General features: G+C 64.1%; 47 protein-coding genes and 3 tRNA genes (2 of these 50 running past the window's edge). 24 read left to right on the forward strand and 26 right to left on the reverse strand.

Annotated features, from left to right (window positions below; translation table 11 throughout):
* From CXR00_RS16255 to CXR00_RS16275, 5 genes are all read left to right on the forward strand, one after another.
* Positions 1 to 22 carry the final stretch of a DUF808 domain-containing protein gene (locus tag CXR00_RS16255; protein WP_104055794.1) on the forward strand. 1,004 nt of this gene lie to the left of the window's left edge, so the window shows 22 of its 1,026 coding nt (coding positions 1,005-1,026); its start codon lies beyond the left edge, outside the window; its stop codon occupies positions 20 to 22.
* Between the two features lie 997 nt (positions 23 to 1,019).
* Positions 1,020 to 1,943, forward strand: a complete 924-nt coding sequence (locus CXR00_RS16260; protein WP_219816916.1) for a hypothetical protein — start codon at positions 1,020 to 1,022, stop codon at positions 1,941 to 1,943.
* Positions 1,944 to 1,992: 49 nt separating this feature from the next.
* Positions 1,993 to 2,772 (forward strand): DUF1326 domain-containing protein, encoded by a 780-nt coding sequence (locus CXR00_RS16265; RefSeq protein ID WP_181032601.1) that lies wholly within the window; start codon positions 1,993 to 1,995, stop codon positions 2,770 to 2,772.
* Complete coding sequence (locus CXR00_RS16270; RefSeq protein WP_104055801.1) at positions 2,769 to 3,638, forward strand: DUF2182 domain-containing protein; 870 nt, start codon at positions 2,769 to 2,771, stop codon at positions 3,636 to 3,638. Before CXR00_RS16265 ends, CXR00_RS16270 begins: the two co-directional genes overlap by 4 nt.
* A gap of 45 nt (positions 3,639 to 3,683) precedes the next feature.
* On the forward strand, positions 3,684 to 8,924 hold the full coding sequence (locus tag CXR00_RS16275; RefSeq protein WP_104055803.1) for a multicopper oxidase domain-containing protein: 5,241 nt from the start codon (positions 3,684 to 3,686) through the stop codon (positions 8,922 to 8,924).
* A 279-nt stretch (positions 8,925 to 9,203) separates the two neighbouring features.
* Here CXR00_RS16275 and CXR00_RS16280 read toward each other — a convergent pair.
* From CXR00_RS16280 to tadA, 3 genes are all read right to left on the reverse strand, one after another.
* Positions 9,204 to 9,291: transfer RNA gene (locus CXR00_RS16280), tRNA-Ser, on the reverse strand.
* Positions 9,292 to 9,365: 74 nt separating this feature from the next.
* Positions 9,366 to 9,851 carry a pyridoxamine 5'-phosphate oxidase family protein gene (locus CXR00_RS16285; RefSeq protein WP_104055805.1) on the reverse strand — a complete coding sequence of 162 codons (486 nt, stop codon included), beginning with the start codon at positions 9,849 to 9,851 and terminating at the stop codon, positions 9,366 to 9,368.
* Between the two features lie 61 nt (positions 9,852 to 9,912).
* Positions 9,913 to 10,380, reverse strand: a complete 468-nt coding sequence (gene tadA / locus CXR00_RS16290) for a tRNA adenosine(34) deaminase TadA (RefSeq protein WP_104055951.1) — start codon at positions 10,378 to 10,380, stop codon at positions 9,913 to 9,915.
* Positions 10,381 to 10,480: 100 nt separating this feature from the next.
* Between tadA and upp the strand changes: the two genes are divergently transcribed.
* From upp to CXR00_RS16305, 3 genes are all read left to right on the forward strand, one after another.
* Complete coding sequence (gene upp, locus CXR00_RS16295; protein ID WP_104055807.1) at positions 10,481 to 11,116, forward strand: uracil phosphoribosyltransferase; 636 nt, start codon at positions 10,481 to 10,483, stop codon at positions 11,114 to 11,116.
* A gap of 517 nt (positions 11,117 to 11,633) precedes the next feature.
* Positions 11,634 to 12,497: a winged helix-turn-helix domain-containing protein gene (locus CXR00_RS16300; protein ID WP_104055808.1), complete on the forward strand. Its 864-nt coding sequence runs from the start codon at positions 11,634 to 11,636 to the stop codon at positions 12,495 to 12,497.
* Positions 12,498 to 12,555: 58 nt separating this feature from the next.
* On the forward strand, positions 12,556 to 13,080 hold the full coding sequence (locus CXR00_RS16305) for a histidine phosphatase family protein (RefSeq protein ID WP_104055810.1): 525 nt from the start codon (positions 12,556 to 12,558) through the stop codon (positions 13,078 to 13,080).
* A 12-nt stretch (positions 13,081 to 13,092) separates the two neighbouring features.
* On the opposite strand, the gene CXR00_RS16310 is transcribed toward CXR00_RS16305, so the two are convergent.
* From CXR00_RS16310 to CXR00_RS16320, 3 genes are all read right to left on the reverse strand, one after another.
* Entirely contained in the window at positions 13,093 to 15,168 is a 2,076-nt protein-coding gene (locus tag CXR00_RS16310; RefSeq protein ID WP_104055811.1) for a YhgE/Pip family protein, read from the reverse strand.
* Entirely contained in the window at positions 15,165 to 15,935 is a 771-nt protein-coding gene (locus CXR00_RS16315; protein WP_104055813.1) for an ABC transporter ATP-binding protein, read from the reverse strand. Before CXR00_RS16315 ends, CXR00_RS16310 begins: the two co-directional genes overlap by 4 nt.
* A gap of 108 nt (positions 15,936 to 16,043) precedes the next feature.
* Positions 16,044 to 17,516 carry an NAD(P)/FAD-dependent oxidoreductase gene (locus tag CXR00_RS16320; RefSeq protein ID WP_104055814.1) on the reverse strand — a complete coding sequence of 491 codons (1,473 nt, stop codon included), beginning with the start codon at positions 17,514 to 17,516 and terminating at the stop codon, positions 16,044 to 16,046.
* A 193-nt stretch (positions 17,517 to 17,709) separates the two neighbouring features.
* On the opposite strand from CXR00_RS16320, the gene CXR00_RS16325 reads away from it, so the two are divergent.
* Positions 17,710 to 18,576, forward strand: coding sequence for an alpha/beta fold hydrolase (locus tag CXR00_RS16325; RefSeq protein WP_104055816.1), 867 nt, complete (start codon positions 17,710 to 17,712; stop codon positions 18,574 to 18,576).
* A gap of 114 nt (positions 18,577 to 18,690) precedes the next feature.
* Here CXR00_RS16325 and CXR00_RS16330 read toward each other — a convergent pair whose 3' ends face one another.
* From CXR00_RS16330 to CXR00_RS16365, 8 genes are all read right to left on the reverse strand, one after another.
* Positions 18,691 to 20,406: a bifunctional 3-(3-hydroxy-phenyl)propionate/3-hydroxycinnamic acid hydroxylase gene (locus tag CXR00_RS16330; protein ID WP_258060553.1), complete on the reverse strand. Its 1,716-nt coding sequence runs from the start codon at positions 20,404 to 20,406 to the stop codon at positions 18,691 to 18,693.
* 138 nt (positions 20,407 to 20,544) lie between these two features.
* Positions 20,545 to 21,300 (reverse strand): IclR family transcriptional regulator, encoded by a 756-nt coding sequence (locus tag CXR00_RS16335; RefSeq protein ID WP_104055818.1) that lies wholly within the window; start codon positions 21,298 to 21,300, stop codon positions 20,545 to 20,547.
* Between the two features lie 96 nt (positions 21,301 to 21,396).
* On the reverse strand, positions 21,397 to 22,422 hold the full coding sequence (gene dmpG / locus CXR00_RS16340; RefSeq protein ID WP_104055820.1) for a 4-hydroxy-2-oxovalerate aldolase: 1,026 nt from the start codon (positions 22,420 to 22,422) through the stop codon (positions 21,397 to 21,399).
* 9 nt (positions 22,423 to 22,431) lie between these two features.
* Positions 22,432 to 23,394 (reverse strand): acetaldehyde dehydrogenase (acetylating), encoded by a 963-nt coding sequence (locus tag CXR00_RS16345; protein ID WP_104055822.1) that lies wholly within the window; start codon positions 23,392 to 23,394, stop codon positions 22,432 to 22,434.
* Positions 23,395 to 23,514: 120 nt separating this feature from the next.
* Positions 23,515 to 24,357 carry a 2-keto-4-pentenoate hydratase gene (locus CXR00_RS16350; RefSeq protein ID WP_258060554.1) on the reverse strand — a complete coding sequence of 281 codons (843 nt, stop codon included), beginning with the start codon at positions 24,355 to 24,357 and terminating at the stop codon, positions 23,515 to 23,517.
* Positions 24,354 to 25,295: a 3-carboxyethylcatechol 2,3-dioxygenase gene (locus CXR00_RS16355; protein WP_104055824.1), complete on the reverse strand. Its 942-nt coding sequence runs from the start codon at positions 25,293 to 25,295 to the stop codon at positions 24,354 to 24,356. The genes CXR00_RS16350 and CXR00_RS16355 overlap by 4 nt, the downstream gene beginning before the upstream one ends.
* Before the next feature lie 90 nt (positions 25,296 to 25,385).
* Entirely contained in the window at positions 25,386 to 25,835 is a 450-nt protein-coding gene (locus CXR00_RS16360; RefSeq protein ID WP_104055826.1) for a PaaI family thioesterase, read from the reverse strand.
* 112 nt (positions 25,836 to 25,947) lie between these two features.
* Positions 25,948 to 27,327, reverse strand: a complete 1,380-nt coding sequence (locus CXR00_RS16365; protein WP_104055828.1) for an MFS transporter — start codon at positions 27,325 to 27,327, stop codon at positions 25,948 to 25,950.
* Positions 27,328 to 27,611: 284 nt separating this feature from the next.
* On the opposite strand from CXR00_RS16365, the gene CXR00_RS16370 reads away from it, so the two are divergent.
* From CXR00_RS16370 to CXR00_RS16400, 7 genes are all read left to right on the forward strand, one after another.
* A complete protein-coding gene (locus CXR00_RS16370; protein WP_104055830.1) occupies positions 27,612 to 28,979 on the forward strand; it encodes an aromatic ring-hydroxylating dioxygenase subunit alpha in 1,368 nt (455 codons plus the stop codon).
* 28 nt (positions 28,980 to 29,007) lie between these two features.
* Positions 29,008 to 29,358: a bifunctional 3-phenylpropionate/cinnamic acid dioxygenase ferredoxin subunit gene (locus CXR00_RS16375; RefSeq protein ID WP_104055832.1), complete on the forward strand. Its 351-nt coding sequence runs from the start codon at positions 29,008 to 29,010 to the stop codon at positions 29,356 to 29,358.
* Positions 29,359 to 29,427: 69 nt separating this feature from the next.
* Positions 29,428 to 30,639, forward strand: a complete 1,212-nt coding sequence (locus tag CXR00_RS16380; protein ID WP_104055834.1) for an NAD(P)/FAD-dependent oxidoreductase — start codon at positions 29,428 to 29,430, stop codon at positions 30,637 to 30,639.
* Positions 30,640 to 30,667: 28 nt separating this feature from the next.
* Positions 30,668 to 31,234 carry a 3-phenylpropionate/cinnamic acid dioxygenase subunit beta gene (locus CXR00_RS16385; protein WP_237685784.1) on the forward strand — a complete coding sequence of 189 codons (567 nt, stop codon included), beginning with the start codon at positions 30,668 to 30,670 and terminating at the stop codon, positions 31,232 to 31,234.
* Between the two features lie 108 nt (positions 31,235 to 31,342).
* Positions 31,343 to 32,194: an SDR family NAD(P)-dependent oxidoreductase gene (locus tag CXR00_RS16390; RefSeq protein WP_104055835.1), complete on the forward strand. Its 852-nt coding sequence runs from the start codon at positions 31,343 to 31,345 to the stop codon at positions 32,192 to 32,194.
* A complete protein-coding gene (locus CXR00_RS16395) occupies positions 32,191 to 33,771 on the forward strand; it encodes a long-chain fatty acid--CoA ligase (protein ID WP_104055837.1) in 1,581 nt (526 codons plus the stop codon). Before CXR00_RS16390 ends, CXR00_RS16395 begins: the two co-directional genes overlap by 4 nt.
* Before the next feature lie 2 nt (positions 33,772 to 33,773).
* Positions 33,774 to 34,235: a hypothetical protein gene (locus CXR00_RS16400; protein WP_104055839.1), complete on the forward strand. Its 462-nt coding sequence runs from the start codon at positions 33,774 to 33,776 to the stop codon at positions 34,233 to 34,235.
* A gap of 71 nt (positions 34,236 to 34,306) precedes the next feature.
* Here the strand turns inward: CXR00_RS16400 and CXR00_RS16405 are convergent, their stop codons facing one another.
* A complete protein-coding gene (locus tag CXR00_RS16405; protein WP_104055840.1) occupies positions 34,307 to 35,119 on the reverse strand; it encodes an IclR family transcriptional regulator in 813 nt (270 codons plus the stop codon).
* Positions 35,120 to 35,270: 151 nt separating this feature from the next.
* On the opposite strand from CXR00_RS16405, the gene CXR00_RS16410 reads away from it, so the two are divergent.
* Positions 35,271 to 35,873, forward strand: a complete 603-nt coding sequence (locus CXR00_RS16410) for a helix-turn-helix domain-containing protein (protein ID WP_104055842.1) — start codon at positions 35,271 to 35,273, stop codon at positions 35,871 to 35,873.
* 105 nt (positions 35,874 to 35,978) lie between these two features.
* Here the strand turns inward: CXR00_RS16410 and CXR00_RS16415 are convergent.
* Positions 35,979 to 36,054 (reverse strand) — tRNA-Arg (locus CXR00_RS16415).
* Positions 36,055 to 36,359: 305 nt separating this feature from the next.
* On the opposite strand from CXR00_RS16415, the gene CXR00_RS16420 reads away from it, so the two are divergent.
* Complete coding sequence (locus CXR00_RS16420) at positions 36,360 to 38,252, forward strand: phosphoenolpyruvate carboxykinase (GTP) (protein ID WP_104055844.1); 1,893 nt, start codon at positions 36,360 to 36,362, stop codon at positions 38,250 to 38,252.
* A gap of 80 nt (positions 38,253 to 38,332) precedes the next feature.
* On the opposite strand, the gene CXR00_RS16425 is transcribed toward CXR00_RS16420, so the two are convergent.
* Both CXR00_RS16425 and CXR00_RS16430 read right to left on the reverse strand, forming a co-directional pair.
* Entirely contained in the window at positions 38,333 to 38,797 is a 465-nt protein-coding gene (locus tag CXR00_RS16425; RefSeq protein ID WP_104055846.1) for a hypothetical protein, read from the reverse strand.
* Between the two features lie 5 nt (positions 38,798 to 38,802).
* Entirely contained in the window at positions 38,803 to 40,209 is a 1,407-nt protein-coding gene (locus CXR00_RS16430; RefSeq protein WP_104055847.1) for a phosphomannomutase/phosphoglucomutase, read from the reverse strand.
* Positions 40,210 to 40,337: 128 nt separating this feature from the next.
* Between CXR00_RS16430 and CXR00_RS16435 the strand changes: the two genes are divergently transcribed.
* Positions 40,338 to 42,575: a RecQ family ATP-dependent DNA helicase gene (locus CXR00_RS16435; protein WP_104055849.1), complete on the forward strand. Its 2,238-nt coding sequence runs from the start codon at positions 40,338 to 40,340 to the stop codon at positions 42,573 to 42,575.
* Here CXR00_RS16435 and CXR00_RS18760 read toward each other — a convergent pair.
* Both CXR00_RS18760 and CXR00_RS16445 read right to left on the reverse strand, forming a co-directional pair.
* Positions 42,520 to 43,554 (reverse strand): FadR/GntR family transcriptional regulator, encoded by a 1,035-nt coding sequence (locus tag CXR00_RS18760; RefSeq protein ID WP_207377505.1) that lies wholly within the window; start codon positions 43,552 to 43,554, stop codon positions 42,520 to 42,522. The genes CXR00_RS16435 and CXR00_RS18760 overlap by 56 nt on opposite strands.
* 111 nt (positions 43,555 to 43,665) lie before the next feature.
* A complete protein-coding gene (locus tag CXR00_RS16445) occupies positions 43,666 to 44,490 on the reverse strand; it encodes a crotonase/enoyl-CoA hydratase family protein (protein WP_104055959.1) in 825 nt (274 codons plus the stop codon).
* An 87-nt stretch (positions 44,491 to 44,577) separates the two neighbouring features.
* Between CXR00_RS16445 and CXR00_RS16450 the strand changes: the two genes are divergently transcribed.
* Positions 44,578 to 45,288, forward strand: coding sequence for a hypothetical protein (locus CXR00_RS16450; protein WP_104055851.1), 711 nt, complete (start codon positions 44,578 to 44,580; stop codon positions 45,286 to 45,288).
* A 33-nt stretch (positions 45,289 to 45,321) separates the two neighbouring features.
* Here CXR00_RS16450 and CXR00_RS16455 read toward each other — a convergent pair whose 3' ends face one another.
* From CXR00_RS16455 to CXR00_RS16470, 4 genes are all read right to left on the reverse strand, one after another.
* A complete protein-coding gene (locus CXR00_RS16455) occupies positions 45,322 to 46,350 on the reverse strand; it encodes an aldo/keto reductase (protein WP_104055853.1) in 1,029 nt (342 codons plus the stop codon).
* 68 nt (positions 46,351 to 46,418) lie between these two features.
* Positions 46,419 to 47,609: a CaiB/BaiF CoA-transferase family protein gene (locus CXR00_RS16460; RefSeq protein ID WP_104055855.1), complete on the reverse strand. Its 1,191-nt coding sequence runs from the start codon at positions 47,607 to 47,609 to the stop codon at positions 46,419 to 46,421.
* On the reverse strand, positions 47,606 to 48,454 hold the full coding sequence (locus tag CXR00_RS16465) for an enoyl-CoA hydratase/isomerase family protein (RefSeq protein ID WP_104055857.1): 849 nt from the start codon (positions 48,452 to 48,454) through the stop codon (positions 47,606 to 47,608). Before CXR00_RS16465 ends, CXR00_RS16460 begins: the two co-directional genes overlap by 4 nt.
* A gap of 64 nt (positions 48,455 to 48,518) precedes the next feature.
* On the reverse strand, positions 48,519 to 49,892 hold the full coding sequence (locus tag CXR00_RS16470) for an SLC13 family permease (protein WP_104055859.1): 1,374 nt from the start codon (positions 49,890 to 49,892) through the stop codon (positions 48,519 to 48,521).
* Between the two features lie 320 nt (positions 49,893 to 50,212).
* Here CXR00_RS16470 and CXR00_RS16475 point away from each other — a divergent pair, with 320 nt between their 5' ends.
* The 3 genes from CXR00_RS16475 (at position 50,213) to CXR00_RS16485 (ending at position 55,157) form a co-directional block, all read left to right on the forward strand.
* Positions 50,213 to 51,394 (forward strand): alanine--glyoxylate aminotransferase family protein, encoded by a 1,182-nt coding sequence (locus tag CXR00_RS16475; protein ID WP_104055861.1) that lies wholly within the window; start codon positions 50,213 to 50,215, stop codon positions 51,392 to 51,394.
* A 69-nt stretch (positions 51,395 to 51,463) separates the two neighbouring features.
* Complete coding sequence (locus CXR00_RS16480) at positions 51,464 to 54,421, forward strand: FAD-binding and (Fe-S)-binding domain-containing protein (protein ID WP_104055863.1); 2,958 nt, start codon at positions 51,464 to 51,466, stop codon at positions 54,419 to 54,421.
* The gene (locus CXR00_RS16485; RefSeq protein ID WP_104055865.1) at positions 54,399 to 55,157 is read left to right on the forward strand and encodes a fumarylacetoacetate hydrolase family protein; all 759 of its coding nucleotides are present in this window, start codon (positions 54,399 to 54,401) and stop codon (positions 55,155 to 55,157) included. The genes CXR00_RS16480 and CXR00_RS16485 overlap by 23 nt, the downstream gene beginning before the upstream one ends.
* 38 nt (positions 55,158 to 55,195) lie before the next feature.
* Here CXR00_RS16485 and CXR00_RS16490 read toward each other — a convergent pair.
* Together CXR00_RS16490 and CXR00_RS16495 are read right to left on the reverse strand one after the other, a co-directional pair.
* Positions 55,196 to 55,283 (reverse strand) — tRNA-Ser (locus tag CXR00_RS16490).
* A 103-nt stretch (positions 55,284 to 55,386) separates the two neighbouring features.
* On the reverse strand, positions 55,387 to 57,522 hold the full coding sequence (locus CXR00_RS16495) for a prolyl oligopeptidase family protein (RefSeq protein ID WP_104055867.1): 2,136 nt from the start codon (positions 57,520 to 57,522) through the stop codon (positions 55,387 to 55,389).
* A 109-nt stretch (positions 57,523 to 57,631) separates the two neighbouring features.
* Here CXR00_RS16495 and CXR00_RS16500 point away from each other — a divergent pair, with 109 nt between their 5' ends.
* Positions 57,632 to 57,671: the 5' portion of an FAD/NAD(P)-binding domain-containing protein gene (locus CXR00_RS16500; RefSeq protein ID WP_258060557.1), read on the forward strand. It continues 1,973 nt past the right edge of the window; 40 of the gene's 2,013 nt are visible here — the first part of the coding sequence; its start codon is at positions 57,632 to 57,634; its stop codon lies beyond the right edge, outside the window.

The raw sequence follows: 57,671 nt of genomic DNA on the forward strand, positions 1-57,671 counted from the left end.
GGACACCGATTCCACCGAGTAGACGCAGCGGGTCTCCCGGACAAAACAAAAGACCCCGTTTCCCTTGATTTACAGGGGAAGCGGGGTCTTTCTCATGTGGCGGTGACGGGGGATTTGAACGCACTACGGGCCGCTGAATATCAAGGCCCGGAAAATGGCCGGGCCTTGGCTGACCCGCGACGGCGACGGGACTTCAGCGGAATGAATACTGCGTAGAACGCAGTCCAGCAGATCCAGAAGACGGTCGAGATGCGCCGTTCAGAGACGCCGTCGGCAGGAAGAGGAAGGCGTACTCACTGCGCCGAAACCCAGTGACCCCCCCAGCTGTTTTCCGTATGTACTGCTCGTTCGCAGTTCTTAGACCCGTGCCCGCTGGCGAAGAGGCCTAATCGAGAATCTTGGGCTACTGCCCGGAATGTTTCGGGGTCCACTAAGCCGAGGGCATGGGCGGCAAACTTCCTTACCTCGGCGAACCTCTTCAACCGAATGTCTTCCAGGCGGGCTCCGTTCACTACTGAAACCAAACGGTTTCAACCACGCCTACACCCTCAAACGCGACGAGCCTTGAAGCCGATTCCTTGGCATGTTATTTTAGGCACCTGCTAGTAATCGAAGCTTTCTCCAGCAGCGCGATTACTGTCCAGTGTTTACCTCACTGTGACTGCGTTACGGCAGGTCACGGGCCGTTCTCACTCTGTGTTAATTTGCATATACCTCTTGTAGATTCTTGTGCGATCGTGGGGTGTGCGGTGCCTGGGAATGCGCAGCGTTTAAGTGATACAGGACCTATTGATCCCCGGACGGGCTATCCACTGTGGTACGAAGACGTTACGGGTACGCGTCTGGATCTGGCCTGGCAGCGCGATGACCCGAGAACCCCGGTCATCGCTGACCTGAATGAAAGCGGAACTCTGCGAGGCATCGCTAACTTCCCAGGCGAGTCCTTCTACGTTACGGCGGAGGCGGAGCTTCCTCTAGGCGGAGGAGGACAGGACGGGGAAGTGAGGGTGGTCCTCGCTTTGGAGGCTACTTTTGCTACGGAAGACGTGGTGGACGGCGAGCAGATCGTCTTCGGACGCATCCGGTTCCGGGTCCGCGACGGACGCCCAGAGACGACGTACACGCTCACGCATCCGTACGGCACGGTTCAGGCCACCACCGATGATCGGGGTCGAGTGACTGCGACGGAGGACATCGGCCTGACACCGTTGGATTTTACCGGGGCTCTGGGCGGGCAGATTGCCCCCTTCCTGCAGTGGACGCCCGATCCCGCTCTGCCCGAGGGCTACATCGGTGACGGCGCCACAGAGCACACGATCACGGGCAGTCCGTTCAACACTAACTTCGTCCTGGTGGAAGGCACCGGGGCGGGTACAGCTGGGGCTGACTCAGATCCGAATGATCCTGGGAATCCGGACAAGGTCTACACGGACCAATTCGTGCTGCAGGGCCGGATCGCCACGATCCATGGGGCGGAGATCACCCGCGCGGTCTACAGCCGAGCGGCGGCTGGGGCGGTGATGGTGGAGGTGTTCGCCCGATCCGTTCCCGGACAGCAGCTCGGAGTATCACTTGGAGGTGGTCCGGAGACGCCTCTGCAGGGCGGGAATACCCCCAACTATCTCTCCAGCATATCTGCGGGCAGCACGGTTCCGACGCAGGTCACCGTGACCAACCGGACTGATCCGGTTGCTCTGCCGGTAACCGTAGGGGTCACCGATGCGGTGGCGATCACGCAGGCCGACTACGACAGTACCAACCAGACGCTCACCGTGAGCGCAATCTCCAGTGACCAGAGTGGCGCCCCGGCACTAACTGTCACAGGGCGTGGCGGGCTGTCCGGCCCGGTCGGGGTCTTTGCTCTCGATGCCCCGCCGTCCACGGTCACGGTCGTCTCCGCCGCTGGCGGCACCAGCACAGCGATTGTCCGGATCGTGGCCTGACAGGATCCTGCCGGGCGCTGTCCCAACATCCAAGAATCAGAGGACCGTCATGGAATACACACTGACAGGTAGCTTTCTTGAGGCCTGCGACTGCACTGTCATCTGCCCCTGCTGGGTGGACGACGACCCTGTGGAGGGACACTGCACCGGGTTCGTCTTGTGGGAGTTCACCGGGAACGGCACTGAGTCGAAGATCGATGGCCTCGTCGTCACTGGGTGCAAGGTCGTCAGCGTCGCAATCCACGCGGGCAAACGTCGCGACAGTTCAGCACCGGCCACTTCGATGATCTACATCGACGTTTCGGACTGCAAGAACAAGGAAACCACGGATGAGCAGCTTTTTCAGGCCTTGCGGGGTACCTTCGCCGAACACCCCACGAAGGAGGGAGGGGGTATAGGCCCGCTGGCTGAGCTGGCCGAGATGAGCGGAACGGTGGTAGGGGCCGAGCCGGCCAGGATCTCCTTCGAGTTCGATGACGAACACCGCTGGACGGCTACAGTCACCCGCACCCGAACAAACCCGCAGAAACCGCAACCCCTTCAAGACCTGTTGATTCACGCGACAGGGCAGCCGGAGCGGTTTGACGTGGCCGAGAACGCTAAGAGTCAGCCGTTGGAGCTGTCCAACACCGCGCTGACCTACGAGCTACAGGCCCAGAACCCGGTGACTGCCCAGGCGGGGGATGAGTTAATCATCAATGTCGGTGCCCTGCCCGGAGGCAACATCAACGTCAAGGGCCGCTCGGGCATGCGCGGCACCTTTCACTACCGCTACCCCGCAGCGGGCGTGCACACGGGCATGCCTGGTGAAGAAGCACCAGCATCATGACCCCCACCTCCCCGGCGGCGCCTCACCAGTCCGGGGCGAGCCGCCCCCTCGACATGAACCTCCTTGTTCTAAGCACGATCGTGATGGCGGCGATGGCCTGGGGGGTCCTGCTGCTGACCCACGGGCCCGGAGGCCACGGGCTGGAAGGCCACACGGTGACCTCTGAAGTGCTGGCTCCTGGGCCGGCCGCGGAAACACACGCTCAGCACGGTGGTACGGCCGCGTTCGTGATTCCTCCTGCTCTGGTCGGTGGTGCAGTAGCCCTGGGCGGCTGGGGATTCATGGTGGTGGCCATGATGCTTCCGCCAGCCCTCCCGCTGCTGCAGACGGTGCGACGACTAGCCTCGCACCGTCCGGATCCGTGGCGTCTGACCATCTGGAGCGCCATGACCTTTATCGGGGCTTGGATGGTCATCGGGGCGGTTCTCGTCGCAGGCGATTTGGGTGTCCAGGCGTTGGCTTCCAGTGGATGGCCTGCGATCGATCCCCGTTGGGTGACCGGGGCCGTGCTGATCGGGGCCGGTGGCTATCAGTTCACCCCGCTGAAAGATTTGTGCCTGCGCGGTTGCCGGAGCCCGCGCAGCTTCGTGCTGGCGCACTGGCAGGGTCGGCGCTCTGCCAGCGCGGAGATTTTCGCCCTGTCCGGTGCATACGCGCTGTCATGCATCGGGTGCTGTTGGGCGCTGATGCTCATCTGCTTTACCGTCGGCACCGCAGCGCTGCCTGCGATGGTCGCGTTGAGCGTAGTCATGGCCGCAGAACGCCTCGTCCCGTGGGGCCGGCGCTTGGTATGGCCTACCGGTTTCGCCCTCATCGCTATGGGAGCCGCTACGGCGCTGATTCCCGCCTTTGATAGTCCCATTTGATGTAGACCTTTTCTGCCGCTGAGCGGCTCGATCACGGAGTTCACCATGTCGTCTACCCAATTCCGCACCTACCACGTTGTGGCCATGTCTTTCCCGATCGTCTACTCGCTCGAGGGCGACCACGATCCCAACGGTCTGCTCTACACCTTGCGCGTGTACCAGCCCCTCCTGGATTGGGTGAAGGAACAACGAGAGAAAAACGGCGATTACCTGACCAAGATGCACCGCAAGACCCAGCTGATGGAAACCGTGGTGTACGCAGTGCCGCGGCTCCTTGAGATGCGCCGGATCCTGTCCGATGGACCGGAGAGGAATAAGTATCTGTTGAAGGACTTCGGCAGCGAGTCCGAAGTTCTTGACCGGGAAGACCGGGACGTCCGCGGTCGACGGTTGGATCCGCAGGATCGTGCGATACGCCAGAACTACCGGGCCACGGTGGACGAACTGGTTGCCGCTTTGCGGGAGCTGACTGATGGGCGGATTACCAGTCTCTCCTCGAAGGCCCCGCCGGATCCGGAGCGACTAGAGGAGCAACAGGCGAAGAATGAACATGATGTTTTCGAACATGGCCTGAGGGAAACCATGGGGGAGTGGCGCACCTCGTGGCTGTCGCAGCTCGAGGAGGCCGAGCGGGCTATCGAAGGGCAATTGGAAAGGATCCGCCAGGGGTGGCCGGAGTTGTTGGCATGGTATCGGAGGCAGCGTCCCGGGTCTCAGCTGAGGGACGAGGACATCGAACGGTTGATGTTCAACGATCACAGTCCTGACCTGATCGGCAAAGGTGAACAAACTCCGGCCTACAACCGGTGCAACCCGCTTAAGCCCATCCCGCTGGTGCGTCCGCTGGTGTTGCGGGCGTGCCGGGGAGAACAGCTTAAGGTGCATTTCGAGAACAGCATCCGCGGCCGCGAAGTGGGCATGCACGTGCAAGGAGACGGGCTCGGGGGCACCGTCCCGGGACACGGCACCGGCTCAGGCGTCCGGTATGGAGATGGGGCGCGCGTAGGCGACAACGACCCCACCGCTGTTCCCTACCAATCTAAAATGACGTACCGCTGGATGTGTGCCCGGGAAGGCGTGTGGCCGATCAACGATCTGGGCGACATCCGCGGAACCGACCGGGGCACCAACAACCACGGATTGTTCGCCGCTCTTGTCGTCGAGCCCGAGGGCGCGAGATGGTACGACCCGGAGACGGGGGAACGGCTCGACGGCACAGATCGCCCCGATGGGCTCTACGCCGACGTCGTGCCCCGCGACGAACACCGCCTCAAGGACGGGAAAGTGGTGGCTCCCCAAGAGGACTGCCGCGACGAGCAGCATGAGGGCTGCCAGGCGGGCAACCGGTGCCGGAAATGGCGGGAGGACAATTTCGTCGACTTCCACCATGCTAAGGACAATCCGGACCAATTCGCCGGCAACTGCAGTTTCCGCGAGTTCACCGTCTTCTTCCACGACGAGCCCGAGACGCATAGCGGCATCCCCCACCCCCTGCCCCACTCGGCCATGCCCCTGTCCTACCGCGCTGAACCCATGCACAACCGCCTTCCCTATCGGCTGCACCGGCGCCTGCGTAAAGGCGCGCCGAAGGCAGAACCCGATAAGAACAGGATCGACCACTCAGTCGTTGAAATCAGGATCGACAACGAAACCCTCGGAGAAGAGTTCTGGGTGGCCAAAGACAAGAACGGCGATTTCCTCGAACGCGTCTCCGGCGAGGAGCAGCATCACAGCTCATGGCTGTTCGGCGAACCGGTGACGCCGATTCTGCGCGCCTACCGCGGGGACCCCAGCCGGGTGCGGCTGGTGCACGCCGGGGTCAAAGAGACCCATGTCTACCACCTGCACGTCCACCAGTGGCGAGCCGTCGCCCAGGACACCGCTGAGCCTTCCGTGTGGAAGATAGGCGAGCACCACGGTTCCCAGCTGCTGGATTCGGTGTCCATCGGTCCGCAGACCGCCATGACCATCGACCCGCTCTATGGCTCGGGCAGCCGCCAGCATGCGGTGGGCGACATCATCTGGCACTGCCACCTCTACCCCCACTTCCACCACGGCATGTGGGGACTGTGGCGCAGCTTCGACCGGCTGGTCGACGGGGAGCGGGCCTACCCCGACGGCACTCCCTGTCCCGAACTGAAGCCATTGCCCGGACGTGACCCCATCCCCTCGACCGACGAACAACCCGGATTTCCGTGGTTCATCGACGCCACCTATCCCCGCAAATCTCCACCGCCGCCCTCACCCCGCGAGAAAGACGTAAAGAAGAGGAAGGTCCCGGTCAACGGGCGACGCCAACTGCTGCAGATGCCGCATTGTTCCGACAAGGAATGGGCGGCCTTCGCACCCAACTGCCGGTCGGGTGATCAACCCGGTGCTCTTTTCGTCGATCTGGACGGCCTCGCCCGGAAGTGGAACACCAAGGCGAAGGTGCCCGAGCGACGGATTATTCACTACGACATCGACATGGCGGAACGGGGGATGATCTACAACTCCGCCGGCTGGTACGACCCGCACGTACACCACTATCAGCTCAAAGGAATCACCGTCACCCGTCTCGACGGCGACGGGCACCGGCTTGGGGATCCAATGCACTTCAAACCCCCGGCAAACAAAGGCGACGGCGGGGCCGACGCGTTCTTCCCGCGGGCCAATCACGGCGACATCGTGGAGCTGCGCTTGTCCAACACGGTGGGCACCGTCAAAGGCGACCACTTCGACTTTCCCGGCCACCCAGTTGAATGTGGTCTGCACGTGCACCTGGTGAAGTTCGACGTGCTCGCTGCCGACGGCTCAGCCACCGGCTGGAACTACCTCTCCGGCGCCAGTTCCCCCGAAGCCATCCCGGACGGCAAGATCAACAATCCCCCTGCAAATGTTTCTTTGCACCGGTGGGTGGTGGATGAGGAGTTCGGCCCCTGCTTTTTCCACGACCACCTGCTGGCGAACTTCCGGCAGAAGCGCGGCCTGTTCGCAGCCCTGATCGCCGAACCCAACGGCACCCGCTGGTACCTACCGGACCAGCAGACGCCCGCATGGGTTGGTTCCCAGGCCGTGATCGTACCGCGAACTTCAAAGGGGGATGGGGACGTAGCTCTAAAAGACCCCTTCCGGGAAGCTGGATTGGCCCTTGGGGACTTTGTGCCGCTGAACCGTCCGAAGGACGATCGTCCTCCAAACCCCATCCCTGCTCAACCTCAATCAGAGGATGATCCGCTGAATGAGCCGAACCTGCTGGGCGGTGATGACGATCCCGGTGTTATGGGCGTCAATTACCGGTGCACCCCCATGCGATACCGCGGCAAGGACCCCTCCGAGTGGTTCAGCTCCAGCCGCTCCTCGCTGAAGAACGAGGACGAGGAGCAGCGGAAGGTCCTAGACGTGCAGGCTCCGTACATGTCGCCGCCACTGCCTGTGCCGCCGAAGCACAAGGGTGACCCCGACACACCGGTGATCTACACCTATCCTGGAGAACGACTGCGCATCCGGATTTTCCAGGGCTCGCACGAAGAGCAGCACAGTTTCATGCTCAACGGCATGCGATGGCGCAAGGACTGGCAGAACCAACAGTCGCCGTGGGTGAACCAGCAGACGATGGGCATCTCGGAGGCCTTCACCGTGGACATCAACCCGCCGGAAATCGGAGCTGACGGAAAGCGTCTGGCGACGAGCCCGTACGGGGTCGGTGACCACCTGTGGCAGTTCACTGTCATGGACGACCTGTGGCTGGGTTGCTGGGGACTGATCCGTTCGCTCCAGCCCAGCTCGGAGAACTTCCGTGAACTTCCCCCGTTGCGGCGCATCACCAAGGTCATGCCCAGGACGGAGGACGAAAGCGGGCGCGTTGCAGCTCCGACCGACCAGGAACTGAAGGAGGCACTGGGTCAGTTCCGCCTCTCCCAGTCCAACGGATTCCTGCCCCCACGCCCCCTCCGGGTGCCCGGAGGAACGTGGGCGGCTGGGAAGGTGCGGGAGTACGTGGTAGTCGCCCAGCGCCACGAGCACCAGTACGCCGGCCAAGCACTGACCGACCCGTGGGGCCTGATCTACCGTACGGCCGAAGAGTCCGTCGCTGAGACCAGGGACGATGGAAGCGAGACCGGCAATCTCCGGGCAGTGGATGTGGACGGTTCCGACCAGCCACTGGTCCTGCGGGCACATCCCGGGGAATGGATCAGGATCACCCTCATCAACGAGCTCCTGCTACCGCAGGAGAACCTCCCAGACCAAGACTTCGCCACGAAAGATCCTCGGCTCCCGGACTTCGGACCGGAAGTGAGCCCGCCGAGGCTGCCCGTGGAGCACCGTGACCACCTGGGCTACCCGGACCGTCGAACGGTCAGTCCTCGAGTCTCCCTGCACCCCAGCTTGCTGCTTTACGACGTGCAGAGCGACGACGGCGCATACGTGGGGCTGAACCAGGACGGCACCGTAGCCGCTCTGGACGTGGACGATGCTGCTCATGGCGTGCACGGCGGACACGACGCAGTCAATGCGGTGGTGCACCGCACCGACCATGGCATCGGGCACCGGGACGCGAACTGGCGGGAGTATTGGTGGTACGCGGATCCGGCCCTGGCTTTCGACACATATCAGGACGGGCGCGAACGAGGCCAAACCTGCTATCTGTTCGATATGGGTGACATCCGCAACCACCGGCACCACGGCTTAATCGGAGCTGTCGTGATCGAGCCCAGCGACATCACCCCGGTCGACCCGCAGAACGAGGACAAGCAGAAGTGGACAGGCGCCCACGTTCACCTGGAGAGCGGTGACAAAGTCATCGCCCAGGAATTTGTTTTCTTCCTACAGGACGGGCTGCGTCACTTCCTACGCGGCGATATCGACCAGCCACTTCCTGACATCTCTCCGAGCGACCCTCCCGTGGATGCCGGGCAGAAGGCCATCAGCTACCGGTCCCCGCTGACTTCACAACAGAATCCCATGGCGCTGCCCAACCTCACCGCCCCAATCCAGCACGCGAGCAGGGACCTGCCCATCTGGTGGCGCCTGGTTTGCGCCGGCGACAAGCCCCGCAACCACACCTTCACCGTGCACAACTTCGCCTGGGATGTCGCTCCCTGGGTGCGGAAGGCAAAGAAGAGCAGCCCCGAAGCGGGATCGGTTACCGCCATCTCAGCCGGCTTCGCCCAGGACCTGGTGATGCTGCCCGAAGGACGCTGGGATCCAGGAGACCACGCCTACCGCAGCGGTTCCTTCCGCTGGGCCGTCAGCCAGGGGATGTGGGGCATCCTCCGGATGGGTGATCAAAACGCCAAATCTTGAAAGGAGACAGACCTTGGACGGACTGCTGTCGCGAGGAGTCGAGGGGCTTTTCTCCGGTGAGCAGAGTGAGCTCCTGTTCACGATGATCCGGCCCATGAAAACGAATTGATCAGTTCCGGCCCACGACCGGGCGGGGCGCGGCCAAATCCGGGCGGCCGAGGCGCGACGTCAAGGGCCGCTGAGAATCCTATTGCTGGTGCTTTACCGCTGGACATAGTCAAGGCAAAGCAAAAGACCCCGGTTCCCTCTGTTTACAAGGGAAGCGGGGTCTTTCTCATCTGGCGGTGACGGTGGGATTTGAACCCACGTTGGCTTTCACCAAACAACATTTCGAGTGTTGCACCTTCGGCCGCTCGGACACGTCACCATCGCGTCAACCTTACCGGGTCGGAGGCCAATGCCCCAAAACGGCCGGGTCCGCAGTCCGAGAGGTCACCGAAACTAGAGGTCGACGACGTCGTTCTTGCCGATGTTGGGGGTGTCACCGGTGACGGCGCTCTTGGCAATCTTGAACATGGTGGCCACCCGGGGTTCGTCCGTGGCCCAGTATTCAGCGGTGTCGGTATCCACCTTGATCAGTGCAATCGACGGGTCCTCGCGCCCCTCGTCGAACCACGCGGCAACCGGAGACTTCCACAGCTCCTCGATCTTGCCCTCGTCCTTGGTAATGGTGGCCTTGCCGCTGATCGACAGGTAGCCCTTGGAATCATGCACCGAAACGTTCACGTTCGGGTTGGCCCGGATCTCGTCCGCCTTGGGGGAGGGGTCCTGGGTGAAGAACCACAGGTTGCCGTCGGAATCCGTTTCCTGCAGCTGAAGCGGCCGGCTGACCAGCTTTCCGCTCAGGTCCTCGGTGGTCAGCTGTGCAATATCGGCGTGCTCGAGAATCTTGACGACTGTATCCAGTCCGTCCTTGTCTGAACTCATAACTGAACTCCTTGGGTATCGGGTTCTGAGTTAGTAAGCCTACGTATGAATGCCCCCGCTGTCAGCCTGATCGCCGAGAGCCGAAAAAGTCAGTGAGCAACTTGGCGCACTCCGCCTCGCGGACCTCCGGGAAGACCTCCACCCAATGGTTCAGACGGCGTTCGCGAAGGATGTCGAACACCGATCCGGCAGCCCCGGCCTTTTCATCCCACGCACCGAACACCACCTTCGGGATCCGGGCCAGGACAATCGCTCCGGCGCACATCGCGCACGGCTCCAGGGTGACCACCAGGGTGCAGCCCTCCAGCCGCCATTCCCCGACGGCGGCAGCGGCCTCGCGGATGGCCACCACTTCGGCATGAGCGGTCGGATCGCCCGTGGCCTCGCGTTCATTGCGGCCGGTGCCGATCACGGTTCCGTCAGGACCGACGACGACGGCGCCGATCGGCACGTCCTGCGTCGCCAGGGCGCCGCGCGCCTCCGTCAGGGCAAGATCCATCCAGGACTCGTGCTGTTCGGTGGGCGGCATCATGGTCCTATCTTCCCGCAGGTTGCGGCCGGGCCCGGAAAGCGGTCGGGATCCCCCGCACCGCAGGGGAGGGATCGGCTGCGAGTGGTATTTTTGAAGCATGCGCGTACTTGTAGTGGATCACCCCCTAGTTGCCCACAAACTCACCGTTCTCCGCGATAAGGACACCCCTTCACCGGTGTTCCGCCAGCTCACGGAAGAACTCGTCACCCTCCTGGCCTACGAAGCCACCCGCAACGTCCGCGTTGAGCCCGTTCAGATCGAGACTCCGGTCACTTCCGCCGTCGGCACCGGCCTGGTCAAGCCGACCCCGCTGGTGGTGCCCATCCTGCGGGCAGGCCTCGGAATGCTGGAAGGTATGACCCGTCTGGTTCCCACAGCTGAGGTCGGCTTCCTGGGCATGGCCCGCAATGAAGAAACCCTCGAAGCCATCACGTACGCTGAGCGGCTCCCGGATGACCTCACCGGGCGTCAGGTATTTGTCCTGGATCCCATGCTGGCCACCGGCGGAACCCTCCGTGAAGCCATCAAGTTCCTGTTCAAGCGCGGAGCTGCAGACATCACGTGCATCTGCCTGCTGGCCGCACCGGAAGGCCTTGAAGTGCTGAAGAAGGAACTGGCCGACGCCAATGTGACCATTGTGCTGGCCTCCATCGATGAGCGCTTAGATGAGAAGTCCTACATTGTGCCGGGCCTGGGCGATGCCGGGGACCGGTTGTACGGCGTCGTTGACTAGTCATCCGTTCCGTGAGGAACCGTAACTAGTCAAGAGAGTCGTCCAGTATTTGGACACTTGCCGAATTGCTTGACTCGCACCCGTTTATAAGATCACTTATGAACGGGTGCGTTTTTTTCCCCAAAAAGTCCCTGTAGGGGCCGTGCGGAACCCAAATGGCGCGTCCTCGAAAGGGTGCACCACACTGCCAGTCAAAGGGAAGAAACAGTGAAGTAGGTCACATTTAGACCGAAACGTTCCACATGGTGAGACAACTGTCGCAATGTTACTTGCGCTACACCCTTTGTTACATGCAATAATCCGTAATGTGAACATCCACACGACAGCACCTGTCGCAGTCCTTCCCTTCGGCTCAGCCGTTGAGAAGCCGTGCTGTTGTCGAATGCACGCCTGACTGACCCACCCCCCTCTTTCAGGCACCACTCAGGCCCAATGACGGGCGAAACTGCGCCATCTCGACTTGGGCACACCCCCAGCATTCGAGCGTGATGACGGTAATTCACATTGAGGTTGCAACATGTCAGTAGCATCAGGGTACGTACACATCTCACTGCGCAATGCGCAGAACCGGGCCGGCGCAGCGCGGCAGGGCGCCATAGGGGACTTCCCCCGACAGTACGGGGCCCAGGGGTACGCACCGCAGCAGTACGGAGCCCAGGGGTTCGGCAGGCCGGAAACCCGCCTGCAGTCCGTTTCTTCCACGAATGAGGCTTCGCCCATGACGGCACCCACCGCGGTCGTAACTCCTAACGGGATTCCGGGTCCACAGTCTGTCAGCAATGACACCGTTGCCCGCGGCTTCGTTATCTATGTGGGCCTCGACGAGGGTGCGGCGGCAGCCAATGGAACGTCGCTGACTAAGCTCGCCCAGGAAGTCCGCGCCTACATTCAGACGCTGTGCCCGGGTGCCCAGAGCCACGCGGCGGTAGCTTTGGCGCCGGCGGAAGCGGCCGGCTCCGATATCGACGTCGTTCGCCAAGCCCTGGGCGATCCCACGGTGCAGCGCCGCCCCCGCCCCGAAGCGGCCCAGCCGGTCCAGGCTCAGAGCGCACCCCGGCCCTCCGGCGTCCTCATCGATCTCTCCCGCCGGGAAGTGCACCTGGACGGCGACACCTTGAATCTGACCTTCAAGGAATTTGAGCTCCTGAACTACCTGGTGGAGAACGCCACCCGCACCGTTGGCCGTGAAGAACTGCTGGCCGGGCTGTGGCGCAACGCCGAGGAAGTGCCGAATGAGCGCACCATCGACGTTCACATCCGTCGGCTCCGCTCCAAGCTGGGCCGGCTGGCGAACACGGTGCGGACGGTCCGCGGCCAGGGCTACCGCTTCTACGAGCACCCCGAGGTTGTTGTCTGGGCTGCGCCCGAATACAGCATCTGATGCGCAGGCGGTGCCGGGAGCGGATATCCGATCCCGGCACCGCCGATAGACTGGGCCAATGAGCGGCCACCACCTGAAAAAGTTGATGCTCCTGCGGCACGCGAAGGCGGACTGGCCCCGGGACGTCTCCGACCACGAACGCCCCCTGTCCGGCAGGGGACACCGCGATGCACCGCTGGCCGGACGCTGGATGGTGGAACACAACTCCATCCCGGACTTCATCCTCTGCTCCTCGGCGCTGCGGACCCGGCAGACCTGCACCTGGATCTGCGAGGAACTCGGCGACAAGGGCCCAACACCCAAGCTCGAGGACGGGCTTTACAGTGCGCCGGCCACGCAGATCCTCAGCATCATCAACAACGTGCCGGAGACCGTGACCAGCCTGCTGGTCATCTCGCACCTGCCCGGCGTGCAGGACCTGGCCATGCGGCTGGCCTCGGTCGATTCCAATGAAGACGCCGTCATGGAGATGGCCACGCGCTATCCCACCTCCGGCCTGACCGTGATGCAAACGGACAAGCCGTGGGCCGAACTCGACGGACGCGACGCCAAGGTCACGGACTTCGTAGTCCGCAGGGCATAACCGCGGCCGGGACTACACGGCTATTTCCGGCTGCAGCGTCTTCAGCGTCCACATCTTGTGCTTTCGAGCCGCGAGGGTGGACAGCACAAGTCCCAGCATGGTGTAGCCCGCCAGACCAAGAGCCACGACGCCTGCCTGGCCCGGGTCGCTGCCGTAGAGCAGCTGCCGCAGGCCGCTGACCACATGCCCCATGGGCAGCACATCGTGGGCGAAATGCAGGGGAGTGGGAATGGTCTCCCAGGGGAAAGTTCCACCCGATGAAACCAGCTGGAGCACCAGCAGGACCAGGACCACAAACTTCCCCACCGATCCGAGCAACGCCACAATGCCCTGAATCAGGGCCGAGAATGCTGTAGCGGCGAGCAGCAGCAAGCCCCAGGCGAGCACCGGGTGGGCGGGGGAGAGTCCCAGCCCGAAGCGGACCACGGCATACAGCACGGTGGATTGCGCGACGGCGACGGCCAGGAACGGAAGCCAGCCGCCCAGGGCGATTTTGAAGGCAGGCGCATTGGAGGCCAGTGCACGCCGGCTGATCGGGCGCATCGCCTGAACGAGCATGAAGACGCCGACCCACAGCGCCAAAACAAGGAAGAACGGGGCAATGCCGGCGCCATAGCTGTCCGCTTCGTTCTGCGCGACAGTGTTGACGCTGACCGGATTGGCGATGACGCGTGCAGCATTGGCACGCTGCTGGTCGTCGGGGTTGGGAACGCTGCCGGCGCCTTCTGCGAGTCCGGAAGACAATTCCGCGGAACCGCCGGTGAGGGTCGTCAGTCCGTCGCGCAGGGCGGCGGCCCCTTCGGCTGCTGAACCTGCGCCGGCGGAGAGCTGGCCGGTGCCGTTGAGGGCATCCTGCTGGCCGGCTGCCAGCTCCGCAGAACCGGTGGACAGCGACGCCGTGCCCTCCGCCAGGGCGCCCGCTCCGGCAGCGGCATCGGAGATACCCCCGGTCAGGGACGGAATGCCGGCAGCAAGCTGCCCTGCGCCGTCGGCCACTTGGCGGGAACCGTCCGCGAGTGCTTGAACTGAGGCTGCGGCCGCGTCGAGTTGGGCGGCGATGTCAGGGGACGACGTGCTGCCGTCTTCCGCGGCGGCGGCAAGCACCTGATCAGCTTGATCCTGGGTGAGGACCCCGCTGGTCACGAGTTCCGCAGTGGAGGCCTGAAGCTGGGCGGCAGCGGCGTCCTGAGCTGCTTTTACTCCGGCAACGGCGCTCTGGAATTCGGAGTTGAGGGCGGAATTTCCGGCCGCAACCTGTTCGGCACCGGTGGCCAGTGTTTGTGTCTGATCCGGGAGGGCAGCTGCACCGGCGTTCAGCCGGGACAGGCCGGCCGACAGCTCGCCGGCGCCGGCACTGAGATCAGCGGCGCCCGCGGCGAGGGATTGTGAGCCGGTGACGAGCTGCTGCTGTCCGGCGTACAGCTCCGCCGCGCCGCTGCGCAGCGTTTCCAGGCCTGTCGCTAGATCCGTGGCTCCGGTCTCGGCCTGCGCCGATCCCGCGGCCACTTCCGCTGCGCCGTCAGCGGCGTCCGATATCTGGGTGTGGATGGTGCTGAAGCCCGTCAGCAGCTGATTGGCGGTTTCCTCGCCGACTTCGGCTGCCACGGTGTCGTGGACGGAGCCGGTGAGCTTGTCCACGATGCTGCCGAGCAGATAATTGTTGGCGTCGTTGGTGGTGACGTTCAGGATCCCCTGGCGTGCGGTGTCAAAGTCCGACGGCGACGCCAGGGAAGCTGAGAAGTCTGCCGGGATTTTCAGGGCGAAGGAATAGGTGCCGTCCATGACGCCTGCGTCCGCGGCATCCGGGTCCGACACCAGCTCCCAGTCAAAGGTGCCGTCCTCGAGCAGGGAATCGGCAACGGTGTTTCCCACCTCCAGCCGCTCGCCGTCGTCGGTCTGGGCGCCCTCGTCCTCCATCACCAGGGCGGCGGAAACACCGTCGAGGTTTCCGTAGGGGTCCCAGTTGGCGTAGAGGTACACCGCGCCGTAGAGCAGCGGAACCAGCGTGAGGGCAACGAGAGCCAGCTTGGGAAGCAAGCCCCCCGTCATTCGCTTGAGCTCGGAGAGAGCCAGCCGCAGCGTGGTCACGCGGTCACTTCCGTTTCGGCAGGGCCGGGGGCGGCCGGGGCGTGGTTGTTGGAGGGGTCAGGAGTGCCTGCCTCGGCAGGGATCACTGCAGGGGATGGTGCGGTTGATGCAGCGTTCCCCGCCCGGGCCGTTGGCCCGTTCCACCCTGGAGGAAACTGTGCGACGGCGGCAATCACCGCCAGGTTCCGCCCGGCAGTTCGCCGTCCCTGCCTGGATGCGGCAGTCGCCGCGGCGGCTGCCACGGCATCCTGCAGTACCGGCAGCCAGGCTCCGGGGTCGCCCTGATGCCGGTCCGGGGAATCCAGGACCAGTTGGTCGATCCGGGAGTCGGCCAGCGCCAGGGCGGTCAGTAGCCGGATCCGGTCCGAAGCGGGTACCTGCTCCATCCACAGGCCGCTGGAATTACTGAATCCCAGGTCCTCGAGCCAGCGGGCGGGGGAGGTTTTGGGCCGTTCGGCACGGGGAATCAGGGCAAGATCTTCCGCCACCAGATCCTTTACCCGCAGATGCAGTTCGGGTTCATTGACCTCGGGGGAGTCCACCAGTGCGCTGCGGCGGCGCAGGTGTCCCACGTGCCTGTCGCCGTTCCAGTGCAGTGAGCCGCTGGTTGGTTTCATTCGGCCGCTGAGCGTCAGGGCCAGCGCGGTCCGTGAGGAGGCATCGTCGGCCTGGACCAGAAGGACATCTCCGGGGGCCGCCACCAGAGAAGTGGGAGCAAGGAGATCACTGTGGCGGCCTTGAACGTACAGGGTTTCTGCGGTCAGCATGTGCGGCTTCTGGTCGGGGGAGCCGCGGCGGTGCCCGGTCGGCTACCGAACATCCTAATCAAACTGACCAGTCAGTACAAAAACGTGTCGTGGCCTCTCCACGTCGGGCTACAGGCCGTACTTTTCCAGCAGTCGCAGCCAAATCTCGCTGATCGTGGGGTAGGCAGGCACTGCGTGCCACAACCGGTCCAGGGGCACTTCGCCGGTGACGGCAATAGTGGCTGAATGCAGGAGTTCGGACACATCCGGGCCGGCGAAGGTCACACCGACCAGAACCCTGCGGTCTTCATCAACCACCATCTGCGCCCAGCCCCGGTAGTTGTCAGAGTGCAGTGCGGAGCCGGCCACGGACAGCTCCAGCGAGGTTTCGGAGGCGTTGATACCGTCCGCCCGCGCCTGTTCCAGGGTTAGACCGACCATGGCAAGCTCCGGATCCGTGAAGACCACCTGGGGAACAGCAGCATGGTCGGCGGTGGACGCCGCCCGGCTCCAGGGGGCCGGCGCCTCGGAGGGAGGCAGTTCTCCCCGGGCCCGCGCGGCGATGGCAGTGCCGGCGGCCCGTGCCTCGTACTTGCCCTGATGGGTGAGCAGCACCTTGCCCGCGGCGTCCCCCACCACGTAAAGCCAGTCAGTTCCGTCCACCAGCCCGGAGTCATCCGTTTCCAGCCTGACCGATTCCGGCCGCACCGCATCAAGCCCCAGATCCTCAAGCCCCAGGTTCGCCAGTGCCGGCGTCCGGCCGGTGGCTACGAGCAGCCGGTCGGCAGCGAGCACGGAGCCGTCATCCAGTCCCAGCTCCACTCCGCCGCCTACACCCGGACGCACATAATCCGTCCCGGTGTGGGTGCGGATGTCCACGCCGTCTTCCGCCAGCCCAGCCTTCACGAGCTCCCGCGCGGGTTCCGGGTACTTCTCCAGGACGTCGTGCCGCGCCACCAGGGTCACTTTCGAACCCAGCCGCGCCCATGCCTGGGACAGCTCGGTGCCTGCCACGCCGCCGCCGAGCACGATCAGCCGGGGCGGCACCTCCTGCGCCGAAGTGGCTTCCCGGGTCCCCCAGTACTCGATGTTGTCCAGGCCCTTGAGCGGAGGAGGAACCGGCACGGACCCGGTGGCCAGCACCACCGCGTGGCGGGCGGAAATGGTGACGGAACCGCCGTCGTCGTACTCCACCCGCACCTGCCGCGGACCCGTGAGCCGACCCCGTCCGCGCACCAGGCCGATTCCCGTATCGCGGACCCAGTCCTCCTGCCCGGAATCATCCCAGTGCGAGGTGAAACTGTCGCGGCGTTCCAGCACCGACCGCGCGTCGAGGGTGCCGGTCACCGCCTCGCGGGAACCCGCGACGGATCGCGCGGCGTGCAGTGCAGTGCCGGGACGCAGGAGGGCTTTGGAAGGCATGCAGGCCCAGTAGGAGCACTCGCCGCCAATGAGGGAAGGCTCCACGAGGATGGCTTCCAGGCCGCCCTGGACCACCCGGCCGGCCGCATTCTCACCCACCGCGCCGCCGCCAAGGACGACGACGTCGGTCACCAGTTGCTGCGGACGCTGTGTTCCGGGGGTGTGCTCCTGATCAGTCATGCAAAGAGCTTGGCATGTGCCGCCTGCGGACGGAACCCCGGTATCGTTCCGCCCCTCGGCACGCTGGCGCCGCTGCTGCCTCCGGCGTACCTAGGCTGGAAGGAAGGACCGCTGCGCACTGCGCAGAGACCGCCGTGATCCATGCCGCCGGACCGTCAGGCCGGGGCGCGTTGACGAGTTAGCAGGAGTGCCCATGACAACCGTACAGATTCCCGATTACACCACCGACTCGTTTTTCGGCCTGGAAGACAAATGGCTTGAGACTGCTCCCGGCGAGGTCACCCACTATCACGAGCTTGGTGAAGGGACCCCGATCCTGTTCCTGCACGGTTCCGGCACCGGAGTCACCGCCGCTGCCAACTGGTGGCTGAACCTGCCGGAGATCTCCGAGCTGGGCCGCTGCATTGCCATCGACTCGATCGGTTACGGCCAGTCCATCGTGGCGCCGGGCACGGAATACGGCATCAAGGAATGGGTCCGCCACACGGTGCGTGTCCTGGATTCCCTCGGCATCGACAAAACCTGGATCGTGGGCAATTCCATCGGCGGCTGGGTCGCCATGCAGTTCGCCATCGATTTCCCGGAGCGCCTGCTGGGCATTGTTTCCATGGGCACCGGCGGTGCCAAGAAGACTGCGGCGCTGTCCGGTCACGCCAAGCCTGAGCTCTCCGAAGCCGGTATCCGCCGCACGCTGGAACAGTTTGTGGTCGACAAGTCACTGGTCACGGAAGAGCTGGTTTCCCTGCGGTACCAGGCGGCCCTGAACGACACCGCTTCGGACCGGCTGGTGGAGGTCGTCACCGCCCGCGACCGCGACCGTGACGCCCTTCCGCTGGACTTCGACGTGCTGGCCAAGCTCGACATCCCCGTACTGCTCATTCACGGGATGCAGGACGTCGTCATCCCGCCGTCACGGACCTGGGAACTGCTGAACGTCATCCCCACGGCGGACGCCCACATCTTCAGCCAGTGCGGTCACTGGTCCCAGGTGGAGCGGGCCGAGGAATTCAACACTGTGATTAAGCAGTACCTCGCGGCGCAGGGCGTCGGCGCCAAGTAGGACCCGCAGCAGAAGAACCTGAACGACGACGGCGGCCGGCTTCCCGAGGGAGGCCGGCCGCCGTCGTTGGTGGGCAGTCCTTACACAGTGCAGTTCTGCTCACCGCGGTTCTGTTCAGCGCAGCGTGGCGGGCTGCGGATTGAAGGACATGGAGGCCAGAATGGCGTCCAGGGTGGCCGGCCCGTCCTGGGTCAGGCATGCTCCGGCAACAAAGCGGTCCGGGCGCAGGAACACCATCGGCGTGGGGCGGTCGTCAAACCATTTCTTCATCCGACCGGTGGAATCACCAAGCACGAGAACGTCCTCACCCATGCTCTTTTCCGCCCATTCACGCTGCGTTTCCGGCAGGATGCAGACGAGGTTGGCGCCGAGGGCGCGGAGTTTTTCCAGCGATGCTTCCGGCAGCACATCCTTGGGACTGTTGCCCCAGACGATCACGGACCACCAGTTGCCGACGGCGTCGTCGAGCAGGACGTCGTGGCCGTGCCGGAAGTTCACGCGCGGCTGCGGGAACTGAACGCCCACCGGAGAGACCCGGCTGTTGGCGGTGCGGACCGGAATCAGGTTGCCGCCGATCCGCGCTGCAGCCCGGCCCGGGGTCCTGGTTCCCGGGTCCGCCAGGACGCCCTGCGTGTAGCGGGGCATCGGCTTGAACTTCATGTCCGAGAAGTAGCTTTTGACGGACGGAAAGAGGTTCAGGACCGAAGAGGCGGCGTCACGGCCGGCCGCCAGCAGCGGGTTGGTGATCTTGATGATGTTGCCGAAGGTCAGGGACAGATCGACCATGGCCTTTGCATGCTCGCGGCGTTCCGAGGTGTAGGTGTCCAGCAGGTCATCGCCGGCCTGTCCGGAGAGGACCGAGGCCAGCTTCCAGCCGAGGTTCGTGGCGTCGCGCATTCCCGAGTTCCAGCCCTGTCCCATCCACACCGGCATCAGGTGGGCCGCGTCCCCGGCCACCAGCTGGCGTCCCCTGCGGAAGGTCCCGGCCACCCGCCCGTGGTGAGTGAACACCCTGCGGCGGATGAAGGACAGCTGTGAGGGATCCGGGACATGGTCCTTCAGGAGCGCATTGACGTAGTCCGGATCGGTGACCTGGTCCTCCGTCTCATGGTCATGGAGCATGAATTCCCAGCGGCGCACGGCATGCGGCAGGCCTATCGAGACATAGGGCCGCTTCGGATCGGCGCCCAGGAACACGTTCGGGGTGCCCAGGGGGTCGTTGTTAACGTCCACGACCAGCCAGCGGGTGGCGGGAGACTCGCCGTCGAACGTGGTGCGCAGGCGCTTGCGGGTGGGGGACTTGCCGCCCTCGCAGCCCACCAGGTACTGCGCGGTGAACATGTGCTCCCGGACCTCGCCGTCCGGTCCGGACACCAGGGCTGTGGCGGTGACGCCGTCGGCCGTCTCCAGCACCTCTTCAACGCGGTGGCCAAACAACACCTGGACGTTGTCGAAACGGGCCAGGCCTTCAAACAGGGCGCGGTCCACGGCGGGCTGGATAAACCCGTGTTTCCGGCCCCACCCGAACTCATCCGTTTGCGGGTTGTTGACCAGGATGACCTTCCCGGACCCGTTGACCAGGCGCATGATGTGCTGCGGCGTCGTGTGCGGCAGGACGGAATCCACCAGGCCAACGGTCTGGATGGTGCGGAGCGACTCATCATCCAGGCCAACTCCCCGGGGAAAGTCGATGAGCGTGTCCATCGCTTCCAGCACCGTCACCCGGCGGCCGTACATGCCAAGAATGTTTGCCAGCATCAGTCCGGCGGGGCCGGCTCCGATGATGAGGACTTCACTGTCCCCGGGTGCGGTGTCCTGCGGTGTGTTCACGGGTAGCCCTTTCAACGCGTCAAAAGTCTTCGTGTAAATAACGCTCACTCATACGCGTTATTTACACAGAACTAGATCCACATCACACCACCTGGATGTGATGCAGGTCAATGTGGCGTGCTGGAGGGTGGAACAGGTTTAGGCGAGGAGTCCGGTGATTCTTGAGGCGGCGGCCTGCAGCAGGGGAACTGCCGTCTCGCCGAGGTTGCTTCGTGCGGAAATGACGTTCAGGCAGGCAGGAACGCCGGATATGGCGGCGTCGAGGGGAACTGCCAGGCCGTGCATGTTGGGTTCCACCTCGCCGTACGTGCCGGCAAAACCTTCGCGGCGGACCCGGGCTACGGACTCGGGTTCGCCCGGAACTTCAGGGTCGGCCGCGAGCAGGGCGTGCCCGGCCGCGCCGATGGTCAGAGAGTGTGAGCTGCCTTCCGAAAAGGTCACGTGGTAGGCGCCGTCCGCCGGGGAGATGACGGCGAGCGCAACGGCCTCCTGCCCCTGCCGGACGATGAGCGAAACCGTCGCGCCCAGCTGATCGGCCAGTTCCCGCAGCAGCGGCCTCGCGGCGGCAGCGAGGGATGAATGCGCGGCGGAGGACAGGGTCAGCAGTCCTGCAGCGCCGCGGTAGCGGCCGTCAGGGCCCCGGTGAACCAGGCGTGCGTCCTCCAGGGTGTTCAAAAGGCGGTAGGCAACCGTGCGGTGGATTCCGGCGTGCTCGGCGACATCCGCCACGGCCATGCCGTCCGGTGCGGCCGCCACGGCGCGCAGCACGTCCAACCCCCGGGCGAGGGTCTGGGATCCTGCGGTGCGGGACTGTGCAGTGCTGGACTGTGCAGTGCCGGACTCAGGGGTGCGGGACTGGGCGGTGCGTGCCGCTTCGGTCTGGTGTTGGGCCACGGTGACGATCTTTCCACAGGAACGCCGGAGGCAGGGTCCGCGGGATGCGGAACCCTGCCTCGTCTGTTGGTGCTGGTCTGCTGCTTGCCTGGCTGCTTACTTGGCGCCGGCAAGCTGAACGGCGACATCCACGATCATGTCTTCCTGGCCGCCCACGTACCCCGCCTTGCCGATTTCCTCCAGGATCCGGTACGCCGGAACACCGTAGCGGTCAGCTGCGCGCTCGGCATGGATCAGGAAGGAGGAGTACACGCCGGCATAGCCCTGCATGATGGAGGCGCGGTCCATGACGGGCATACGGGTGATGAACGGCTTCACGACGTCCTCGGCCGCAGCCATCAGCGCCTGGGTGTCCACGCCGGTGGCGATGTCCAGGCGGTCGAACGCGGCTGCAAGGACCTCGGTGGGGGAGTTGCCGGCACCGGCGCCCAGAGCCACCAGGGTGCCGTCGATCTGCTTGGCTCCGGCACGCACGGCGAACACCGAGTTCGCCACGCCGAAGCTCATGTTCTGGTGGCCGTGGAAGCCAACCTGCGCGTCATCGCCCAGTTCGGACACGAGGGCTTCCACGCGGTCGGACACGTCCTCCAGGATCAAGGCACCCGCGGAGTCCACTACATAGACGCACTGGCAGCCGGCGTCGGCCATGATCCGTGCCTGCTTCGCCAGGTTCTCCGGGGTGGTGCGGTGCGAGAGCATCAGGAAGCCCACCGTTTCCATGCCCAGCTTGCGGGCGTGCTGGAAGTGCTGGATCGAGATGTCGGCCTCGGTGCAGTGGGTGGCAATGCGTGCCACTGATGCACCGGCGTCGTGGGCCTGGTTCAGGTCATGGATGGTGCCCAGCCCCGGCAGCATGAGGACGGCAATCCGGGCCCGCTTCGCCTCGTCCACTGCCGCTTTGATGAGCTCCAGTTCCGGTGTCAGGGAGAACCCGTAGTTGAAGGAGGAACCGCCCAGCCCGTCACCGTGGGTGACTTCAATGACGTCAACGCGGGCGTCATCCAGGGCCCGGACCACGTCGCGGACGTGGCGTTCGGTGAACTTGTGGCTCATGGCATGGGAGCCGTCGCGCAGGGTGGTGTCGGTGAGGCGGACGCTGAAGGGCGCAGTCGTGGTGCTCAAGGGATGCTCCTAGTTGCTCTGGGTGCCGGCGGCGGCCAGCTCGGCGGAACGCTCGTCCATGCGCTGTGCGAGCAGGTCGGCGGTACGGGTGGCGGCGGCGGTGATGATGTCCAGGTTCCCGGCGTATTCCGGCAGGTAGTCGGCGGCGCCGGCCACCTGGACCCAGATGCCTACGCGGCCGTTGCCGCCCCAGTCCTCGCGGGCGGCGTCGAACTGCGGAGCCACGCGCAGCTCATAGCCGGGCACGTAGTCGCGGATCCTGGCTGCGGCTTCCTCGATGGCTGCCCGGATGCGGTCCTGGGTTTCACCGGGCTCGGCGGCTTCTGCCGGGATGGAGCAGTAGATGGTGTTGCGCATCATCATGGGCGGTTCCACCGGGTTGATGATGATGATGGCCTTGCCGCGCTTGGCGCCGCCCACCGCTTCCAAGGCCTTCGCCGTGGTTTCGGTGAACTCGTCCACGTTGGCGCGGGTGCCCGGGCCGGCGGACTTCGAGGCGATGGAGGCGACGATTTCCGCGTACTCCACCGGAACAATCGAAGACACTGCGGCAACAATCGGCGTGGTGGCCTGGCCGGCGCAGGTAATCATGTTCACGTTCATGACGTCGGTCAGCGAATCCAGGTTCACCACCGGGGCCAGGTACGGCCCGACGGCGGCCGGGGTCAGGTCGATGGCGCGGATGCCGGCTGCCTCGTACTTCGGGGCGTTGGCTTCGTGGGCTTTGGCGGACGTGCACTCGAACACGAAGTCCGGCAGTTCGTCCTGGGCCAGGAGCCAGTCCACGCCCTCGGCGGATGTGGTCAGTCCCAGGCGGGCGGCACGGGCCAGGCCGTCGGAGGCCGGATCCACGCCGATCATGTACTTGACCTCGACGTTTTTGCTGCGGCGCATGATCTTGAACATGAGGTCGGTGCCGATATTGCCGGAGCCGACGATCGCGGCGGTCTTCTTCTTGGGCGTTTGTGTCACGGGAGCTGTTCCTTTGCGGAAGAGGGCGGCTGCTTCACAAGCAGCGGGGCCGGCGCGGAAGGGCGCCGGCAGCCCGAAATCAGATGAACGTTCTATGAAGCAGTGATCTGTAAAGCAGAGTCAGATAAACCGGATGGTGAGGGACCCCAGGTCCCCGAAGTGGGCCGTGGCTGATTCGCCGGCAACGACGGGAAGGGCCCGGGTGAAGGAACCGGGCAGGATCAGCTGTCCGGCTTCCAGTGCCACGCCCTGCTCGCCCAGGACGTTGGCCAGCCATGCCAGCGGGGCCACCGGGTCACCCATGACGGCGTCACCGGTTCCGGTTTCGCGGACCTCCCCGTCGATGAGCAGTGAGCAGGTGACCGAGGCCAGGTCCTCGACGGAGACGGGCAGGGCTGTGGTGCCCACCGCAATCGCGCCGCAGGAAGCGTTGTCCGCCACGGTGTCCAGGAGTTTGATGTCCCAGTCGGCAATCCGGGAGTCGATGATCTCGATGGCGGGGTAGACGGCGCCGATAGCGGCGCGGGCCTGCTCCAGGGTGACACCCGGACCCTGCAGGGTCTCCTGCAGCACAAACCCGAACTCGGGTTCCACCTTCGGCGAGATGAAGTCGCCGGCGGGCACGTCGTCGTCGTCGTGGTGCACCATGTCGGCGAAGAAATAGCCGAAGTCCGGCGAATCCACACCGAGCTGGCGCTGCATTGCCGGGGACGTCAGTCCCACTTTGCGTCCGGCCAGAATCCGGCCGCCGGCAAGGTGCCGCTCCAGCTGGCGGCTCTGGATCATGTAGGCGTCATCGAGCGTCAGGTCCAGCACCCGGTCCCGCAAAGGAGCCACGGGAACCAGCGTCCGGGTGGCTTCGAAAAGCTCATCGGCCAGACGGATCATTTGCTCGCTGCGGGTGGCATCAGCGGACGGGTTGGACGTCCAATCCGCTGCGCCGGCCTCTGCTGCCGCCGTCACGGGACCAGCACCGCCGTGGTGACACCGAAGCCGGCAATGTATTCCTTGATCGGCTTGTAGAACTCATAGGTCACTTCATACTCGCCGCAGGCCCGCAGCGCGGAGTAAGCGGCAACCCAGGTGCGCACCTCGTGGGAGGAATGGCCGGCGACGGCGTCCATTTCCGCGGGGATATAGGCGTCGAACCGGGAAACGTCGCCGGACCGGCAAACGTCCAGGAAGGCGCGGTCCCATTCCGGGTTGAGGTCCATGATGTCGGCCTCGCCGCGGGCAAAGGCCTTGGCGGTGTCGATGGTGCGCTGCTGGCGGGCGGCCCGGGCTTCAGGGGTGGGGTGGCGTCCGTCGGTGAGGAAAGCACGCTGCTCTTCGGTGGCCGTGGCGATCTGCGGAACGGGCGGATCATGGGACAGCCCGCCGGAACCAATGAACAGGACTTTCTTGTCGCTGTTCTTGAAGTAGTTGCCCACTGCGGTGCCGAACTCGCGGATCCGGCTCATCTTGGAGAAGGGCGGGGCCACCGAGTTGATGAAAACGGGAATGACAGGAACTTCGCTCAGGTCGCCGTAGATGATTTCCATGGGCTGGACGGCGCCATGATCGACTTCCATCTTCCGTGAAATAGCGGTCTCGATGTCCTGGTCGATGACATACTGCGCCAGCTCATGGGCGATGTCCGTCGGGACGTTCAGGGGACCGTCCCAGGAATCGTAGTCGCCGGTGCCGTGTGCTTCGTAGCCGATGCAGAAAGGCGGCATCAGATCGTAGAAAAAGCCGTTGTAGTGGTCCGGACCAAAGTTCACGATCAGGTCCGGCTTGAACTCGGCGGCGAACGCCCGTACCTGGTCGAAGGCCGCCTCAACGGCGGCTTTAACCTCGGCCGGCGGATCGGTGTGTTCGAGCAACGGGCTGTGTGACATGCACACGAGGGCCTGCTTCATGGCATTACTCCTTTGGATCGTCCTGCATTCATTGCACACCCGGCGGCGTGAGTCCTCCGCACGCCTGTTCCGTCCTGCGGTACGCGGGGCTTACTTGCCCAATGAGCGTTCCTTGAGCACATACGTAAACGTGGAGTGCACCAGGTCCTTGCCGGCTGCGTCACGAACCGTCACCTCGGCCACGGCCACGGATCCGCCGCCGCGCAGGATGCGGGCGGTGGCAACGGCGGGGGAGGCCTTTGAATTGGACATGAAGTTCAGGCTGGACTGAACGGCGAGCGGGAACTGGCCGGACCCGGCGTAGGCCTGCATGGCCAGCAGAGTTCCGGTGATGTCGGCAGCACCGAACAGCGCGGCCGCGGAGAACATTCCGTTGGCCTGGGCCAGAGGATCGGTCAGCGGCATGCTCATGCTGATCGATTCACCGTCAACGGCGTGCGGTTCCAGGCCGAGGGTGACAGCGATGTCGTCGAAACCGCGCGCGGCGGTGAACTTCTCCATAAAGGCGGTGAAGTCTTCGAGGGTAGCGGGCAGTGCCATGGGCGAATCCTTTGAACGTGTTGGGGGTCTGTATCTTCCTGCAACCCTAACGACGGCGGCACCCGGCTCTTGAAGCCGGGTGCCGCCAGGCAGAACAGGAGCAGGTGCCCGGTTATCCGACCGAAGCCAAATCGGCGTCGTCGCGGGCGGTCTGCTCGCGGGTCGACCTGCCGCGTGTTTCCTTGGAAAGGATCACTGACGCGGCGCCCACCGCAATGAGCGCGATGAAGTACCAGGCAATGTTGTCCGTGCCGCGGCCGTTGTCCAGATCGATCAGCCAGGTGGCCAGCAGCGGAGCCGTGCCGGCGCCCAGGACCGAACCCAGCTGGAAGGTCAGCGAAACGCCGGTGTAACGGTCCTGGGTGTCGAACTTCTCCGCCAGGAAGGCGCCGATCGGGCCGTACATCGAGGCCTGAATGATGGGGTTGCCCACCATGAATGCCAGCGCAATCAGCCAGAAGCTGCCCGAATTGAACATCGCAAACATGGGGAACACCAGTGCCACGGAGATTCCCGCTCCGGCGAGCATCACCGGGCGGCGGCCGAACTTGTCCGACAGCCAGGCAAAGAACGGAATCGCAAAAATGTGTACGAAGGAGGACGCCGTGAGCATCATCAGTGCCGTCTGCCGGTCCACGGCGCCGGTGCCGACTACGTAGGGGACCATGAAGACGGCGAGGAGCGCCTGCATGAAGAGCGGGCCGGCGGCAGCGAGAATGCCGTAGAGCGAGGACAGGGGGTACTTCTTCAGAACCCGCAGGATCGGCACGCCTGTGTGCACCGTTCCCGCCGCACGTGCCTCCACAAAGTCGGGGGACTCGGTGACGCGGTAGCGCAGGTAGAGGCCGATAATCACCAGGGCGGCGGAGAGGAGGAAGGGAATGCGCCAGCCCCAGCTGAGAAAGTCGTCCTCGGGCAGGCCCGCGAAAAGGCCAAGGATCAGCGTCGCCAGCACCGAGCCGGTGGGACCGCCGGTGACGGCGATGGACGCGGCAAAGCCGCGGTTCTTCTCCTTGACGTGTTCGGCGGCCATCAGTGTGGCACCGGCCCACTCGCCGCCGACGGCGAGGCCCTGGACCACGCGGAGGAAGACCAGGAGCAGCGGCGCGGCTACGCCGATGGCGGCATACGTGGGCATGAGCCCGATGGCGACGGACACCAGACCCATCATCATCAGGGTGATAAACAGCATGTTCTTGCGGCCGTACTTGTCACCGAAATGGCCGAAGAGCACGCCGCCGATGGGCCGTGAAATGTATCCGGCCAGCAGGATCACGAAGGACAGGATGGTGCCCAGCGTGGGATCCATGTCTGCCGAGAAGAACAACTTGGGAAAAACCAGGCCCGCGGCAGCGGCATAGAGAAGGAAGTCGTAGTACTCGACAGTCGAGCCCAGGAAGCTGGAGACGAGCGCGCGGCGAGAGTCCTTCCCGGTGGTGTGGTGTCCTGCCGCGGGCGGGGACGGAGGCAGGGCGGCGGATGGTGATGGCATGGGGTCTCCCGGAAGAAATGTGCAGATAACTCCTATGAGCCTGATGGGCGTGACGGGCATCACCCCAGTGACCGTGCCGCGGTGTGGAACACGCGACGGTGAGATTTCGCTCCTCCGGGACCCGGATTGCGCGGCCCCGCGGGGCCAGACCCCTATTTGACAAAGGTCTTTGTCCTAGTGTTCGGAACGCTGGTTGGTGTCCGGCCTGTAACCGGGGTGAGATGGAACCAACGCAATTGTGCCGACCGGCGCCTGCCGCCGACCCGTCAGAAGGAATGATCCACATGAGCACCGAGGACTCCTGCCCGTCGAAGGCCAATCCGGCCATTGGTCGGCTGCCGCGCCCGGCTTCCATGAACACCAATGTCGATGTGTCCACGCTGGTGGACACCGACGGCGGAATGATTGACCGTTCCATCTACACCGACCGGGGCATTTACGGCCAGGAAATGCGCCGCGTGTTTGCCCGCAGCTGGCTGTTCCTGGCCCATGAGAGCCAGTTCAAGAAGCCCGGCGACTTCTTCACCACGTTCATGGGCGAGGATCCGGTGATTGTCACCATGGACAAAACCAAGACCATCCGCGCCTACCTGAACTCCTGCCGGCACCGCGGAGTCCGCCTGTGCCGGGCCGATGCCGGCGCCACCAAGATGTTTACCTGCACGTACCACGGCTGGTCCTTTGACCTGGCCGGTGCCCTGCAGTCCGTGCCCAATGAGCAGGCCTACCCGGAGGATTTCGACCGGAAGGACTGGAGCCTCATCGACGTGCCCAGCCTGGCCACGTACAAGGGACTCATCTTCGGAAACTGGGACCCCAACGCCGAACCCCTCGAGGAGAGCCTGGGGGACATGCGGTATTACATGGACGCCATGCTGGACCGTGATCCCGAAGGCACGGAGGTCATGGGCGGGGTCATGAAGTGGGAGCTGGAGGGCAACTGGAAGCTCGCCGCTGAGCAGTTCGCCACGGACTGGTACCACGTGAACATGTCCCACGCTTCGGCGCTGATGGTCATGTCACCCACCGGGCGCGGCCCCAAAGCCGAAATCGCCGCCACCCCGGGCCGGCAGTTCGTGGCGCCCAACGGCCACGGTGCAGGGTTCCCCACCCATCCGAAATCCCGTTTCGACGCCGGCCCCGTCCACGAGTACTACGACTACCCGGCCCTGCGCGAGCGGCTGGGCGATGCCGCCGTGGAAGGTCCCATGACCACCGGGCACGCCACGGTGTTCCCGAACTTCTCCTACCTTCCGGTCAATGGATCCATCCGCGTCTGGCACCCCAAGGGACCGGACAAGATTGAGGTCTGGGCCTGGATCCTCGTGGACAAGTCCATGCCGGATGAGGTCAAGGACGCGCAGCGGCTGTACAACCTGCGCACCTTTGGGCCCTCGGGCATCTTCGAGGCCGACGACGGCGAGAACTGGTCCGAGGTCCAGGCCATCTCGCACGGTTTCGTGACCAACAGCGTGCCGCTGAACTTCCAGATGGGCATTGGCAGCGAACGGAACGACGGCGTGTACCCCGGCCAGACCTCCGAGCTGTACTCCGATGCCGCCGGGCGCTCGTTCTACAAGCACTGGGCCGGGCTGATGAATACGCCCGCCTGGCATGAGCAGGGCAAACAGAGCCAGCAGCCGGGGCAGTAACAGCCATTTTTGAGTTAGGACTTTTATCATGAGCGAAGCAATCAACCTGGGCAGCATCGACGACATCGACGAGGGCGAAGCGAAGGTGGTTTCCGGAGCCGAAAACGGCACCGGGGAGGACATCGCTGTTTTCCACGCCGAGGACGGCAATTTTTACGCCCTCGATGACAACTGCACCCACGAAACCGCGTCCCTGGCGGACGGCTGGATTGAGGGAACCGAGGTGGAATGCCCGGTGCACTCCGCGAAGTTCTGCCTGAAGTCCGGAACCGCGCTGTGCATGCCGGCGACGATTGCCGCGCGAACCCACAAAGTAGTTGTCGAAGACGGTGAGGTGCTGCTCTACCCGAACACCTCAGCAGTGCCGGCGTCTGCCTGACCACCCGCGCTACGGCCTGAACCGGCCACCGCTGCACCGAGCTGTACCGATCTGCAAGGAAGAACATTCATGGCGCTTGAATCAGTCATCGTCGTAGGCGGCGGGATGGCGGGCTTCACTACGGTCAAGGACCTGCGAGCCCGCGGTTTCGAAGGAACGCTGACGATCGTCGATCCGGAGGGGCTGCCGTACGACAGGCCTCCGCTCAGCAAGGATTACCTCCTCGGCACCCGTACCGGCGAGCAGATCCAGCTGGCGGACGCGGCCTGGTTCGAGGAACAGGACGTCCAGGTGATCACCGGCAAAGCCGTGGCCCTGCGCCCGGACGAGGGCATGGTGCTTCTGGAAAGCGGACGGGAGCTGTCCGCTGACAAGATTGTGCTGGCCACCGGCGGCGCGGCCCGGCGGCTGGCCATTCCCGGCGGCGACCTCGAGACGGTCCTTGAACTGCGCAACCGGGCGGATGCGGACAATTTGCGCAGCCTGCTGCGGCCCGGAGTGCACCTGGCCATCATCGGGGCCGGACTGATCGGCGCTGAAACGGCGTCATCGGCGCTGGCATTCGACGCCGAGGTGACACTGATCGATCCCGTGGAGCCGCCCCTGGTTCCCGCCGTCGGGCTTGCCCTTGCCGAGCGGCTGCATCACATGCACGGTGCCCGCGGCATCAAGGTGGTCACCGGCGTCCCGCTGGCCATCAGCGCCGGGGAAGCCGGACACCGCATCGAGATGGACAGCGGCGAAACGATCACCGCAGATCTGGTTCTGGTGGGGATCGGCATCGTGCCGGAAACCGCGCTGGCCGCGTCGGCCGGGCTGGAAATTGATAACGGGACGCTGGTCGACGACCACCAGCGCACCAGCCACCCCAACGTCTATGCGGTGGGCGACTCCTCACGCACCCGGCTGCCGGACGGTACGCTCCTGCGCCGGGCCGAGCACTGGGAACATGCCATGCACACCGGATCCACGGCTGCCGCGGCGCTGCTGGGGCAGGCCCTGCCCGTCCACGGCGCTTCCTGGTTCTGGTCCGACCGCCACGGCGTGCACGTTGAAGGCGCCGGATCAATGCTCGGTGACGGGACCATTGTGGTGCGCGAGAAAGACGGAGTCCCAGTGGCGAGCTTCCGGCTGGCCGACGACGGCACCATGGCCGGCTGCGCCGCCATCGACGGCGGATTGACCGTCCGCGCTGCCCGCCGCATCATCGACCGCGGCATCCGGGTTGATCCTGCCCTCCTCGCGGATCCTGCCGTCGACCTCAAAAAACTTGCCCGCTGATCCTTTTGACGAAACGTGAGCTGACACGATGACCGAGACCATGGCCCCGGCTGCGGGCACCGACATTCCACCGACGGACGGCCAGCTGGTCGACTCCGAGCTGGCGTACCGCGTCCAGCAGTTCTACTTCCGCGAAGCTGAGCTGCTCGACGACGGCCGCTTCGCGGACTGGCTGGAAGTGTTCGACGACGATCTGTTCTACTGGGCGCCGCTGCGGACCAACAGGCTGCGCCGCCAGGCCGCCCTCTCCGTGGGAGCCCAGGGGGAAGCCGCCTACTTCGACGAAACGAAGGAGTCGCTGGCCTGGCGAATCCGCCGCTACGACTCGGGGATGGCCTGGGCCGAAGACCCGCCCTCGCGCACCCGGCACCTGATTTCGAATGTCACCGTCCACCACCAATCGGACGGAACGCTCAGCGCCCGGTGCGCCTTCCTGGTGTACCGCAACCGGCTGCAGACGGAAACCGACATTTACGCCGGAGGACGCACCGACATCCTGCGGATCCAGCCCGACGGCGGCTTCAAGGTGGCGCGCCGGGAAATCATGTTCGACGCCAACGTGCTGCAGGCCAAAAACCTCAGCACGTTCTTCTAAGACACCCTACAGGCCCGGTGGCCAGCCAACTCCGGAAACATCTCTCCGGGGTCCTGTTCCGCTGCGCGTCAAACCAGCACCTTCCACATCTCAGTATGAGAGGTACACATGTTTGCAACACAGCAGGCCGGCTGGCTGCAGGGTGACGTAGCCCTGGTCACCGGCGGCGGCTCCGGAATCGGACAGGCGGTGGCCGAGCGCTATCTTGCCGAAGGGGCCTCCGTTGCCATCTTTGGGCGCGACGCCGACAAACTGAAATCGGTGGTGGAAGCATCCTCCGCTCCTGAACGGATGCTCGCCCTTCCCGGCGATGTGCGCAGCAGCGAAGATCTGCAGGACGCCGTCGCACAGACGGTGGCCCGGTTCGGAAAACTGGACATCCTGGTGCCCAACGCCGGGATCTGGGACTACAACCGGTCCATCACGCGCCTGAACGGGCAGCAGCTCACAGACACGTTCAACGAACTGTTTTCCATCAATGTCCTGGGATACCTGCTGACCGTGCAGGCTGCGTGGCAGGAACTGGTCAAGACCCGCGGGAACGTGGTCATGACGCTGTCCAATGCCTCCTTCCACACCGCCGGCGGCGGACCCGTCTACACAGCGTCCAAATTTGCCGGCCGGGGACTCGTCAACCAGCTGGCCTACGAACTGGCCCCGAAGGTCCGCGTCAACGGTGTGGCCGTGGGCGCCATGAACACCGATCTCCGCGGCCCGGCCTCCATTGGACTGAATGAACGGACCATTTCCGACTCGTTCGCCCGGTCGGAGATCACCGGCAACAACCCGCTGATACCCCTGCATGACGCCTCCGTGGAGCCGCAGGACTTCACCGGCTCCTACGTGCTGCTGGCATCACGCCAAAACGCCGGCAACATCACCGGCGCCATTGTTCCCGTTGACGGCGGCATCGCCGTGCGCGGGTTCGGAGACCGCGCAGCGGGAGGCGACCAGCTGTGAGCCAGGACATCAACCTCAATCCGGTAACGGCAGTGCACCGCGTTGCCGCTTATGCCCCGGACTCGACGGCCCTGGTCTACGAGGACCGGGAGATCAGTTATTCGTCACTGCTGGCGGAAGCCGGGCAGCTTGCTGCCGCCCTGCGTGACAGGGGGGTGGCCGAGGGGGACCGGGTCGCTTACCTGGGACTCAACAGCCGAACCTTCGTCAGCACCATGCTGGCCGCCTGGTGGGTCGGCGGAGTTTTTGAACCGTTCAATTTCCGGCTCGCTCCGCGTGAAGTGAGTGTTCTGATCCAGCGTTCCACCCCGAAGGTGCTCATTGTTGAGCCGTGCCATCAGGACGTCGTGGAAATCCTGTCCGGATACGACGGTTTCCAGGCCGACGATCTGGCACTGGTGCTGGTGGACAACGATCCGGCTGTTCCCCCGGCGCCCGAATTCTCACCGATCTGGACCCTGCTGAGCGATTTCCTTGGCACCGGGGAAGGACCTGCCCCGGAGGTTACCCCGCGGGTGCAGGAAGATCTGGCTATCCTGATGTTCACCTCAGGCACCACCGGCGTGCCCAAGGGTGTGCAGCTGTCTTTCGGAAACCTGTGGTGGAACTCCGTCAATGTCGATTCGCTGGTGGATACCCGCCGCGGGGACGTCAATCTGGCCGTCGCCCCGCTGTTCCACATTGGCGGGCTGAACGCCCTCACCCTCCGCGTCCTGGCGCGGGGAGGAACCACGGTAATCCGCCGGACCTTCGATCCCCGGCAAACGCTGCGGGACATCGAGCAGCACGGTGTTGCACAGGCGTTCCTGGTACCTGCACAGCTTTCAGCCATGCAGCAGGCGGAGAACTTCGAAGAAGCCGATATTTCAAGCCTGAGAGCCCTCATCTGTGCGGGGGCGCCGGTTCCGCCGGTGCTGCTGAAGCAGTATGAAGGCAAGGGGGTCCGTGTCCAGCAGGCCTGGGGGCTCACGGAAACAGCGCCGTTCGCCACGTATCTCCCGGCGGAATTGACCTACGCCAAAGCCGGATCCTGCGGCATCCCCATGCCGTACACCGAAGTGCGGATTGTCGATCCCACCACCGGCAGCGACGTTGCGGAGCGCGGCAGCACCGGTGAGATGTGGGTGAAGGGGCCAAACGTCACGCCGGGATACTGGAATGACGGTCCTGCCACGGAAGCGGCCTTCAACGACGGATGGTTCCGCAGCGGAGATATCGGATACCAGGACGAAGACGGCTTCTTTTACATTGTCGACCGGCTCAAGGACATGATCGTGACCGGCGGAGAGAACGTCTATCCCGCCGAGGTGGAGCGCGCCCTCATGGAGTTTCCAGGTGTCCTGGATGTCGCCGTCGTCGGCGTCGAAGACAGCAAATGGGGAGAATCCGTTGTTGCCGTCATGAGCTGCGTGGACGGAATTGTTCCGGACATCGAAGAGGTGCGTGCGTTCACCGGAACGTATTTGGCCCGCTATAAACTGCCCAAAAAGCTGGTGCTGACGGGTTCCGTTCCCCGTAACGGTGCAGGAAAACTGAACAAGATAGCCATCCGCGAGATGGCATCGGAGGAGAACTGACGATGTCTGCCGACGAAGTTGACCTTTTGAAGTGGCCTGCCGGCCTGCCTGCGACCTGGGCTGCCGTCCCGGTCCAGCCTGCAGGGGGTTTTGCCGAAGCCTTTGCCGTCACGGAGGCCGGGGAGCCCCGCGGTGTGGTGCTCGTTGACTTCGTGGTCCGCGGAGAGCTTGATGCAGCCTATCCCGCGTCGGTGCGCGACCGTGTTCTGCAGCCTTCGGCAGACGCCGCCGCGGAAGCCCTGCAGCTCGTCTCGGAACAGGTGATGGCAGCAGATCCGCAGTGCCGCCGCCTGGTCATCGCCACCGCAGAAGGCGATGTGGCGGAGATTGCCCGCGCGGAACGGGCCGGGTACCGCTACGTTGTGGACGTGGATTTGCCGGACCGGTCGGTGTCGCTGTTGGCCGCTGAACCGGCCTGGGTGCTGGAAGAATCCCGTCGGATCGACGACGTCCCCACCCGCTGACACGGCCGCCGTCGTGCTGGCCGTGTCAGCAGATGCGCCTAGGGCGCCAGGTGCGCCGCGCGCCTGGCGCCCTAGGCGCTTTGGGCGAGCTGGCGGCGCGTCTGGTGCTGTTGGCCGCTGACCGCGGCCACGGCGCGCGACGCCGCGTAGCAAACCTTGCGCAGTGATGTTGCCTGGGACTCCGGCACAAACTTGCCCACCGGCCCGGAGACGGAGAGCGCGGCCACCGGGCGCCCATTGGTCCCGAAGACAGGAGCTGCGATGCAGTTGAGGCCGGTGAGGATCTCCTCGCGGTCATAGGCAAGGTTGGTGCGCCGCACCTCCAGCAGCTCGGTCCGGAGCCGGGCCGGGCTGGTGATGGTGGACGGAGTCCAGCTGAGCATTCCCGATGCCATGGCCTGCTCGGCGGCGTCGGGGTTGTAGGCCAGCAGGACCTTTCCCACTGCCGTGCAGTAGCCGGGAGCGCGTCCGCCGATGCGGGAGGGGCTGCGGACCTGAAGATGGCCGTACAACTTGTTCAGGTAAACAACGTCGGTTCCCTGCAGGACCGCCAGATGCACCGTCTGCTTGCTCAGTACGTAGAGATCCGCCAGGAAGGGCGTCAAGGCATCCCGCATCCTGCCCTGCAGGGCGTCCTCCTGCGTGGCGCCCAGATCCTGGATCATCTTCCCCAGCCGGTAATTGTTGCCTGCGCGCTCCACCGCCCCGTTTTCCTGCAGTGTGGCCAAAAGCCGGAAGGCAGTGGATTTGGACAGCGAGGACCGGCGTGCCAGTTCGCTGACTCCAACGCCGATATACGCGTCGTCGCCGAAGGCACTGAGCAGTGACATGGCTTTGTCGACGGCCGTCCGCGAATCTCGGGCAGGTGGAATGCTGCGGGTCATCGGTTCCTCCGACGCTGGAAGTGGTTGTTGAACCGTGTGGACAGGGACAACGTGCCGGTCTGTGGAACAACGGGCAATATCAGTGTTGCCCGCCACAGATAGGTGTGTCAAACATGACAAATTGTCACTTATATGTGACAGACTGGCCGCCATGCAGACCAACGAGCTGGTATCCCGGAATATTCGGCGCTTCAGGCTCGAGCGTGACCTCTCCCTCGGCGAGCTGGCTGCCCGGGCGGGGCTCTCCAAGCAGACACTGTCCAAGGTCGAAGCCGGAGTGGGCAACCCTACGGTGGAAACCCTTGAACGCATCGGCCAGGGCCTGGGAGTGGGCATGCTGAGGCTCCTCACCGAGTGGGGGACACAGGTGCATCTGTCGCCGGCGGCCGGAGCATCCTGGCGTGCGGCGCAGGCAGGGCAGGCCCGGCACCTGGACCGTGTCTACGGGTCCGGATACGTACGGACCCAGCTTCTGCGTATTGAAGAAGGAACCGAACGGCGCGTGGTTGAACCTGGCGGGACGGGAACACTTCATCAGTTGTACGTCATCAGCGGAGTCCTGGAGGCGGGTCCGGAAGCGGACCTGCGGATCCTTGGTGCCGGAGATTTCCTGCGTTTCCCCGGAGACGTCCGGCACGGGTACCGCGCCGTGGACGGCCCGTCGGTTTCCCATCTGACCACGACGGCACCATCCGTTCCGCAGTTTGCCCGTCAGGATATTGAGCGTGCCGAAGGGCTGCGGGCCGGCCCGTAACCTTCTCGAGGCAGCTGCTTGCAAAAGAGCCTCACGGTAGGGAATTCCGGGCAGCAAAAAACCCGGCCTCACCAGTATTTCTTCTGGTTAGACCGGGTTTTTCAGTGGTGCGCGCGAAGGGATTCGAACCCCCAACCTTCTGATCCGTAGTCAGATGCTCTATCCGTTGAGCTACGCACGCATCTGGATTTTCTTCATTTTCCGGCCGGTGAGGCCTTCCTTCAAAGTTTCTCCGTGGCTGTTTTGCCGTAAATAACTATAGCCCAGATTTACGGGTGCGCCTAATCGGGGGTGCTCGGCGTAAAGTTACTAGACCGGTCTATATGACCTTCGTCACATCAGGGTATGTTTAGTGCCGGAAGTTCCCTGAAATCTAGCTGAACCTCCGGCGCCGCTGGATATAGGTATTACCTTAGGTGCCGTGGCCCACGGCACACCGACAACTAGCATCAAAACCACACCACTGGCCCAACGAAGGGAAGAGTCATGGGCGATGACGCGCGTCAGCTAGTTCTCAATGAGAGCGGCGACAACGCTGCTCCTAGCCATTTGGACAGCAACACACCGGGGGCCTCCGAGGATGCCCCCACCACCCACCAGGCTCTCCTTGCGTGGGTTCAGCAAGTGGCCGAGCTGACGCAGCCTGATCGCGTTTATTGGGTGGATGGTTCCGAGGCGGAAAACAAGCGCCTCACCGACGAGCTGGTGGATGCAGGAACCCTGGTCCGGCTCAACCCGGAGACGTTCCCTAATTCCTTTGCCGCTTTTTCGGATCCGAAGGACGTGGCACGCGTCGAGGAGCAGACATTCATCTGCTCCGAGAAGAAGGAAGATGCCGGCTTCACGAATAACTGGATGGACCCGTCCGAAATGCGGGCCAAGCTCAACGGGCTTTTCTCCGGTTCCATGCGCGGCCGCACCATGTACGTCATTCCCTTCGTCATGGGTCACCTTGAAGCCGAGGACCCCAAGTTCGGCGTCGAAATCACTGACAGCGCCTACGTGGTTGCCTCGATGCGGATCATGGCCCGCATTGGCACCGACGTGCTGCGGAAGATGGAAGAGCTGGACGCATTTTTCGTGCCTGCCCTGCACTCCGTCGGAGCACCGCTGGCCGAGGGCGAGCAGGACGTCGCCTGGCCCTGCAGCGATGACAAGTGGATTGTGCACTTCCCCGAAGACCGCTCCATCTGGTCCTACGGCTCCGGCTACGGCGGCAACGCCCTTCTGGGCAAGAAGTGCTACGCCCTGCGCATCGCCTCCATCATGGCCCGCGATGAAGGATGGCTTGCCGAGCACATGCTCATCCTGAAGCTCACCAGCCCGGCAAAGAAGGACTACTTCGTGGCGGCGGCTTTCCCGTCCGCCTGCGGCAAGACGAACCTTGCCCTGCTGGATCCCACGATTGAGGGCTGGAAGGTCGAGACCCTCGGTGACGACATCACCTGGATGCGCTTCGGCCACAACGGCGAACTGCGCGCCACCAACCCGGAGGCCGGCCTGTTCGGTGTCGCACCGGGCACCGGATGGAGCACCAACCCCAACGCCATGCGGGCGATCGCCAAGGGCAACTCCATCTTCACCAACGTGGCCCTGACCGACGACGGCGGTGTCTGGTGGGAGGGCATGACCGACGATGCTCCGGCGCACCTGACGGACTGGCTCGGCAACGAATGGACGCCGGAGGCCGGCCGTCCCGCAGCCCATCCGAATTCCCGTTTCTGCACGCCGATCGACCAGATCGACATGCTTGCGGAGGAATACCACTCTCCCGACGGCGTTCCGGTGTCGGCCATCCTCTTCGGCGGACGGCGCAAGACCACGGTTCCCCTGGTGACCCAGTCCCGCGACTGGACCAACGGTATCTTCATGGGTTCCACGCTGTCCTCCGAAACCACGGCTGCCGCCGCCGGCCAGGTGGGCGTAGTGCGCCGCGACCCGATGGCCATGCTGCCGTTCATGGGCTACGACGCCGGTGACTACCTGCGGCACTGGATCACGCTCAGCGGCAAGGCCAACCAGGAGACGCTGCCCAAGATCTTCCTGGTGAACTGGTTCCGCCGCACGGCCGACGGCGGATTCGCCTGGCCCGGGTTCGGTGACAACTCGCGCGTGCTGAAGTGGGTTATCGAGCGGATCGAAGGAACCGCCGACGCAGTGGAAACCCCGATCGGCTTTGTGCCCACCGGAGAGTCCCTGGACCTCACCGGCATGGACATGACGGCGGCCGACGTCGAGGCTGCCGTGCATGTTGACCCGGAGGAATGGAAGAAGGAGCTGGCGGGCATCGAAGAATGGTACGCCCGCTTTGGTGAATCCCTTCCCGAGGACCTCGTTGCCGAGCTGCAGACGCTCAAGGAGCGCTTCGCGGCCGCCTAATCCGGCAGGCAGACAAAAGGCCGGCGGTACTGCGCAGATGCGCGGTACCGCCGGCCTTTTGCATGGGCGGGGGGAAGCCTTTAGGCCTCGCTGGACTCTTCCGTGCCCCAGACCAGCCGGTCGCCGGACTCCCACTGCGGTTCATTGAAGGTCCACTCGCCGTCGGTCTCGGAGTAGGTCTGGATCGCGGAGATGCAGACACCCTCGGAGTGCTCGGCCACCACATGGATGGCGTCGGTGGATTCATCCGGCAGGTGGATGTCGGAGAACACAGCTGCAGCCCGGTTGTCGCCCTTCTGCTCCGTGAGGACCTGGTAGATGTCATCGATCATGGCATCGGCGTCGAGGTCCTCGTCGCTTTCCTCCGGAGCAACGGCAATCATCCGCAGCTCGCCGTCGTTCTGGACCACCAGGGCGGCGGGCAGGAAGGCGCCCTGTGCCTCCAGCTGCTCCTGGGCAACGCCCAGAGCGGTGCCCAGCAGCGAATTCAGGTCCTCCTGGACCTCGGCGGAGGGCTCGGAGCCGTTCAGTTCAACATCAGCCATTGGTTTTAGTTCCTAACTAGTTCAAGTACGCGGTCGCGGACCCGCACCATGGTGGGAAGGTCTTCGGCCTCGGCGTTCAGCCGGAGGAAGGGTTCGGTGTTCGACGCGCGGAGGTTAAACCACCACTGTCCGTCATCGGCGGTGAAAGTCAATCCATCGAGCGTATCCACGGTGACGCCGTCGCGGTCAAATTCTGCCCGGACGCGGGCCACGGCCGCGGGAACGTCGGAGAGCTCGGAATTGATCTCGCCGGAGGCAAAGTAGGGCTCGTACTCACGGGCCAGGTCAGAGAGCGGCAGCGTCTGCTCACCCAGTGCTGCAAGCACGTGCATGGCCGCGAGCATGCCGGTGTCGGCGTTGTAGAAGTCGCGGAAGTAGTAGTGGGCGGAGTGCTCACCGCCGAAGACGGCGCCTTCCTCGGCCATCAAAGCCTTGATGAAGGAGTGGCCCACGCGCGTGCGGACGGCGCGGCCGCCGTCGGCCTCCACCAGTTCGGGAACGGCGCGGGAGGTGATGAGGTTGTGGATGATGACCGGCGTCGTTTCTCCGGCGGCCTTGGCGCGTGCGATTTCGCGGCGGGCCACCAGCGCGGTGATGGCCGAAGGGCTGACCGGGTCGCCCTTCTCGTCGATCACGAAGCAGCGGTCTGCGTCGCCGTCGAAGGCCAGACCCAGGTCCGCGCCATGCTCAACGACGGCAGCCTGCAGATCCACCAGGTTCGCCGGCTCCAGCGGGTTGGCCGGATGATTCGGGAAGGAACCGTCCAGCTCGAAATAGAGGTCCACGATTTCCAGCGGAAGCCCGGCCAGCAGCGTGTCGCCCAGAACGGCCGGTGTGGTGAGGCCGGCCATGCCGTTGCCGGCATCCACGACCACTTTCAGGGGCCGGATGGCGGTCAGATCCACCAGGGACCGCAGATATTCGGAATAATCGCGCAGGATGTCGCGGACACTGATTTGGCCCGGCTTTGCGACGGCGGGGATGCTGCCCTCGTTCAGATACTGCTCAGCCTTGGCCTGGATCTCGTAGAGGCCCGTCTCGGAGGAGATGGGAACAGCTCCGGCCTTGGCCATCTTGATGCCGTTGTACTGCGCCGGGTTGTGGCTGGCCGTGAACGTGGCACCGGCCGCGTTGAGGGCGCCGCAGGCGTAGTAGAGCTCATCGGTGGAGATGAGGTCCAGCAGGAGGACGTGGGCGCCGCGCATGGTGGCGCCGGCAGCGAAGTCCTTGATGAACTCAGGAGAGGAGGGGCGCATGTCCCCGCCCACCAGAACGGTCTGACCGGCAAGATCAAGCACGTCCACAAATGCGGCACCTACGGCTTTGACGATCTGCGGGGTGATGGTCTCGCCTACGACGCCGCGGACGTCGTAGGCCTTAAAGGACGCGGAAAGATCGAATGCACTAGTCACCCGGACAGTCTATAGGCCAGTCCCGCAGGTGCGGTTTCTTGGAGGTGCCTCTGTCCATAACCATTCCCGTCCACAGGGGTTCTCCGGGCTGGAGGAAACAGTCAGCGCCAACTGGGATAGTGGAAGGTATGGATATCCGGCAAGGCACCACCCACCAGGAAACCACCCACCAGGAAACCGCACACCAGGACTCGAACTCCGGTTATGGGGTTGCGCCTGATGCACGGGGCGGTACGGCCGGCGCAGGGTCCCCGGAGGCAAGCGCCGGTCTGCGGGCTGAAGCCGTGGGCTTGCTCCGCGCCCTGGTGGGAAATGACTCAGCTGACTTCCATGAGGGACAGTATGAAGCCATCGAAGCGCTGGTTTCCGGCGGACGCCGCGCCCTCGTGGTTCAGCGCACGGGCTGGGGGAAGTCGGCCGTCTACTTCGTTGCGAGCCTGCTGCTGCGTGCCCGCGGTGCCGGTCCCACACTGATCGTCTCGCCGCTGCTGGCGCTGATGCGGGACCAGGTGGCTGCCGCTGCCCGGGCCGGCGTGCGTGCTGTGGCGATCAACTCGGCTAATCAGCTGGAGTGGCAGGAGATTTCCGCCAAACTTCAGGGCGATGAAGTAGACGTCCTCCTTGTATCGCCCGAACGCCTGAACAACCCGGGGTTCCGCGAAACCCATCTGCCGGAACTGATTCGCCGCTCCGGACTGCTCGTGATCGATGAAGCGCACTGCATCTCTGACTGGGGCCATGACTTCCGTCCGGACTATCGGCGCATCCGCAGCCTGATCGAGCAGCTGCCCGCCTCGGTTCCGGTGCTGGCCACCACCGCCACCGCCAATTCCCGGGTTGTGAAGGACATCGAGGAACAGCTGGCTTCCGGCGGTGAAGACGTTTTCACTATCCGCGGTGCACTGGCCCGGCAGTCCCTCCGTCTGGGGGTGCTGCGGCTGCCCACTGCCAAGGCGCGGCTGGGGTGGCTCCTGACCCACCTCGACGAGCTGCCCGGGTCCGGCATTATCTATGCGCTCACGGTCTCCGCGGCGGAGGACACCGCCCGGCTGCTGCAAAAAGCCGGGCATCCCGTCCTGGCTTACACCGGACGCACCGATCCGGCGGACCGGGAGCAGGCCGAGGCCGCGCTGAAGAACAACGAGGTCAAGGCACTGGTGGCCACGAGTGCCCTGGGCATGGGATTCGATAAGCCGGACCTGGGGTTTGTGGTTCACCTCGGCGCTCCGTCCTCGCCGGTGGCCTATTACCAGCAGGTGGGACGTGCCGGCCGCGGAACTCCGAGCGCCGACGTACTGCTGCTTCCGGGGGCCGAGGACAAAGACATCTGGGAGTACTTCGCCACTTCATCCATGCCGGCGGAAGGCCCGGCCAATGCGGTGCTGGCGGAGCTCGCATCCGGGGCCGTGATGTCCACCGGAGCGCTGGAAACACGGGTGAACCTGAAGCGCTCGCCGCTGGAACTGCTGCTGAAGGTCCTTGCGGTGGACGGTGCGGTGGAACGTGTCTCCGGCGGCTGGCGGGGCACCGGGGAACCGTGGAGCTATGACCGGGAGCGGTATGAGCGGATTTCCGCAGCCCGCGTCCGGGAACAGCAGGCCATGCTGGATTATGAGAGCACCACCGGCTGCCGCATGGAGTTTCTGTCCGTCCAGCTCGATGATCCGGCAGCCGCTCCGTGCGGCCGGTGTGACAACTGCGCCGGACGCTGGTTCTCCTCAGAGGTGGCGGCGGAAGCCACCGACAGTGCGGGGCAGGCACTGAGCCGGGTGGGCGTGGACGTGGATCCGCGCGGTATGTATCCCTCGGGCATGGACCGGCTGGGCGTCCCGGTGAAGGGAAAGATCAAGCCCGATCTGGCGCTGTCCACCGGCCGGGCGTTGGCCCGCCTGACCGATCTTGGCTGGGGCGGTCGGCTGCGGGAGATTTTCGGCCCGGAAGCAGCGGACACCACCGTGGATGATGCCCTTTTGAAGGGCTGTGTGCAGGTGCTGGCGCAGTGGGGCTGGGAACAGCGGCCGGTAGCCGTGGTCAGCATTCCGTCCCGCTCCCGGCCGCAAGTGGTCGGATCCCTGGCACACGGCATCTCAAGCCTGGGACGGATCCCGTACCTGGGTGCCCTGCAGCTGCCGCATGGCGGCCCCACCGGAGGGTCCGGCGGGAACAGCGCCTTTCGCCTGGCGTCCGTCTGGGATCAGTTTGCGGTTCCTGAAGAGGGAGCAGCCTGGTTTGCGGCCAACCCCGGTCCGGTTTTGCTGGTGGATGACTTCGCTGACAGCCGATGGACGCTGACCGAAGCCGGTCGGGTGCTCAGGCAGGCCGGCGCGGCTTCCGTGCTGCCTTTTGTCCTGGCGTTGAAGGCATAGCGAACAACTCGTACACGGCAGGATCGGGTGCGATGCGGGCGATTTGCGGTGCCGGAGTCCGGGCCTGGCGCGTTGCAGGAAGCCGGGGTGCAGCAGGAACCTGGAGGGTAGCTGTTTTCTTCGGCGCCCTCCCCGGTGCTTTCTTAAGGGTTTCCTTCGGCCCTTTGGCGGCGGGCGGCGCTTCGGCCATGGGCGGTGCGGCGGGCTCCGGCGCCGGGGTCGGAGCCAGAGCCCGCCTGGGAAGGGCAGGGGCAACGGAACTGGACGGCGTAGCCGGACCGGAAGAGGTAACAGTGCGGGGTGGTTCTGCCGGAGGGCGGCGGAGCCAGCGCTCGGCGGATGAGACATGGACGGTCATGAGGGAGCGGGCGAGCTCGGCATCGCCCACGGTCAGGGCTTCGAGGATGGCCGCATGTTCCCCAAGAACAGCCTCTGCCGCTCCGGCCTCGGTAATCCGCTGCCAGGTCCGCAGCCGCAAAGCGCTGCCGGTCAGCGAGTCCAGCAGCCCGGCCAGATAGGGATTGCCGGAGGCACGTGCAATAAGGGAGTGGAACGTGAAATCGTGGGAGGCCAGATCGGCGGCTGACGCCTCCGGCGGAACGGACTCCAGACACTTGTGCAGTGCCGCCACGGAACGGGAATCGATTCGTCCGGCAGCGTGGGCGGCAGCTCCGGGTTCAAGGATGCGCCTCACCTCCAGCAGCTCAGCGGCAGAACTCTCCTGATGGATTTCCACCATGAAGCCCATGGTTTCCGTCAGGAGTCCGGGTTCCAAACTCGTCACGTATGTGCCGTCCCCGCGCCGCACATCCAGCACACGGATCAATTCCAGCGCCTTTACGGCTTCTCGAAGCGAACTGCGTGACAGGCCGAGCTGATCGCTCAGCTCGTTCTCCGGCGGAAGCCGGTCACCAGCCTTGAGCTGCCCACTGATGAGCATCTCCTTGATCTTGGTAATCGCTTCATCGGTAACAGCCACTCGACTATCTTAAGGGGCTGCTGCGCGGCAGCCGGCCCGTCGGAGAAGAGCGAACCGGTCCTTGACGGCGCCGCCTGCTTGTACACCCGGCGGAGGGCAGGGCGGGAAACCTCAGTTGCCGGTGAAAACGGCCGGACGGCGTTCAGCGAAGGCAGTTGCCGCTTCATTGAAGTCGCGGCTGGCCAGGAAGGCCGAATTCCATACCTGAACGTAGTCCAGCCCGGACTGGACGGACGCTTCACGGCCGTGGTTCATCACCTGCTTCACGCCCTGCACCACCAGCGGAGGATTCGCGGCAACCAGGGCGGCCAGTTCGCGTCCGCGGCCAACGACGTCGTCCGCCAGTTCCGTGACCAGGCCCAGACGGTGGGCGCGGCCGGCGTCGAAATCTTCACCGGTGAGGGCGAGGTGGCGGGTTGGTCCTTCGCCGATGATGCCGGGAAGCCGCTGGAGGGATCCCAGGTCCGCAACAATGGCAACCTTCACCTCCCGGACGCTGAACTTGGCGGCCGGGGACGCAATGCGGATGTCGGTGGCGGCAATGACATCAATCGCACCACCGATGCACCAGCCGTCCACGGCTGAGATGACAGGCTTCGCGCAGCGGGCCAGGGAATTAACCGACTCCTGCAGGTCCCTGATGCTGCGCCGGAAGCCTTCCCGCCGGCGAGCGTCCATCCCGTCGGCGGAGAGCAGGGGAGCAAAGACCGGAGCCATGGCCGGCAGATCCAGCCCGTAGCTGAAGTTTCCGCCGGAGCCGTACAACAGCACGGAGCGCACGCTCTCGTCAGCGCTCAAGGCATCAAAGACTTCGGGGAGTTCCCGCCAAAAATCAGGGCCCATCGCGTTTCCCTTGGACGGACCGATGAGCTCAACTTCGGCTACTCCGTCAGCAATGCGCACGCTGAGCGAACGCAGGGAAGTGGTCAGGCTCATGGCATCTCCAATGATCAGCGGGCAGGGCTGCACGTCAATATACCGGGAGGAAGGTGCCTGTACCGCGGGCAAAGCTAGGATCGGTATATGGAGTTCCTGGTGATTGTTCTTTTTGTCGTAGCCATTGTTGCGGTCAACTTCGTGATCAGCCGCGCCCAGCGGCGGAAGAAGCAGGCCGACGGCGAATCCCCGGCGGGTGGAGAAAGCCGGCAATCATCGGCAGCCAAGCCGCAGCGGGCGACGGGGAACGGCGCGTCAGCAGCAAAGGCCGGGGGCAGGACCACCTCCAAACGGCCGGCCAAGGCTGCTCCGGGGACGCCGCGGACGTCCGTTGAAGCTGCGCGGGAGGCCAATGCGCGCCTGGACGCGACTGCGCACCAGCAGGTGTATGCAGCGATTGCCCAGGGGCATCCCATTAAAGCCGTGCAGCTCTACGCGAAGTTCACCGGCGTCGGCGTTCGCGCGGCAGGCGCCGCGGTGGAGAACCTCGCAATGCATCCGCAGCCCTTTGTGCCCCAGCAGCCGCAGCGTCCTGCCTCGGACGCTCCCGCCGGTGCTGCAGACAACGCGCCGGTCTCTCCGAAAACCGGGGACGCCGCGGGTTCATCGGTCTCCGGCGGGACGGCAAAAGATCAGAATGCGGCCCCGGAGGACACGAATCCGTTGGGCACGGCCCCGGAGGGACCGGCCGCTTCCGCGGACAAGTCCCGACAGGGTCCGGCAGCCAAACCAGCCACCACACCTGAAGAAGACGAAATCAGCAAGTGGGTCAAGAATCTTCGCCCGGAGGACTTTTAACCGGCTTCCGGGGGTGTCCTGCCAAACCGCCGGTTACGCCGGGTGCAGCTGCCGGGAACGTTGGTTGCGGCCGTCCGCCCCGTAGGGATAGTTGCCAACGGCCGGCCGGCTCAGATCGGCAAGCTGTTTTTCCTCGGCGGCAGTGAGCGCGAGGTTAGCGGCACCCAGATTGTCAGTGAGCTGCTCCACCGTGCGGGCGCCGAGGATCACCGAGGTGACACCGGGCTGGGCCGCAAGCCAGGCCAGGGCTACTTGGGCAGAGCTGGCGTGATGCGCATCAGCGATGGCCTTCAAGGCGTCAATGATCTGCCAGGTGTGTTCGTTGTTGCTGCGCAAATCCCAGCCTTGGAACTGCCGGGCGGGATTGTCTCCCACCCGTGTTTTGCCCGCCGGAACTGATTCCCTGCGGTACTTGCCCGTGAGCCATCCGCCCGCAAGGGGTGACCAGGGCAGCAGGCCCAGTCCGGCGTCGAGCGCTGCCGGCACTACTTCGGACTCAATTTCGCGTTCCAGCAGGTTGTACTGCGGCTGCACGGTCACCGGTTCATTCCAGCCGCGCATCCGGGCGGTGTACACGGCTTTGGTCAGCTGCCAGCCGGTGAAGTTGGAGAGACCGTAGTAGCTGATCTTTCCGGCAGTGACGGCGTCCTGAAGGAAGCCAAGGGTCTCTTCCAATGGGGTGAGGGGATCCCATGAGTGCAGCTGGTACAGGTCAATGTGGTCCACGCCCAGCCGTTTCAGCGACGCGTCCAGTGCCTGGCGCAGATGCCTGCGCGAAGTACCCAGATCATTCGGACCGGCGCCCATGGGGAACCGGCCCTTGGTGGCCAGCACCAGGTTCCTTGCCGCTTCCGGACGGGCCTGCAGCCAGTGGCCAATAATTTCCTCCGAGGCCCCGTCGGTGTAGACATCCGCGGTATCGATGAAGTTGCCGCCGGCTTCGACGTAGGTATTCAAGAGCGCATGGGAGACGTGCTGATCCGATTCGTTGCCGAACGTCATGGTGCCGAGGGCGTAGGCGCTGACAACGGTGCCGCTGCGGCCAAGGAGGCGCATTTCCATGGAGGGGTCCTTTGCTCGATTCCGTCGGACTGACAGCATATGCGTGGTAGGGCTGTGCTTGTCTTTCCCTATCCCTGCGCAATGATGCCGCGCCGCGTGTACTCGGCGATTTCTGCCTCCGAAAAGCCGTGGTCGGCGAGCACCGCATGGCTGTGCTCGCCCAGGACCGGCGGAGCGGAGTGCAGCCACGGCGCGTCGCCGGTGTCGGCAGGACGGCCCAGCACCAACATGTCACCCAACGTGGAGTGGTGCACCGAACCGGTCAGCTCCAGTTCCCGGGCGAGGGGATGGTTGAAGACACCGTCCATGGCCAAGACGGGTCCGCAGGGGATTCCCGCGCGGTTGATGATGCTGATCCAGTCCGCAGAGTTCTTCCCGGCGAGCTGTTCTTCCATGAGTTTGCGCAGCTGAACCCGGTTGTCCAGCCGCACCTCGTTTGTACTGAACCTTGCATCCTGCAGAAGATCATCCAGCCCCAGCACCGCCGCGAGTTTTTCCCACATTTGCTGGTTCCCGGAGGCAATGGTGACGTGCCCGTCCCTGGTCCGAAACGTGCCCTGGGGGAAGATCAGCGGGTGATCGTTGCCCTCCATGGTTGGCACAATGCCCAGGCTCAGGTATTTCTGTGCCTGGTAGGTCATCATGAACGTCATGGTCTGCATCAGCGACGTGGACACCTGGCCGCCGACGCCTGTGTGTGCCTTCTCGAAGAGCTTGGCAAGTATCGCAAAGCCGGCGACCAGGCCGGTGCTCGAATCGGCAACAGGGATACCCGCGCGCAGTGGTCCGGTCTGCGCCGTTCCCGTCACGCTCATGAAGCCGCTCATGCCCTGGGCGTTCTGATCGAATCCTGCCATGGTCGAACCGGCAGCGCCGCTGCCGAAGCCGCTGATGGAACAATGAACCAGCCCGGGATTCCGGGGTGCCAGGTCGCTGTAGGACAAGCCCATGCGGGACACCGTTCCGGGTTTGAAGTTCTCGATCAGAACATCGCACCCGGCAGCGATCCGCTGGACTGCAGACAAACCCTCGGCCGATCGAAGATCCACGGCGAGGGAACGCTTGTTGCGGTTTGCCGACATGAAATAGACGCTCTCACCGCCGTCCATGAACGGCCCGGACTGCCGCGACGGGTCGCCGCCGGGCAGGGGCTCAACCTTGATCACGTCAGCACCCTGGTCCGCCAGCATCATGCTGGCCGTTGGGCCGGCGATGTAGCGGGACAAATCAAGCACGACGACGCCCTCCAGCGGCCTCATCGGGTGGGTTCCCCTTCCGCGACCCCGCCGGCGAACACCGGCCTGCGTTTTTCCAGGAAGGCCGAGACTCCCTCCCGCAGGTCTGCTCCGTCGTAGGCGCGCAGGGAAAGTTCCTGCACACGGTCGGCGGCGGCATCGTCGAGCGTGCCGGCCAGATCGGTGATGACCTTTGCGGCAGTCATTACGGTGGCAGACGATACCCTGACGGCGGCAGCCAGCGTGGAAACCCTGGCGTTCAGTTCCGCAGCCGGCACGACTTCGTCCACCAACCCCATCCCCAGCGCCTGCTCTGCACCCACAAGTTCGCCGCTGAACAGCAGCCGTTTCAGGCCATTGACACCGATATGGCGGACCAGCAACCGTGATTCCGTCAGCCCCAGGATGACGCCCAGGCGGCCCACCGGAATGCCGATGGAAAGGTCATCGGCTGCTATCCGCAGATCACATGCGGCAGCCAGCTCACATCCTCCGCCCACCGTGAAGCCCTGCAGCATCGCGATGGTGGGGATCTCAATCTCGGCCACCCGCCGCAGCGTTCGGGACAGCTGGGCGTTGTAGACGGCGGCTGAGGATGCAGTGAAACGGAGTTCGGGGAACTCGCTGATGTCAGCGCCGGCCGCAAATGCTTCCGTCCCTGCGCCCCGCAGCACAATGATCCGAACCGAGGCATCGGAGGAAAGGTCCCTGAAAACGGTTTCCAGGTCCTTCCACATCTTCAGCGAAAGCGCGTTGCGGGCGGAGGTGTTGGCAATCGCAACTACCGCTACACCGTTCTCCATCGAACACAGAACATTCGGCAACCGGTCGTCAAAGTTATCGAACGAGGATACAAATTTTTCGATCAAGGGATGTCCTGACTTTGAATCCAAAACGGGAAGTGTGCTGGCGGATGCAGATCCAGGAAAAGTATTAACTCCATCCGGGGACAATGAAGATCAGCCACGTTGCCACGGGGGCAATCAACACCATGGAAAAACCCCAGACCATGAGCTGGCGGAACACTTTATCCCGCTGGTCTTCGGGGGAGTTGGCCACTACCAGGGCGCCGGAGGTGGAAAATGGACTCGAATCAACAACCGAGGAGGATATTGACAGGGCAATAATCATTCCAATGGCGCCGACTTCACCCGTCATGAGGAAGGGGACGGCCAACGGAATGAGAGCCCCCAGAATGCCTGTGGTGGAGGCAAAGGCGGAGACGATGGCTCCGATAAAACAGATCAAAATGGCTGCAAACAATGGTGCGCCAATGTTTGCCACACCATTTCCGAGCCAGTCAATCGTCCCAATGCGCTCCATGAGGGACACATAGGTGACGATGCCGCACAGAAGCAGGACGGTGGGCCAGGCGATGGCACTGACTGCGCCTTTATTGCTCTCCGGCGACAACAGGGACAGGATGACGGCGATGGTGACGGCCGTGAAGCCGACGTCGAATCCGAACCCCAGTACCGCTACGGCGAGCACGAGGATTCCCACCAGCGTAAAGACCTTGTGCCGGTCCAGGCTGCTCTCCGCCGGAATCGGTTCGCCGGTGGAAGGCGTCATGGTTTGAACGGTGGTATTGGCGGCCCTGCTGGTCCTGGATCCGCTTCCGCCTCCCTGTGGCTCAGCCCCGTCGTCAGGCGAGGTCCGCCGGCTCGCGCTTCGGATGACACCGTCGCCGATATCGCGCTGGCCTATGAAGCTCCGTCCGCCAAACATGAAGAAAACGACGATGCCCAGGCCGATGTTGAACAGCAGCGAGGACAGGAAGAGCAGGCCGGGGCTGCCGGGCAGATCGCTTCGCACCACCACGCCGTTGACGATGCTGCCGAACACGCTGATGGGGGAGAACCCGCCGGCGCTGGCCCCGTTGATGACCATCAGGCCCATCAGGACGGGACGGATTTTATACCGGACGGCGAATCCCATGGCGACCGGCGCAATAATTGCCACTGCGGCCGGGACAACTGCGCCCACCGAAGTGATGACTGCGGTAATGGCAAACATCACCCATGGAATGAGCGCAATTCTGCCGCCGACCATCCTCACGGATTTCACGACAACCCAGTCAATGGTTCCGTTTGCCTTCGCCAGTGCAAAGAGATAGGTGACGCCTACGAGGATGACGAAGAGGTCTGCGGGAAATCCCAACAGGACTGTATCCACGTCTTCGCCAATAACCATGGTTCCCATAATGAAAGCTGCGACCAGCGCCAGCGCACCCATATGGACGGGGCGAACGGTTGCGATCAGAAATAGTGCGGCTAGTACCAGGATCGATAGAAGTTCAATAGACATTTACACTTCTCCCACGTCGTTGAGGGTCGCCATGATCCGTATGCCGCGACAGGTCGCACAGCCCTGGGAGCCGCGATCTTTGATGTCCGGAAGGAACACGCCGTTGGGGGAGAGTATGGAGAGGCGGACAGCGTCGCGTCAAGGACCCGCAAATAGGCTGCCTGGTCCATTCTGCGGCGCGCCAGCGCATCGGAATCAGGGTTAAAGACGATGCTGGACGGGGTTGGACCCCACTGCTAACGTTCACCCATGCGATAAAAAAATTCCATTCAGAAGCTTGGCCGAGGGCGCAGTGAAGCGCCATCTTGGAGGACGGCAGCATGGAAACTTCTCGACCCAGGGCCACAAGCGGCCGCCACTATTTGCAGATTCCCGGACCAACAAACTGTCCCGATGAAGTATTGAGGGCCATTGCAGCGCCCACCATCGATCACCGCGGCCCGGACTTTCAAGAGCTCGGGCGGCATATTCTCTCGGCCATCGGCCCGGTGTTCGGAACAACGCAGCCGGTCATTATTTATCCGGCCTCGGGGACAGGAGCCTGGGAAGCAGCACTCGTCAATACCCTCAGCCCGGGAGACCGCGTCCTGTGTTTCGAGACCGGCCATTTTTCGGCACTGTGGAAGAAAATGGCGGAGGAGTTGGGCCTGGTTGTTGAACTGGTACCCGGGGACTGGCGCCACGGCATAGATCCCGCGGTTGTTGAAGAAAGACTCTCGGCGGACCGGGAACATGAGATCCAGGCCGTCTGCTGTGTGCACAACGAAACCTCCACCGGCGTGACCAGCCGGATTGCCGAAGTGCGGGCGGCAATGGACGCCGCATCACATCCGGCTTTGCTGCTGGTGGACACCATTTCCTCCCTTGGCGCGATCGACTACCGGCACGATGAGTGGGGTGTGGACGTCACCATCTCCGGGTCGCAAAAAGGGTTGATGCTTCCCCCGGGGCTGAGCTTCAATGCGGTCAGCGCCAAGGCACTCAGAGCCAGGGAAACGGCAGGATTACCCAAGTCCTTCTGGGACTGGCTGCCCATCCTCGCGGCAAACGAAAACGGGTTTTGGCCGTACACGCCCTCCACGAATCTCCTTTATGGACTCAAAGTTGCCCTGCGCATGCTTGATGACGAGGGTCTGGAGAACGTGTTTGCCCGGCATCAGCGGCATGCCCGGGCAACACGGGCGGCGGTGGAAGCCTGGGGGCTGGAAGTGCTGTGCCAAGATCCGCGCGAATATTCCGGATCTCTGACGGCGGTCCTGGTCCCGGACGGCTTCAATGCCGATGATCTCCGAGCCACTATCCTGGACCGCTTTGATATGTCCCTCGGAGCGGGATTGTCCAAGCTGAGCGGCAAGGTATTCCGGATCGGGCATCTTGGCGCCTTCGAGGACCTGACACTGATCGGCACGCTGGGAGGTGTGCAGATGGGCCTGAACCTCAGCGGAATACCCATCAAGCAGGACGGATTGGAAGCAGCCATGGCTGTCCTGGAACAGGGTTAATAAAGACAGCGCAAGGTCCGGGACACCGGTACAGGCGGCAACGAAGCCGCGGAAGCGAGGCACGTCAGTATGACCACCACTGAAATTTCGGCTGTGGACGCGGCGCTGCCCGCCGGGTTCGCCGAAGAACTCACGCAGGCACTGACCGGAGAGGTGGCCTTCGACGATTACAGCCGGCACATGTTCTCGCGGGACGCCAGCATGTACACCATGCGCCCGGTGGCCGTTGTCTATCCGGTGGACGGGCGCGATGTAGCCGAAACCGTCAGGATTGCCGCCGCTTACGGCATCCAGGTGACTGCACGGGGGGCGGGAACAAGCCTGGCGGGGCAGACGGTGGGCGTCGGCATCATTGTGGACCATTCACGCCATATGAACCGCATCCTCAGTATTGATCCGGTTGCCCGCACGGCCCGGGTGGAAGTGGGGGTGGTCCAAGACGATTTGAACCGTGCCGCTGCGCCGTACGGGCTGATGTTCGGGCCTGATACTTCCACCAGCAACCGGGCAACCATTGGCGGGATGCTTGGCAACAACTCAGCCGGTTCCGGCTCGCTGCGCTACGGCATGACGATTGACCACATTCGAAGCATGGACGTGGTGCTCGCGGACGGGACCACCGCCAGGCTGGAACCCGTCGACGGAGAAGAGCGGATCCGTCGGGCAGCAGCGCAGACAAGGGAAGGCGAAATCTACCGCCGGCTGCCTGAGATCCTGGAAGAGAATGCCGAGGCCATTGCCTCCGGCTTCCCGCCTTTCTGGCGCCGGGCCAGCGGATACCGGCTCGACCGCCTGTCCCTGGACGATTTCAACCTGGCCAAATTTGTTGTGGGCTCGGAAGGAACCCTCGTCATTGCAACGCAGGTAGAAGTGGATCTGGTGCCCAAGCCCCGCCACACCGTCTATGCGGTGGGGCACTTCGCCACCACCCAGGAAGCAATCGAAGCCACCGCGGACTCGCTGAGCTGCGAACCCGCGCAGGTGGAACTGATGGACAAGACGATTCTGGATCTGTCCCGCCAAAAGATCGAGTACTCGAACCTGGGCCGAACGCTGCAGGGGGATCCTGCAGCCCTTCTTTTCGTTTCTTTCACCGGAGACGACAAGGAAGAGATAACCGGACGGCTGGAAGCGCTGATTTCGCTGTGGGAAAGGAACGGACGGGGTTATGCAACGCTGAAACTTGTCACTGCGGCGGAACAGGCGGATCTGCTCAAGGTGCGCAAGTCCAGTCTCGGCCTGCTGATGGCTGCCAGCGAAGGGTCCAACCGTCCGCTGGCTTTCGTCGAGGACACCGCCGTGCCGCCCGAGCGCTTGGCGGAGTACACCGCGAGGTTTGCCCAAATCCTGGATCAGCATCAGATGAGGGCCGGATTCTACGGTCACTGCTCTGTGGGATGCCTGCACATCCGGCCCTTTGTCGATCTGGCCAAACCAGACGAAGTCCTGCGCATGAGGGCAGTTGCCGTGGAGGTCAAGAACCTCGTGAAGGAGTTTGGCGGTGTGAACTCCAGCGAGCACGGCGACGGCCTTGCCCGCAGTGAATTCAACCGGGAGATTTTCGGCGACCGGCTCTATGAGGCCATGCGGGAAGTGAAGCGGGTCTTTGATCCCGGGAACATCATGAACCCCGGGAAGATTGTTGACGCCCCGAGCATGACGGACAATCTGCGCGATGCGATGTTGCCGGCTGCCGTCGGTTTCCGGACCCGTTTGGACTTCGAAGTGGTTGGAGGCATGCGGGGCGCCGCCGACCGCTGCATGAACATCGGTCTGTGCCGCAAGAGCACCACCGGGGCCATGTGTCCCTCATATATTGCAACCAGGGAAGAAGAGCATTCCACCAGGGGCCGGGCTAATGCCCTCGTCAAGGCCCTCTCGGAGCCGGATCCCAAGGCAGCCCTTGGCGACGAGCGGCTGCACGAGGTCCTGGACCTCTGCCTGATGTGCAAGGCCTGCAAAGCTGAATGCCCGCTGGGCGTGGACATGGCCAAGCTCAAAAGCGAAACCCTCTCCCACTACCATGAGCTCCACGGGGTTCCGCTGCGGACGCGGATCTTTGGAGCCATCCGCACCCTGAACAAGCTCGGCTCGGCGTTTGCGCCTGTTTCCAACCTTCCCGGACGTATTCCGCTGCTGCGCGCCGTCATGGAACGCACCGTGGGGATAGCCGCCGCACGGCCGCTGCCGCACTACCGGTTCATGAACCTCATCCGCTGGTACCGGCGAACCGGACGGCTTGCCGAGCCCGGCAGCCAGGGCACGATCAGTTTCCTGGCCGACTCCTTCACGACCTATTCGGAACCGCACATCGGGCAGGCAGCGGTCAGGCTGCTGCAGGCTTCCGGCTGGAACGTGGAATTGGCCAGCACGGGTTGCTGCGGCAGGTCGGCACTGTCCAAGGGGCTCGTCGACGAAGCCAAGGCGAAAGCGGCCGCGATGGCAAGGGACCTGAACAGCACCGGGTCTCAGGAATCCCCAATCGTCGGATGCGAGCCTTCATGCCTCTTCACGCTCAGGGATGAACACGTCACGATGCTGCCGCAGGATGCCAACGTCCAGGCGGTGGCCAAGAGGGTGAGGCAGATCGAGGAGCTGCTGACCGAAGCCATCGATGACGGGCGCCTGGTACTGGCCGAAGACTCCTGGCTCGCCGGGCGGACCATCCTCTACCAGGGGCACTGCCACCAAAAAGCGGAAGTGGGAACAGCCGCCACCATGGCCATGCTGCGGCGCATTCCCGGAGTTACAGTGACAGATTTGGACGCAGGCTGCTGCGGCATGGCCGGTTCCTTCGGCTACGAGTCCGAACACTATGCCGTATCCCTCAAGGTCGGCGAGGACCGCCTGTTCCCGGCAATCAGGGAAGCGGGAGAGGACACGGTGGTTGCGGCAACCGGAACGTCCTGCCGCGAGCAGATCTTTCACGGCACCCAGCGCTCAGCCTGGCACCCGCTGGAGCTTCTTCAGGAGGCATTGTCGAGCAGCACCGGGGAGGGCCGCAGTGCGGATCATTCGGTACGTTGAAGGGAACGGACAGCCGCAGTCCGGAGTCCTCGCGGACGGAACGGTGTACGAGCTGGTTGGCGGGTGGGAAAATCCTTCTGCCGGGCGAAGAAGGGCGGCGGAAGCGGACATTCAGTTACTGAACCCGTGCACCCCCGGCATCATCATCTGCGCCGGGGGAAACTACCGCAGCCAGCTGGCCGAACTCGGCAAGCCGGTGCCGGATGAGCCGCCCATCTTCCTGAAGGGGATCAACACGCTTGCCGGTCCCGGGGACGCCATATTGCATCCCAGGGAGCTGGACCGGCTGGAATATGAAGGCGAACTCGCCGTCGTCCTGGGCCGCACGGCCCGGAACGTGCGGGCGGCCGACTACCGGGACTATGTCCTCGGGTATACCTGCGCCAATGATGTCACCGCCAGCAACTGGCGGGCAGACGGGCAGTGGACCCGTGCCAAGAGCCTCGACACTTTCTGTCCCATGGGGCCCTGGATCGAAACCGGGATCTCCGGCGAGTCACTGCGGCTGCAGACACGCCTCAACTCTGAAACCGTTCAGGACTGCCAAACCTCCGACATGGTGTTTGGCGTGGGTGAACTCCTCGAATGGATTACCCGGTGGATTACGCTGCAGCCCGGGGACGTTTTGTTGACGGCAAGCCCCGCCGGAGTGGGACAGATGAAGCCCGGAGACACCGTGGAGGTTGAAGTTGCCGGTATAGGCGTGCTGACCAATACGGTGGCCTGGCGGACCTAGAAAACAAAAAAACCCCCGGTTTCCCGGGGGTTTTAGCGCGGAGACGGGGAGATTTGAACTCCCGGTGGGCTTTAGGCCCACACTTCATTAGCAGTGAAGCCCATTCGGCCGCTCTGGCACGTCTCCAATTACCCTCTGGTAGCTTCCGCTGCCAGCCTGACAAGACTACCCATAAGGGCCCGGTAAGAGCAAAACGTCCCGGCCCGGAGAGCCCCGCGCCGCCGGTTGGTTAGGCCGTGCCGACCCGGTGCAGGCGGCCCGTCAGGGCTTCCCACAGGAACTCATAGGACATGGCATACATGCGCGCCGCCTGGCGGTTGTCGGATGCACCGGCGTGGCCGCCCTCCAGCGCCTCGTGGAACCAGACCTGCTCCACTCCCATCGCCTTCATGCGGGCTGCCATTTTCCGCGCCTGCACCGGGCCCACCCGGTCGTCGCTGGTGGCCGTCCAGATCAGCGTGGGCGGATAATCGGCGTCGTCCTTGAGCAGGTGATAGGGCGAAAAAGTCTTAACAAACTCCCACTGCTTCGGATCATCCGGATCGCCGTACTCGGCAATCCAGGAATACCCGGCGGACAGCTTGGTGTAGCGGCGCATATCCAGCAGCGGTACCCCGCAGGAAACAGCCCCGAAGAGGTGCGGATAGGTGGTGAGCATGTTGCCGACCAGGAGCCCGCCGTTGCTGCGTCCGGTGCAGCCCAGGCGTGCCCGGGAGCTCACGCCGCGGTCGATCAGGTCCTGCGCCACCGCCGCGAAATCCTCGTAGGCCCGGTGCCGGTGTTCCTGCAGCGCCGCGCGGTGCCATTCGGGGCCGTATTCGCCGCCGCCGCGGATGTTCGCCAGTACATAAACGCCCGCGCGCTTTATCCCGGATTCATCGGTGAAGCTGCGTTCCAGCCAGCCGCGGCCCACCATTCCGCTATAGGCGGGGGTGAGAGCCTGTTCGAAGCCGCCGTACCCGTTGAGCAGCGTGGGATTGCCGCCGTCGAGCACCAGGTCCTTGGGCCCCACCTGAAAGTAGGGCACCCGGGTTCCGTCAGCGGAAACGGCAAAGTGCTGTTCAACAGTGCAGGAGGAGGCATCAAAGAACGACGGCGATTCCTTCACCACCGCTGCCCCGCCGCCTTCAGCCTGGCCGAGGGTTCCGCGTGAGAGCGTGGACGGGGTGAGGAAACCGGTGCTGATCAGCCAATAGTCATTGCCGGCTTCCTCGTCCTCGTCATCCACGGCATAGGCATCAACACTGTGCAGCGGCGGGCAGGCGTCCAGGGCCGACGCCGCCCAGCCGTTGGCCGGATCCAACACCGAGATCTGCGAAGAAACATCATGCAGCAGGTTCAGCAGCAGGTAGTCCCGGGTCCAGCTCCAGGACTGCAGCGACGTGGCCGGGTCCGGAGTGAACAGCGTGAGAAGATCCCGGCTGCCGGCCAGGAAGGCATCAAGATCCGCCGCCAGCAGGGACCCGGCAGGGTGGACGGTTTCGCCCAGCTGCCAGTCCGTGCGGGGACGCAGCACCAGCCACTGCCGGTGCACGTCCACGTTCACGTCCAGCGGCACGTCCAAACGGACCCACTGGTCACCGCGGCGCAGGAAGGTGGAGCTGTTGTAAAAGTCCACGATGTCCACCGCCAGGTCCCGCTTAAAACCGGGCGTCTGGTCGTGCGCCACCACCGCCATCATGTGGTCTTCGGGCACCTCGAAATAGGGAACGGCATCGGCGAGCTTCATCCCTCGGCTCAGAATCCGGCTGGTCCGCGGATAGGAGGAGCTGGTCATGGACCCGGGGCCAAAGTCGGTGCCGACGTAGAGCTCATCCGGCCCGGCCCAGCTGATGCGGTTTTTCGCCGCAGGAATGTCAAAGCCCCCGGGAACAAAGGCGCGGTCGACGACGTCGAACTCCCGGTAGCGGGCGGCGTCACCGCCGTCGGGGGAGAGAGCCACCAGCGCCCGGCGGTAAGGGCCGCCGTCAGTGGGACGCAGGAACGCCGAACCGCCCCAGACCCACTCCATGTTCTCGGCGAGGCTGAGCTCGTCCACGTCCAGCAGGATTTCCCACTCCGGATTGTCGGTGCAGTAGTTTTCCCACGTGGTGCGGCGCCACAAACCCTTGGGATGCTCGGCGTCGCGCCAGAAGTTGTAGTAGTGCCCGCCCCGCTTGGTTGCCATCGGTATCCGGTCGGTGGAGTCCAGGACTTCGAGCAGACGTTTCTCGGTGTCCTCGAAGCCCGTTTCGGAGAGCAGGTCCTCGGTGACCTTGTTCTCCGAGCGCACCCAGTCCAGTTGCTTGTCGCCGTAGATGTCCTCCAGCCACAGAAACTCATCATCAGCGAAGGGACCGGGCAGGTCAGGAGTGGAGGAAGTCATGTGCCCATCCTAGGGGCGGATGCCACAGGCAGCGGCTAGCCTTCGGGCCGGACAGCCATTTGTCCGCCCCGCCGAAAAGGTGAACCTACCGGTTAGATACTCTTGAAGCATGATCAATACCACGCAGAGCTTCCAACTGGCCGTGATCG

Source organism: Arthrobacter sp. 9E16 (genome assembly GCF_002929435.1).
GTDB classification, from domain to species: Bacteria; Actinomycetota; Actinomycetes; order Actinomycetales; family Micrococcaceae; genus Arthrobacter_B; species Arthrobacter_B sunyaminii.

Coding starts and splice junctions, on each gene's coding strand:
- CXR00_RS16475 (WP_104055861.1), top strand. CDS start 50,213: ATGGAAACTTCTCGACCCAGGGCCACAAGCGGCCGCCACTATTTGCAG.
- CXR00_RS16495 (WP_104055867.1), bottom strand. CDS start 57,522: ATGACTTCCTCCACTCCTGACCTGCCCGGTCCCTTCGCTGATGATGAG.
- upp (WP_104055807.1), top strand. CDS start 10,481: ATGCGCGTACTTGTAGTGGATCACCCCCTAGTTGCCCACAAACTCACC.
- CXR00_RS16445 (WP_104055959.1), bottom strand. CDS start 44,490: ATGAGCCTGACCACTTCCCTGCGTTCGCTCAGCGTGCGCATTGCTGAC.
- CXR00_RS16480 (WP_104055863.1), top strand. CDS start 51,464: ATGACCACCACTGAAATTTCGGCTGTGGACGCGGCGCTGCCCGCCGGG.
- CXR00_RS16425 (WP_104055846.1), bottom strand. CDS start 38,797: ATGGCTGATGTTGAACTGAACGGCTCCGAGCCCTCCGCCGAGGTCCAG.
- CXR00_RS16390 (WP_104055835.1), top strand. CDS start 31,343: ATGTTTGCAACACAGCAGGCCGGCTGGCTGCAGGGTGACGTAGCCCTG.
- CXR00_RS16320 (WP_104055814.1), bottom strand. CDS start 17,516: ATGACTGATCAGGAGCACACCCCCGGAACACAGCGTCCGCAGCAACTG.
- CXR00_RS16460 (WP_104055855.1), bottom strand. CDS start 47,609: ATGAGGCCGCTGGAGGGCGTCGTCGTGCTTGATTTGTCCCGCTACATC.
- CXR00_RS16370 (WP_104055830.1), top strand. CDS start 27,612: ATGAGCACCGAGGACTCCTGCCCGTCGAAGGCCAATCCGGCCATTGGT.
- CXR00_RS16355 (WP_104055824.1), bottom strand. CDS start 25,295: ATGAAGCAGGCCCTCGTGTGCATGTCACACAGCCCGTTGCTCGAACAC.
- CXR00_RS16275 (WP_104055803.1), top strand. CDS start 3,684: ATGTCGTCTACCCAATTCCGCACCTACCACGTTGTGGCCATGTCTTTC.
- CXR00_RS16455 (WP_104055853.1), bottom strand. CDS start 46,350: ATGGAAATGCGCCTCCTTGGCCGCAGCGGCACCGTTGTCAGCGCCTAC.
- CXR00_RS16380 (WP_104055834.1), top strand. CDS start 29,428: ATGGCGCTTGAATCAGTCATCGTCGTAGGCGGCGGGATGGCGGGCTTC.
- CXR00_RS16270 (WP_104055801.1), top strand. CDS start 2,769: ATGACCCCCACCTCCCCGGCGGCGCCTCACCAGTCCGGGGCGAGCCGC.
- CXR00_RS16360 (WP_104055826.1), bottom strand. CDS start 25,835: ATGGCACTGCCCGCTACCCTCGAAGACTTCACCGCCTTTATGGAGAAG.
- CXR00_RS16420 (WP_104055844.1), top strand. CDS start 36,360: ATGGGCGATGACGCGCGTCAGCTAGTTCTCAATGAGAGCGGCGACAAC.
- CXR00_RS16265 (WP_181032601.1), top strand. CDS start 1,993: ATGGAATACACACTGACAGGTAGCTTTCTTGAGGCCTGCGACTGCACT.
- CXR00_RS16470 (WP_104055859.1), bottom strand. CDS start 49,892: ATGTCTATTGAACTTCTATCGATCCTGGTACTAGCCGCACTATTTCTG.
- CXR00_RS16375 (WP_104055832.1), top strand. CDS start 29,008: ATGAGCGAAGCAATCAACCTGGGCAGCATCGACGACATCGACGAGGGC.
- CXR00_RS16435 (WP_104055849.1), top strand. CDS start 40,338: ATGGATATCCGGCAAGGCACCACCCACCAGGAAACCACCCACCAGGAA.
- CXR00_RS16385 (WP_237685784.1), top strand. CDS start 30,668: ATGACCGAGACCATGGCCCCGGCTGCGGGCACCGACATTCCACCGACG.
- CXR00_RS16300 (WP_104055808.1), top strand. CDS start 11,634: ATGTCAGTAGCATCAGGGTACGTACACATCTCACTGCGCAATGCGCAG.
- tadA (WP_104055951.1), bottom strand. CDS start 10,380: ATGCCGCCCACCGAACAGCACGAGTCCTGGATGGATCTTGCCCTGACG.
- CXR00_RS16365 (WP_104055828.1), bottom strand. CDS start 27,327: ATGCCATCACCATCCGCCGCCCTGCCTCCGTCCCCGCCCGCGGCAGGA.
- CXR00_RS16315 (WP_104055813.1), bottom strand. CDS start 15,935: ATGCTGACCGCAGAAACCCTGTACGTTCAAGGCCGCCACAGTGATCTC.
- CXR00_RS16405 (WP_104055840.1), bottom strand. CDS start 35,119: ATGACCCGCAGCATTCCACCTGCCCGAGATTCGCGGACGGCCGTCGAC.
- CXR00_RS16305 (WP_104055810.1), top strand. CDS start 12,556: ATGAGCGGCCACCACCTGAAAAAGTTGATGCTCCTGCGGCACGCGAAG.
- CXR00_RS16450 (WP_104055851.1), top strand. CDS start 44,578: ATGGAGTTCCTGGTGATTGTTCTTTTTGTCGTAGCCATTGTTGCGGTC.
- CXR00_RS16325 (WP_104055816.1), top strand. CDS start 17,710: ATGACAACCGTACAGATTCCCGATTACACCACCGACTCGTTTTTCGGC.
- CXR00_RS16285 (WP_104055805.1), bottom strand. CDS start 9,851: ATGAGTTCAGACAAGGACGGACTGGATACAGTCGTCAAGATTCTCGAG.
- CXR00_RS16410 (WP_104055842.1), top strand. CDS start 35,271: ATGCAGACCAACGAGCTGGTATCCCGGAATATTCGGCGCTTCAGGCTC.
- CXR00_RS16400 (WP_104055839.1), top strand. CDS start 33,774: ATGTCTGCCGACGAAGTTGACCTTTTGAAGTGGCCTGCCGGCCTGCCT.